Origin of the sequence: Methylocapsa aurea, from assembly GCF_000746085.1 — a bacterium.
Lineage (GTDB): Bacteria > Pseudomonadota > Alphaproteobacteria > Rhizobiales > Beijerinckiaceae > Methylocapsa > Methylocapsa aurea.
On record NZ_JQKO01000010.1, the window covers coordinates 115,344 to 173,014 of the forward strand.

The window sequence follows — 57,671 nt, forward strand, 5'->3', positions numbered from 1 at the left end:
GCGCGGGCCCTTATCACGCCGCCGACATCGGGTGAAACCACCATGACATTGTCGAGCTGCAGGCGCTCCTTGATGTCGCGCACAAAGACCGGAGCGGAAAACAAATTGTCGGTTGGAATATCGAAGAAGCCCTGAATCTGCCCGGCGTGGAGATCCACCGTAAGCACCCGGTCGGCGCCCGCGCGCGTAATGAGGTTGGCCACGAGCTTCGCCGAAATCGGCGTGCGCGGACCGGGTTTTCGATCTTGCCGAGCGTAGCCAAAATAGGGAATGACCGTGGTGATCCGCCTTGCCGAGGCGCGCCTCAGCGCATCGGTCATGATCAGCGTTTCCATCAGATGATCATTGGCGGGATAGGAGGTCGATTGGACAATGAACGCATCCTGGCCGCGAACATTCTCCTGAATCTCGACGAAGATTTCCATGTCGGCGAATCGTCGAACCTGGCATTTGGTCATGGGCATGCCGAGGTAAGCCGCGATAGCCTCGGTGAGAGCGCGATTGGAATTGCCGGCCAGGATCTTCATGACGCCCATACTCATTTGCCGCTCCAACAGCGACGTCTGCTTTTAGAGAAGCTGTCTGAACTGGACAATGAGGCGCGCGCAAATAGTTCCGGCGATCGGGCCGACGACCGCGCCCGATCGATCCATTGTCCAAGATGGACTTTCCGCCGCATTGCCCGGCGATAATTCCAGCGGGCGTTTTGCTGCTCCGCCGGATTCGATCGCATTGCAGAAATTCGCATAGGGGCGCTTTCGACGACGGGATTTGCTTGCGGGACAAGCCATCGGAAAGCGTTCTAGAGCGCTTCCCGATCAGATGGAATCATCTGATCGACAAGGGATCGCTCAGATTCGAAGGGTTAGAGCATTTTCGAGCGCAGCGAATACCGGTTCGCGATAAGAACATGCGCCCACGGTCTATCAGCCGAAGCAGATTTCCGGCCGCCGAGCCTTTCGCATTTTAAACAGACGGAAGCGAGAGCGCTGCGTCGCTTAGCGGACGCGGGTCCATGTTTCGTTTCCGCAGAGGCCGCTGTTTGGGACACAGCCTTGTATTTGCAAGGCTTGGTCGCTCGCCATCGACACGCTTGCGTTGTACATCTGGCCGTCTTCGGCGTTATAGGTCTGGCCCGACCAGAGATTGTTTCCAGCTGGCCTCAGACCGATCAAGACTTCAATTCCGAGCACGGAGCGGGTGCGCTTGCTTGGGTCCGGATTTTTCTCGTCTTTTCCCGGGGCGGTCCGCGTCGAAGCGATGAAGCCGCAGAAGGCCGCGCCGCATTTGCGTATCCGCACCGTCGCATTGCCGTCCTGCACGCGCCATTCGCCAATAGGGTCGGCGCCAGCTTGACTGACGGACAGGATAACTAACGCAAGGACAGTTAGGATCACTTGAGGTTTCATACTTCCTCCGAAGATTTTCGATAGCACTGATCACGCCCGCTGCGATCATAGCGGCGCGCGATCTGATGTCGAGTTTCAGCTGCGAGTCAATTCCCTGCGCCTTTGCCTCAGGCCTTCTTTCAGCGCAGGGCGGCGATGCTGAGATCGCTCGGACCCTTCGCCTCGAAGGCGGGCGGCTTCGCCGGCGTTCCCCGGACGATGGTCCGACCATCCGATCCGGGCGAGGCTTGCTTGGGCGCCGCGGCGGTTCTGTTCTTGGCGCCGGCGAGGGCCTCTGGCGTATTGGTGAGAAAAGCGGCGAGGTCCTCGGCGGTTTTTGCAGCGACATCGCCGACCGAGGCGAAGTCCATGACGGACCAGGGGTCATCCGCCGCTGGGACAGCCTTGATGAAGAGGGCGTCTTCGAGCCTTAGCGCGCGTTTCTTCGCCGCGTCGAAAATGTCGAAGACCACGGTAATCGAAGTTCCGGTTTCCGCCGGAGCGGCATTGAGATAGCCGCGCACCAAATAATTGGCGTTCTTGGGGTCTGCGAGAGTGATGTCGCGTTCGGCGGCTTCCTGCGCGAAGGCGCCTTTAATGCGGTCGGCGACCGGCTCAGGAACGCCGCTCAAGCTCGCCAAGGCGACGCTGGCGCCGCGCGGGCTGACGCCTTCTCGCCGGGCCGGCCCTTGCTGTAGGTCCGCCTGGGGCGGCGGCGAATCCGCGGCCTCGATGCAACCGGCCAAGCAAAGCGCCATGATCAAAACGAACAGATATCGGGCGAGACCCGTCGACGATCCGGGAAAGAAAACCGAGCGGCCCATTCTTCTTGCCCCTTCTTCCAGAGCCTTCGTTCGACCAGTCCGATCGGAGCGTTCTGGATTTGCATCTGTCGGACATTCGGCTTGCAAAAGCGGGTCTATCCCACGTTGGAGCATGCTCTTATCCGCCTGTCTTGGCGTGTGGTCTCGATCCAAGCAGCCTCTTGCCAGCACAGCCAAGAATCGACAGCTAAACTGAATCTTAACCAAGGTCCAGAGTATTTTCTGCGCCGACGGAGATCAGCACGGCGATCAGAAAATGCGGCAAAAACAAGGCCTTCGACGCAATTGCGTTGGGTTTGCAATGCCGTTGCGTCAAAGGCCTTCAATGCTGCTCATCAGTTTCCAAACGCCGGCGAGCGCAGTTTGAAAAGACGCGTCAAGCGCTTGCCGATCAGACCCAGGCATCCGTTCGGCAAGCGCTCAGGTTCAAACAGTTGGAGCATGCCAAAATCAAACTTTGGCCAAATTGCGCGCCCGCTCGGCCACGACCCTCCCTTTCAAGAGAAATAGGGTCTGGCAAAAATACAACAGATTACGAAAAAGAGCTTTCGTGGGGACGCCGGTCAAGAAGGACGCCGTCCGCAACAGCTGATTTTGGCTTGTCGCGCAACGCGGAGTTTCAAGGGCAGCGACGCGTTTTCAATGTAAGCGCGCGATGATCGAAATCGCGCGCTTTGATCGTCCTGATCGATCGCCTCCGCCGGATCGCCTTCGCATTGCGATCCGCAAACAATCCATCCCCCCGCGCCTCATCCCGTTATGGATGACTACCAAACATGAAACGAGCGCGATGCTGTCGAATGCGTATGGTGGGCGGTCCAGCTTTTCCGAACGTTTTGAGACAGGACCGGGATGTTGATCGAAACCACTCCCGCTGCATAGCCGATTTGAAGGCTGGTGATCAGCGCGAAGATTTCGAGAAGAGCGCGCGCCAGGCTGTGCTCCGCGAGAGCCGGTCCGGCGAGAACCAGAACGATCGCGAGAGCGCTGACCGGAACAAGAATTAGGACCTTGAAGAAACGCCCGAGGATCGTCCCGAACAGAACGCCCCCTATGATTAGAATGGTCATTTCGATGCCTCCCAGATGACTTATCTTGTCTTATTTTTCTTACTTGGCGCTTTTGCTTTTTGTTACATTTCAGCCCAAATAGGCGATCAGGTAAAGCCTCATTTTAGCACACATGTGGCCGCAAGGGCGCGGATCGCCGCTGTCAGGCCCGATAAGGGCACAATGCCCTCGATTGCGGTGTCGCCGTCGGCGATCTTTATTTCCACCTCCTGCGATCCAAGCCACGAATCGTTCGCCAGCTTCATTCCGTCGACTGGAAGACGAATGCCGGCGCCTGCTGGAATGATGCTTCCTACAAAGTAGGACTGTTGTTTCGCCACACGCAAGGTAATTTTCGGCTGCGCGCGGGGCGGAAACGGCTCCACGACGACAATGACAATTTCGACGCCGCGCTCACCGCAGCGCAGCATAAGGCCGGCCAGACGGGGATCGGATCGGTCGAGATCGGCCGTTCGCAGAAATGCCGTTGCATCGAACTCGCCACCGGGACTGCGGACGCGCCGCCATGAACCGGAAGCAGCCGGGGCGTCGATTGTCGATGCGCCAGAGGTCCCGCCCGATCGGCTCGCAGGCTCTGGCGGGGCGTATGCTTCGGGCTTGCCCTCAAGGGCCTCGGCAAGGAGAGGGAATTGTCCCCAAATGCTTGCGAAAATGACAAGCAAACGCAGCAATGTGAGACGCATGATCGAGATCTGGCTGTTGTCTTGTGGGAAGCGGCGGGTTGACTTTGGCCGATGGATTGGCGTCCGGCAACATAAGGGAAAAGCGCTCGTGAGTCGTCAGCATGCCGCCGGCGAAGGCTATGGCGCGCGGCGCGGCTTCAACTTGAGGATATCAATGCTTTGATTGGTGAGATCGCCGAGTCAGAGGCGAGAGGCTCTAAGCGGCATCACGCATGCGCGGCATCACTTGCGCATCTTTCAAGGGATGACCTTGCTCAAGAGTCGCGACTTTTGAGGATCGCGAGCTAAAACGCTCCCGAGCGAAGTGGAGACAGGTTCGCCTCGCAAAAACAAAGGGCGGAGCATGGTCTTAAAAAAAAAGCTGGCCGCCTTTGTCGATTCCGACGCGCCTCGACGTTTGCATCGGAGCGATGCGCTACCGATCGCATGAGCCCCCGATCCGGAAGCGCTCTAGAGCCGGATGACTTTGGACGAGATCGCAAGGCGATCTCGTCCAAAGTCTGAATCCGCCTCTCATCAAAGAGTTAGAGCATGATGTCGGCCGAAAACCGGTTTCCACTTTTCGGCATCATGCTCTAGCGTCGCTCAGCCGCGCGAACCGCAGCAGGCTTTGGCCTCTGCCGGAAGCTGGAAATTGCCTTGGCAACGGCAAGAGCGGCCGCAATCCATGCGAGAGTATTCATCGAAGCGCCTCCGTGGCCGCAGGACGCACCTTTCAAGACCCGCGTCCAAATTGACCGACTTCGATTATGGATCGGAGGCGGTCCAAGGCGCAACGCTCGTCCGGGTGGGATGGTTCCCACGCGAGGCGGTGGGTCGCCCACTTACGCCTCATAAGGTAAAGGGCGCCTGAATCGCTTTCAGATCCACAGAATCTCAAAGCTGCTCTCGCACTTTGCCTTACCGCATTTCCTCAACGCGAGCCCGCGGCGGCGGCGTTCAGGAAAGCCCTAAAGTCCATCAAACAGGGCGGTGGACAAATAGCGCTCGGCGAAGGAGGGAATGATGAGGACGATATTCTTGCCTTCGAATTCTGGTCGCAGGCCGATTTCGACAGCCGCCGCGACCGCCGCGCCCGAGGAAATGCCAACCGGAATGCCTTCAAGCCGGGCGATGAGGCGGGCGGTGTCGAAGGAGGTCTGATTGCCGACCGTCACCACCTCGTCGATCAGAGAACGGTCCAGGATCGAGGGAACAAAGCCGGCGCCGATGCCTTGAATCTTGTGCGGGCCCGGTTGCCCGCCCGAGAGAACTGGCGAATCCTCGGGCTCGACCGCGATGATTTTCAGGCCCGGCCGGCGTGGCTTCAGAACTTGCGCGACGCCGGTGATAGTCCCACCCGTTCCCACCCCGGAAACAAAGACGTCGATTTCGCCTTGGGTGTCGGTCCAAATTTCCTCGGCCGTCGTCAGCCGGTGGATCTCGGGATTGGCGGGGTTTTCGAACTGCTTGGGGATAATCGAATCGGGCGTCGCTTCGGCGAGTTCCTGCGCCCTGGCGATGGCCCCTTTCATTCCTTGCGGCGCCGGTGTGAGGACGAGTTCGGCGCCGAGAAGCGCCAGCATCTTGCGGCGTTCGATCGACATCGATTCCGGCATGACGAGAATGAGCTTATAGCCGCGGGCGGCGGCGACGAAGGCCAGCGCTATTCCGGTATTGCCGGAGGTCGGCTCGATGAGCGTCGTCTTGCCAGGGGTGATCTTGCCGGCGGCCTCCATCACGGAGATCATATGGACGCCAATCCGATCCTTCACACTTGAAATCGGATTGAAAAATTCCAGCTTTGCGAGGAGGTTGGCCTTGACACCTCGCTCTTGGGCGATCTTCCGCAGCCGGACAAGAGGCGTGTTGCCGATCGTATCGGTGATCGAGTCATAAATCTTGCCGCGCCCCGGCGCCTGCGCGGTGTCCTCGGCCGATTTTGCGGCGGTCTGCGCCATTGTCTTGCTCCAACGATGTTTGTTCGAATTGGGGGCTGCGGAATGGCCCGTCCGTGCGGCGCCGATCCGAAGCAAGGTGAAGTCCAGAGCGCTGATGCGACAAGGCCGATCGGCATAAATAAAAACGCGATCGTCGGCATGAAGCATAGTGCGGCCCCATGCCGGCCGATTTTCTACGTCCTCCGGGTCGATCAGCCCTGAGGTTGAGGAACGATCCGCAAATAGGGGCGCGGCGCCGTCCATCCGTTCGGGTATTTCTTCTTGGCGTCCTCGTCGGAAACCGAGGGAACGATGATCACGTCCTCGCCATTCTTCCAATTGACCGGCGTCGCGACCTGATGCTTCGAGGTCAGCTGCAGGGAATCAATCACCCGAAGCACTTCGTCGAAGTTGCGGCCCGTGCTGGCCGGATAGGTCAACGTCAGTTTGATTTTCTTGTCGGGTCCGACGATGAAGACGGAGCGCACCGTCAGGGTGTCACTCGCATTGGGGTGAATCATGCCGTAGAGGTCGGCGACCTTGCGCTCCGGATCGGCGATCAGCGGAAAATTCAGCGCATGGCCTTGGGTTTCCTTGATGTCGTCCGCCCATTTCTCATGGCTGGCGAGCGGATCGACGCTAAGGCCGATCGCCTTGACATTGCGCTTGTCGAATTCGGGTTTCAGCTTCGAGGTATAGCCGAGCTCGGTCGTGCAGACCGGCGTGAAGTTCTTAGGATGCGAAAACAAGACAACCCACGAATCGCCCGCCCATTCATGGAAGCGGATGTGGCCTTCGGTGGTGTCGGCTTCGAAATCAGGGGCTATGTCGCCCAGTTGAAGTGCCATCTCACATACTCCGAAATAGTCTACTGGAACGTCCGCGCATGCGCGCGGCCGCGCTCGGCATGGCGCGCGCGCCGCTTGCCAAACGAGGCCGAGCGCCTCTCCGCGAGAGTATTAAGTCTACGCTTCCTGTCAACAAACAAAAGCGCATATCTAGAATCATTCCATATGATAGGAATTCGAAGCTCGCAGGCCTTTGCCGCGCAGGCTCTTGCCCCACCTCAGCCGGGGCTTGGGCTGCTCAGCGCTGGCGTCATGCGGCGCGAGCGAGGCCGCCCGCCGCGGCCAAGGCTTGGTCGAGATCGGCGATGATGTCGTCGATATGTTCGATGCCGATCGAAAGGCGCACATAGCCGGGCGTGACGCCGGTGGCGGATTGCTCTTCGGCCGAGAGTTGCGAATGGGTGGTCGTCGCGGGATGGATGGCGAGGCTGCGCGAGTCGCCGATATTGGCGACGTGATAAAAAAGTTCGAGATGATCGATGAACCGGCGCCCCGCCTCGGCGCCGCCCTTGAGTTCAAACCCGACGAGGCCGCCGTAGCCGCCAACGAGATATTTGTCGGCGCGCTCGCGGGTGGCGCCGGTCTGCAGCGACGGATAGATGACTTTGGTGATTTCCGGCTTTTTGGTGAGATGGTTGGCGACCGCCTCGGCGTTCCTGGCGTGGCGTTCGATCCGCAGCGCAAGCGATTCGATGCCTTGCAGAATGAGGAAAGCATTGAAGGGGGCGAGCGGGGCGCCGAGATCACGCAGCAAGGTGGTGCGCGCCTTGATGATATAGGCGATGGGTCCCAGCGGTTTGACCGCCTCGGTCCAAACCGCGCCGTGATAGCTTGGATCGGGCGTATTTAATGCGGGCTGGCGCTCCTTAAATTGCTCCCAATCGAAATTGCCGCCATCGACGATGAGCCCGCCGATCGAATTGCCGTGCCCGCCGAGATATTTCGTAGCCGAATAGACGACGATCGCCGCGCCATGAGCGATCGGGCGGCAGAGAATTGGCGCGGCGGTATTGTCGACGATGAGCGGGATGCCGAACGCGCGGCCGATGGCGGCGACCTCCGCGATCGGAAATACGGCGAGTTTCGGATTGGGCAGGGTCTCGGCGTAATAGGCTCTTGTCCGGGCATCGGTCGCGCGGCGAAAATTCTCGGGATCGCTCGGATCGACAAAACGGACCTCGATGCCTTGATCCTTCAAAGTATTGGCGAAGAGATTCCAGGTGCCGCCGTAAAGATCGGTCGAACTGACGATATTGTCGCCGACCCGGGCGAGGTTCTGCACGGAGAAGGCCGAGGCCGCCTGACCGGAGGCGAGCGCCAGCGCGGCGACGCCGCCCTCCAGCGCGGCGACGCGCTGCTCGAGGACATCGACGGTCGGATTGCCGATGCGGGTGTAGATATTGCCGAGCTCCTTCAGCGCGAAAAGATCGGCGGCGTGCTGGGTGTCGCGGAATTGATAGGAGGTCGTCTGATAGATTGGAACGGCGACGGCGCCGGTCGCCGGATCGGCGCGCCAGCCGGCGTGCAGCGCGAGGGTCTCCGGCTTTGTCGATTGCGTCGCCATTGCTGTTCTCCTTAGAGTTTTTCAAGCCGGAGCATTTGCGCGGCCTTATTGCAGCGGCCATCGCGCTCCGGCGCGCCCAAGCGGTCCGGTTATTTTTGGCCTAAAATTAGACCGGCTTCAAATCATATAAGTGAAGGAATCATAGGCGAGTTCGCTCAGAATCTGATTCATGCTGCGGGCGGGGGATTCGACGCAGCCTGAGGTTCCGACCGCGCGCGCGGGAACGCCCGCCATCGTCGTGTTGGGCGGCACAGGATGCAGCACGACCGACCCCGCGGCGATGAGCGAGCAAGAGCCGATTTCGATATTGCCGAGGATTTTCGCGCCGGCGCCGATCATCACGCCGCGCCTGATTTTAGGGTGCCGATCGCCGGTTTCCTTGCCGGTGCCGCCGAGCGTCACATTTTGCAAGATGGAGACATCATCGTCGATCACGGATGTCGCGCCGACGACGAGGCCGGTCGCATGGTCGAGGAAAATGCCCTTGCCGAAACGCGCGGCCGGATTGATGTCGGTTTGGAAAACGTCCGATGAGCGGCTCTGCAAATAAAGCGCGAAATCGGCGCGATCATGGGTCCAGAGCCAATGCGCCAGCCGATGCGTCTGAATGGCGTGGTAGCCCTTGAAGTAGAGAAAGGGTTCGATCAAGCGCTCGCAGGCGGGGTCGCGTTCAAGGACCGCCCCTATGTCGGCGCGGAAAGCGGTGGGGATCGAGGGGTCGTCGGCGATTGCTTTGCCGAATGCGTCGGCGATGAGATAGGCCGGAACCGTCTCGTTGCCGAGTCGCGCCGAAATCCGATGAGCGACGGCGTCTTCGAAATTTGACCGGTTCAGAATGGAATTCACAAACAGCGGCGCCAAGACGCGTTCATGCGAAAACGCGTCTTCGGCCTCTTGCCGCAGGCGCGCCCAAAGCAATTCGGAAAGATCCGCCTCCGTTTTGGACGCGGCCGGCGGCTGAGGGTTTGTAATAAGCGTCATTTGCCCGATTACCCGTCGGTTCATGGGCCCGGTCTCCCAAAACATAGATAGCGTCTTCGGCCTCGCCAGCGTGTCTTGCCCCAATCGCGCTTCGCCCAAAGCTGACGGCGCGGCGATTCGCGGGCCCGCTCCAGACCGGGCGCGGAGATCGACCAAAACCGCCGCAAATTATAAGTTGGTCGATAGATTAAATGGATAAAGCGAATTTGTCGATGGCCGCTCTCTTATTTTGCGCAAGCGACGGTTCCCACGCCGCTGCTGCCCCGCGACGAACCTACTAAAGCGGCGCTTTCGGCGCCAAATAATATCAAGAATAACGCATTTGACAGGCCAAGGAGCGCTAAATTTTTTTGAAGCATGGCCGCCGCAGGGCCAAAGCCTTTTCGCGCGAAGCAGAAACCCGTTGGCGTCAATAAAATGCAAGAAAACAAACAACTACAGCCTCTCTCCAATGTTGCCGAGTCGAAGAGAGCTCTAACCGCGGTCTCAGGGCGGATTGACCTCGCTTGAATTAAGACATTTATGCAAATGAACTGGGTTCAGGCATTGGAGACGTTGAAGCAGGTGGACTGGCACGTCATCAATCCGCTCTATTCGATTTCCGGCTTTATCGTTGGCGTTCTCGTCGGGTTTACCGGCGTTGGCGGCGGTTCTCTCATGACGCCGCTTCTCGTGCTGCTCTTTGGGATTGCGCCTGGGACCGCCGTCGGCACCGACCTTCTCTACGCCGCGATCACGAAAGCCAGCGGAACCCTCGTTCATGGCCTGAACCGCACCGTCGATTGGCGCATCGTCCGCCGTCTCGCCGGCGGAAGCATCCCGGCGACCGGTCTGACTTTGCTGTTCCTCAACTATATCGGCGCGAGCCAGCACGGCGCGAGCGGACTGATCACGACCGTTCTCGGCATCGCCCTCATCCTGACCGCGATCACCTTGAATTTCCGCAAATGGCTGCTCTCGCGTCTCGCCGCCTATGTGGAAGGCTTGTCGGATGGCCAAACCCGGCTCTTGACTAATCTATTCGGCGCCTTTCTCGGCGTGCTGGTCTCAATCTCGTCGGTCGGAGCCGGGGCGATTGGCGTGACTGTGCTCATTCTCCTTTATCCGAATATCCTATCGGCCCGCATCGTCGGCTCCGACATTGCCCATGCTGTGCCTTTGACCTTGATCGCCGGCATAGGCCATTGGTTCTTGGGCTCGATCGACTGGGCCTTGCTGATGTCGCTGCTGATCGGTTCGGTGCCGGGAATTATGATCGCCAGTCGGCTGGCCGCTTTTGTGCCGGAGCGCGTGCTGCGACCCGTGCTTGCCGGCGCGCTCGCCGTCGTCGGCGCGAAGCTGAGCATTTGATCAATTCTCTCCACCGGGCTCCGCCAGCGCCGCATAGCGAAAATCGCAATGATCATCGCCCGCCATGATGGTTTTCGTTCGGGTCAGGCGGATGCCGGGATTGAAGCCGCTGCAAAAAGCGCCGTCGCGATTGCAGGAAAGGACTGCGCCGAGTTCAGCGATGCCAAGCTCCCGGTACATGTCCGCATAGCGGCAGCGGGTGACGTCGAATTCCAGCCGGTCCGCCTGGCGAAGCTTGAGATCGAGTTGTAAGGCGTCGTTCTGTTTCCAGACGGCTAGAATTTCGGCATAGGCCAGAAGGTCGGCGCGACCCCCTGGCGCGCTTCGGGCGAAGGCCGCTCCCGCTGTCTCGGCAAGGCGGATCACCGCTTTCCTCAGGATTTCGAGCGCCCGTTCGCGCCCAAGTTCGACGGCGAGCGCTTTGAATATTTCTTTGGCGAATTCCGCTTCGATCCGGCGGCGCTCGAGAAGGCTCTGCGTCAAGGTGACCTCATGTTGAAACGGCGATCGCGATCGCTCGATGGGCTGCGGCCCTATCGGCCGCCGGGTCCGCCGGAGCGCCGGCGCCGGCCGGACGGGCCCCTGCGGGCTGGCGACGCCTCGCATTCCGTCAGGTTGATCCGATCCGCCGGGGATATTGGCCCCCCCCCCGGGGGGGGGCTTCGACATAGGCTTCGACCGAAAGCCTCGCTACATTTGATCCTGTAAAAGGCCGCTCTCGGCTGTGGCGACATTGAAAACATCGCCGATCATGCGTTCGCCGATCAGCGTTCTATCCGCGCCGCGCTGCCGGCTTCCAGACGCACTGCATGGACAATTTTCAAGGCGGAGGCGGTTGCCCGGGCGCCATCGATGCGAACGGTGGCGTCTTTCGGATAGCTGATTCGCAGGTCGTTGACGATAATGCCGCCGAATTGCTCGATCGCGCCAATGACGCCTGTGCCGCCGACGCCTCATCGTCCTCGCGCGGGTCCAGAGCGACCGCCTCGCCTGTGCCGCCGATCCCCTGATCGAGAGGCGTCGCGGCGGCGAAGCGGCCGAATGGAATCAAAGCCGTTGAAAGGGTGGCCAGGAAAGCCAAAGCTCTCCGGCGAGTCGGGAAACGAGGATCGCTCACTGGCTGGGCCCTCGCGCGTCGTTCTCTTGCGCGGGTGATTCTGGCTGCGGCTTGGCGTCCTTTTCGCGATAGATATAGACGCCAAGGGTCCAGCGATATTTGCCGCCCGCATCGGTCTCGCAGGCGTCATGCGCCTCGCGATTGGCCTCCTGCAAGACTCCCAGGGCAAGATCGCGCGAGCGCTCCTCGAGGCGCTGGGCCAAAGCCTCGGACAACCCCTCATAATGCACCGCGCGCTCCAGAAATCTGGGCTTCTCCCCGAGGACATTGGCGACAGCGGCCGCAGCATGATCGTGCAGGTTGCGGCCAAGATAGTAAAGCTGCTGATCGCTGCCCGAATGCGGCACGAAAGCGGCTTCGGCCAGGACAACGCGGCCTTCGGCGTCGATTGTGACGAGCTTGCGGTCGAGCCACTCGTCGAGCACGGCCCTCGGACGGACGTCGCGCGTGACGGAGGCGACAAGAGATTCAAATGACGCATCCCCGTCATGTTCGCTGAGCCGGGGCAGGGGCAGCGGCCTCTTTCGTTCATCCGTGAATTGCGGCGCGGCGAGCCAGCGCGCGATGATGCGGCTGGCGCGCGACACGCAGGCGGGCGCGGCGCTAATGGGCGCGCCAGCTCCGCGCAGCCGCCGCACCTCTTTGCGATGGATGCCGGTCAGCAAACTGACGCGGCTGTCGGTCTGCTCCTTACGGGACAAGGCGAAATCATATTCCGCCACGTTCACATAGAGTTCGCGCAACAGATCGCAGAGCGCGGGAAATGTGATTCCGCTGTGGATCAAAAGCCGCACCAGCGGACGGAGCAGGCGCGCGATCGGCGCCTGCAGCCTTGCCGCGTCCGGAAGCGTGCGGGGGGAGGGATCATCCATCCCAGCAGCATATGGACTAAGTTTGAGTGGGCGACAATCCCACAGGTTACAAAGTGGGATTGTTACCCACTTTGTGCTTCTACAGGGAACGCGGCGCGGTCTTGCGTCGCCAGTCGGTCTTTTTCCATTTCAGGTCCGGAAGCCACTTGGGACACATCGGCCATGCCAGCGCGGAGCGCGCCACAGATCCGCGCCGGTCCGGATGATCCGAGGGGCGTTTCCTGGCCCAGAGCTCTTGCGGCATTAGCGCCTTGTCCGAAATGTCTGGCGATTCGCCAGCGCAAGTCCGGTCGATGGGACGCATTCGCGTTTCGAGGACCCGCATCGGGACAGAGGAATCCGCGCCTCTCTGCGGCGAAAAGGTCCGGTGCTGTCTGTCGGAGCCGCTCCAACGCCAAAAAAACCACTTTAGGCCTCCTGCGGCGCGGACGGCTTAACTGGTCGTTAACCATACGTTGCGTAAATGAACGAAGCACACTCTTGAGGCCCGCTCGTGACAGCCGTAACCCGCCCGCGTCACTCCATCCGTTTTCACAGCCGTTCGTACCATGCGATGGCCCTCGCGCCGGAGCCGCCCGTCGCGAACTGGCTCGCCGAGCTCGACGCCTGGCTCGAACGCTCGCCTGGCTTTTTCGCCAGCCGACCGATCGTCCTCGACCTGTTCTCCCGCAAGCTCAGCAAGAGCGATGTGGAGAGTTTGACGAAAGACCTGCTTGAGAGAAAAATCCAGGTCCTGGGCTTGGAGGGCGCCGATCCGTCCTTCGCTGAATTCGGGCTGCCGCCTTTGCTGACGAGCGGCGTGCGCCCGGCGAATGCGATCGCCGATGTGCCGGACGACGTGAATGATGGCGAACCGGTCGCGGCGCCGGTGGTCCAGCGGCCGAATTCCCTGCTGCTCGACAGCCCGGTCCGCTCCGGCCAATATATCGAACATCTGCAAGGCGACGTGATCGTCATTGGCTCCGTCGCATCAGGCGCCGAGGTCATCGCCGGCGGCTCGATCCACATTTATGGGACGCTCCGGGGCAGGGCGATCGCCGGCGCCGGCGATCCCCGCGCGCGCATTTTCTGCCGCAAGCTCGAAGCGGAGCTTCTTGCGATCGATGGCCTCTACATGACCGCCGACGACATGGAGCCGCAGTTTCGCGGCCGGTCCGTCCGCGTCTGGCTCGACGGCAATACGGTGATGATGACGGCTCAAGATTAATGGGGAGATAGCAGCATGGCCAAGGTATTGGTCGTTACGTCCGGCAAGGGCGGCGTCGGCAAGACGACATCGACGGCGGCGCTGGGCGTGGCGCTGGCGAAGGGCGGAAAAAACGTCGTCCTCGTCGATTTCGACGTTGGGTTGCGCAATCTCGATCTGGTGATGGGCGCCGAACGCAGGGTGGTCTACGACCTGATCAATGTCGTGCAAGGCGACGCCAAGCTGGCGCAAGCGCTCATTCGCGACAAGCGGATCCAGACGCTGTCATTGCTTCCCGCCTCGCAGACGCGGGACAAGGACGCCCTGACCGACGAAGGCGTCGCCCGCGTCATCGCCGAGCTGAAAGAGAAATTCGATTGGATCATCTGCGACAGCCCGGCCGGGATCGAGCGCGGCGCGACGCTCGCCATGCGCCACGCCGACGTCGCCATCGTGGTGACAAATCCTGAAGTCTCCTCGGTCCGCGATTCGGATCGGATCATCGGCCTCCTCGACTCCAAGACTGAAAAGGCGGAGCGGGGCGAGCATATGGACAAGCACCTTCTGCTCACCCGCTATGACGCGGCGCGGGCCGAACGCGGCGAAATGCTGAAAGTCGAAGACGTGCTGGAGATCCTCTCCATCCCGCTGCTGGGGATCATCCCGGAAAGCGAGGAAGTGCTTCGCGCCTCGAACGTCGGCGCGCCGGTAACCCTCAGTGACACGCCGAGCGCGCCGGCGCGGGCCTATCTGGACGCCGCCCGCAGACTCAATGGCGAAGCCCTGGAAATGACTGTTCCGAGCGACCGAAAGGGGCTCTTTGGCAAGCTTTTTGGACGGAGGGCCGCATGAACCTGATCAGCTTTTTCAAACGGCCGAACACTTCGGCGCCGGTCGCCCGGGAGCGGCTGAAGCTCATGCTGGCGCATGAACGCGCCGCCTTCGGCGCCTCGGACGTCATCGCTTTGCTTCAGGACGAGATCGTGGCGGTGATCGCCAAGCATTTTCCGGTCGAGCCGGAAGCGATCAAAATCCGCATGGACCGTGGCGACGCGATTTCAACGCTCGAAGTCGAGGTCGAAATTCCGACTCCCTTGTGCGTCAATATTTCCTTGAACGCGCCAAAGCCGGAGTTGAAGGCGGTTAACTCCGAGGCGGATGCGCCGAGGCTGGCGTCGAGCGGGCCGAAGCCGGATTCTCTCGGCCCGGCGCTGGCGAACGCGGCAAAACGCGAGCGAGTCGACCTTCACATCGAGGCCGACGGCTGAGGGCGACGCCGCCCGGTCCGTTCATCGCAAGAGCATGTTCCAAAAAAAGGCGATCGATTTTTTTTATTAGAACATGCTCCATTTTTTGAATCCGAGCGATTCCTGTTCGATCAGATGACTCAATCTGATCGGGAAGCGCTCTGGACAATCCTGCGTCTCCTTGCCGGATGGTCGAAGGTCCAGGCGCGGTCCTCGGCCTATCGGGAGCGTAGGCGCTTGGAGCCTCTGCCGGATCGTCCGATCATTTGACCTCGGACTATATCGGCCTCTCTCCATCCGTGTCATAATATATGTTTAGCTGGCGCGCCCGGGCCGATGCCGGAGTGATGCGAGCGACGCCGCAGAGCGTCCCCGATCCGCTCCGCTTCTTCAGCCGGGTTGGTCGGCCAAGCTGCTATGGGAGCGACAGGATGATCTCCAGACAAATTCTTCTATCGTTGCCCCTTCTCGCCGCGGCGACGTTCGCGCTCTCCGCCTGTGATGCGGGCCGGGGTGGGACGGCGACCATATCCTATCGTCAAGTCGGCGCATGCAATGGCTACGATGCGGCGGGAGGCCGGGTGGCGACGAGACAGAACGAAGCCTTTATCGTCTTCAAGATCGAAGCGGTGGACAATTCGCAAGCCGGCATCGATTTCACATTCGTTCCGGCCCGCCTCTACGTGGACCAATCCACGGAGCAGCAAAAGGCGGAATGGATCGGCAACCGCATTCACCGCACGCTCTCCAACGATCCGAGATTTTCGCAAAGTCTTGGCGTTGTCAGCATCGCTCCGGTGACCGTGCCGCAAGGCCAGAAAATCGAGCCGAAAGGCTATGCCGTTGTTGCAGTGGCCACCGCCAAGCCAAATGGCGCGGAGGAAGCCAGTCAAACATCCTACGAGTTGTTGTATGACTCCCAGTCGGTCGGCGCGAAAGATCCGGCCATTGTCTTCAACAAGACCAACGCCTCGCAGACCACATGGCCGCAGACCGACGACTGCAAGGCGATCAAGCTGTAATAGCCTGTCCACGGCGCGCTTAGAGCGCGTTCCGATTGGATGGAATCATCCAATCGATAAGAATTCGCTCCAGATCAATAAGTTGGAGCATGTTCTGATCGAAAAAGTCGATCAACTTTTTTAAGAACATGCTCTAGTTTGCGGCCCAGGTTCGGGATTGCCTGGAGCGCCGCGCCGATTTAGACCTCTTGCGCGCCATCGCGCCATTCTGGATCAATCAAGAAAAGTCGGGAGCCCGTCGGTGCATAAACAAAATCATCACGGACCCGCGCCAAAGCCCGCCGATCGACCCGACTGGAGGCGGATTCATCACTCGCCGCTGTTCTGGGTCGGCGCCGCGCTGTTTTTGGCGGCGATCACGATCTATCTGTGGTCCGAAGACCTCTCCTGGCGGCCGACCGTCCAGCAGCAGTGACGACCCGACCTCGCGTCGTCGCGTCCGTCCTTTAAGCCTCATCCAGTTACAAGCCCTCATGCTGAGGAGCGGGCGAAGCCCGCGTCTCGAAGCACGAGGGCGGCGCCTTTGCCCATCCTTCGAGACGCGCCCTGCAGGCGCTCCTCAGGATGAGGGGGCGCGTTTTCGCGCCCTTTCAACAGTCTAACACAAGCCCTTATCGCTCCTGTTCAAGCGATTGAGCCGAAGCCCTCATGCTGAGGAGATCGCGAAGCGATCGTCTCGAAGCACGAGGGTGTCAATGCAGGAGGCGCACTCCCTGGGCGTGTTTGCGCGGAGAAATTCATTCATCGCATGGCGGCAGAAAAGCGCGTCTGGACTTTGAACTCAAGGATCTTCGACCGCCGGAGGCGGCGGCGCTACGCGCCGTCCTTGACTTCAAAATCCAGACGCGCTCGGGTCGGCCGTGCGATGAATGGGGTGGTGTGGCCGGGGTGGCCTAAGTCTCGTTCTTTTTGCCATAGCGCAATTCATCGATGATCTTTCGCACAGAGTTGGGAATGGGACGCGTGAGCCCGTTTTTGCGGCGATAGTCTCTTGCAGCTTGATCGGCTCGAATTTCTGAAGCTTGTTTGCTCAGACCGAATCGCAATGCAATTGATGCAGCGTTTTCGTTTGGTTTTATTCGATGCAAGGGAGCGAGGACAGCGGCTGCAAATCGATCTGTTATAGTTTCGATCCGTCGTATTTTGGTCGAGATCGCTTTTTCAAGACTGCCTTTGGCGCTTCTATTTCGTACTCCGGCATGGCCAAGGTAGGCGTGCGCTATTTCATGCACAATCGTAAATCGAGCCCGTGGGTCCGCGTTTGGCCTATTCGCCTTTTCGAAGACCGAGCGCCTAATAAGCAACTGATTTTTGTCGGCGTCCCAACGCCCCCCTGGGTCAAGTAATTCATAGTCCTCAACAAGCGCGTAGCTTATCCCTGGAAGGAGCCGCTTCAGCTTGTAGACCAGCGTAGGTACATCCAGCCAGTCCGAATCGTCCACGCCAATCGCTAGACGAAATTGACGGGCTTTAGCTTCAATTTCGTCCTCGTCCAAGCTATGCATCTTGAGTCCCCTCAACTACACCCCGTCGTCGCCCCGCAAGCATCGCACTTCAAGCACGTCCCATTGCGCACGAGCGTAAAGTTCCCGCACTCTGAGCAAGCCTCGCCGGTGTAGCCTTTCATCCGCGCTTGGCTGCGCTTTTCCGCTATCGCCGAGCGCTCGGCCGGGGTGGTCCACTCCAGTCCGCCGAGTTCGGCTTCGACCTCCATTTCGAGATCGTTCTTCAAGGCCGTGGCCGCCTGCGATGAGGCCTGCGCGGACGCTTGCGCGCCGCCTTGCACGAGCATCAATTTATCCGCCTTGGAGCGCACGAAGCCGCGCGAGACGAATTTTTCGGTTGAGCCCGGAACGCCGCCTTGCGGCGGGCGGCCCTGGCTCTCGCCCTTGCCGAGAACGTCGGGGCCGATGTCGGTTGGATCGATATGGGCGAGGTCGTTGCGGCCTAGATAAGAGATCGCCAGTTCGCGGAAAATATAGTCGAGGATCGAGGTCGCGTTCTTGATCGTCTCATTGCCCTGCACCAACCCCGCCGGCTCGAATCGCGTGAAGGTGAAGGCGTCGACATATTCTTCGAGCGGCACGCCATATTGCAGCCCGACCGAGATCGCGATGGCGAAATTATTCATCAAGGAGCGGAAGGCGGCGCCCTCCTTGTGCATGTCGATGAAGATTTCGCCGATGCGGCCATCGACATATTCGCCGGTGCGCAAATAGACCTTGTGGCCGCCGACCACCGCCTTTTGCGTATAGCCCTTGCGGCGGTCGGGCAGGCGCTCGCGCTCCCTGACCCGTTCGATCCGCTCGACGATCCGCTCGACGATTCGCTCGGCGACGACGCTGGTGCGCGCTGGAGCATTCGAGGCGATCAGCGCCTCGACGGCATCATCCACTTCGTCGTCATCGTCTTCAATCAACTGGCTGTTCAAAGGCTGCGACAGTTTCGATCCGTCGCGGTAGAGCGCATTGGCCTTCAGCCCAAGCCGCCAGGAAAGCAGATAGGCCGATTTGCAATCCTCGATGGTTGCGTCATTGGGCATGTTGATCGTCTTCGAGATCGCGCCGGAGATGAAGGGCTGCGCCGCCGCCATCATCCTGATGTGGCTTTCGACCGAGAGGCTGCGCTTGCCGGTGCGCCCGCAGGGGCTGGCGCAATCGAACACCGCGTAATGCTCTTGCTTGAGATGGGGGGCGCCCTCGACCGTCATGGCGCCGCAGACGTAGATGTTGGCGGCGTCGATCTCGGCGCGGGTAAAGCCGAGATAGCTCAGCAGATCGAAGTTTTGATCCTCAAGTTTTTCCGCTGGGATCTTGAGGCTTTGGGTCAGAAACTCCGCGCCAAGCGTCCATTTGTTGAAGACGAATTTAATGTCGAAGGCGGCTTCGAGCTTGGCCTCAAGCTCGGCGAGCTTGGCTTCGGTGAAGCCCTTCGCCGTAAGGCTCGCGGGATTGATCCCCGGCGCGCCGCGCAGCGAGGCGCGGCCGACCGCATAGGTGATGATCTCGTCGATCTCGGCTTGCGCATAGCCAAGGATGCGCAAGCCCTCGGGGACGGCGCGATTGATGATCTTGAAATAGCCGCCGCCGGCGAGTTTCTTGAACTTGACGAGGGCGAAATCGGGCTCAATTCCGGTCGTGTCGCAATCCATGACAAGGCCGATCGTGCCGGTCGGCGCGACGACGCTGACCTGCGCGTTGCGATAGCCGTGGCGCTCGCCGAGCGCCACCGCGCGCTCCCACGCGGCGCGGGCATGATCGCCTAGGGCCTTAGTAGGGAGCGCCGCGTGATCGAGCGGGACCGGCGCGATGGACAAGGCCTCATAGCCGAAACTCTCGCCCTGCGCCGCGCGGCGATGGTTGCGCATGACGCGCAGCATGGCGCCCGCATTCTCCTTGTAGCCGTCGAAGGGCCCAAGTTCGCCGGCCATTTCGGCCGAGGTCGCATAGGCGACGCCGGTCATGATGGCGGAGAGCGCGCCGCAGATGGCGCGGCCTTGATCGCTGTCATAGGCGATGCCGGACGACATCAAGAGGCCGCCGATATTGGCGTAGCCAAGACCCAGGGTGCGATAGTCGTAAGAGAGCCGGGCGATTTCCTTGGCCGGAAACTGTGCCATCAGGACCGAGATTTCGAGCACGACAGTCCAGAGCCGGACCGCATGTTCGTAAGCTTCGACGTCGAAAACTTCGGTCGCCGGATTGCGGAACTGCAACAGGTTGAGCGAGGCGAGATTGCAGGCCGTATCGTCGAGGAACATATATTCGGAGCACGGGTTCGAGGCGACGATCGGCCCGGCGGCGGGGCAGGTGTGCCAGTCGTTGATCGTCGTGTGATATTGCAAGCCGGGATCGGCCGAGGCCCAAGCGGCGTGGCCGATCTTTTCCCAAAGCTCGCGCGCCTTCATCACCTTATGCGCCTTGCCGTCGAGGCGCCGGGTCAAGGTCCAATCGCCATCCTCCTCGACCGCCCGCAAGAACGCGTCGGTGACGCGCACGGAATTGTTCGAGTTCTGGCCGGAAACAGTGAGATAGGCCTCGGAATCCCAATCGGTGGTGAAGGTCGGAAAGTCGATGTTCGCATGGCCCTGGCGTGCCAACTGGATCGTCTTCTTGATGGCGGAGTCGGGGACGAAGGCCCGCCGCGCGAGCTTGATTTCTTTCTTCAGCGCCGGGTTTTTCTCTGGGTTGAAACAATCGTCGCCGGGACCGTCGCAATTGACGCAGGCGCGGAGAATCGCCTTCATCGCCTTCTTCAAGATTTTCGAGCCGGCGACGAGCGCGGCGACCTTCTGCTCCTCCTTCACCTTCCACTCGATATAATCCTCGATGTCGGGATGATCCGCGTCGACGACGACCATTTTCGCGGCGCGCCGCGTGGTGCCGCCCGATTTGATGGCGCCGGCGGCGCGGTCGCCGATCTTGAGGAAGGACATGAGGCCGGAGGATTTGCCGCCGCCCGAAAGCTTTTCGTTCTCGCCGCGCAATTTCGAGAAATTCGAGCCGGTGCCCGAGCCATACTTAAAGAGCCGCGCCTCGCGCACCCAAAGGTCCATGATGCCGCCATCGTTGACGAGATCGTCGGCGACGGATTGGATGAAGCAAGCATGCGGTTGCGGATGTTCGTAGGCCGTCTTCGACTTGACGAGCTTTTTGGTCTCGTGGTCGACGTAATAATGGCCCTGGCTCGGACCATCGATTCCATAGGCCCAATGCAGTCCGGTGTTGAACCATTGCGGCGAATTGGGCGCCGCGATCTGCTTGGCGAGCATGAAGCGCAATTCGTCGTAAAAGGCCTGTGCGTCGGCCTCGGAGTCGAAATATTTGCCTTTCCAGCCCCAATAGGTCCAGGCGCCGGCGAGCCGGTCGAACACCTGTTTGGCCGAGGTCTCCGAGGCATAATGCTCGGTCTTGGGGAGGCTCGCGAGCGCCGCCTCATCGGGTTCTGAGCGCCACAGGAACGAGGGGAGCGCAGTGTCCTCGATTCGCTTCAGGCGCGCCGGCACGCCGGCCTTGCGGAAGTATTTTTGCGCGAGAACGTCGGCCGCGACCTGGCTCCAGCTTGCCGGAACCTCGACCCCTTCGAGCGAAAACACGACCGACCCGTCGGGATTGCGGATTTCGCTCTTGGTCAGGCGAAATTCGATGTCTGCATAGGGGGATCGATCAGTCTTGGTGAAGCGGCGCTCGATATGCATTTTTCGTCGGACCTTTGAAACTTGGTGCCACTAGATATTGTGGCTATCCGCTTAAGATGACGTAAATGTCGTATATCTCCAAATCTGGAACAAGCGCCGTGCACAGCAAAATTCAAAGTGTGGAGAAGTCGCATTTAGGGCGGGCGGGCGGTCGCCCCAAGTGCTAAGCTATAAATTGCGCCCTCGGCGAGGAATGCGCGTTTGCGCGTCCGGCGCCGCAAGGCTGGACAGCGCCGTCGGCGCCAGCCATAAAGGCGCCGACGTGCGAAATTCCGCGAAGCCGAAGGCAGCTCAGCCCATGATATGGCTCTATCGACTTTTTACGTGGTGGAACGGCCAGACCATCAACACCGCCGTTCACACCTTGCTTTTTGGCAAGTTCGTCGGAAAGGACGAGTTTGGCAATCGCTATTACCGCCGCCGCAAGATTGACCCGGCGCTGGGCTTCGAGCGCCGCTGGGTGATCTATGCCGGCGAGAGCGAGGGCTCGATGACGCCGCCCGGCTGGTATGGCTGGCTCCATCACACGGTCGATGCGCCGCCGACCGAGGAGGCCTATGTCGCGCGCGAATGGCAATTGCCCTATCGGCCGAATTTGACCGGCACGCCGGAGGCTTGGCGTCCACCGGGCTCCACCCTGCGCGCCAATGCCCGGCCGGCCGCGACTGGCGATTATGAGGCCTGGACGCCTGAAGGCTGAGCCTCGGCGCATGAAGGGCGATCGAAACGCAACGGGGAAGCGCCGGGCCCTATTCCGGCCCGAATTTCGTGGCTGTCAGATGCGGACGATGGCCGGAAACAGGTTTCGTTTGCAGCTAGGCCCATTGTCGCAGAGGCGGCCTTTTCCTTCATGATTCGATTTTTTAAGCGGCAGCCAGGTCTCCCATGTTCGAATGCGTGAAGCGAGGCCTAACGAAAGTCGCCGTCGCCGCCTGTCTTTCCGGCCTCTTGACTCTTATCGGCTTTGAAGCGGCGCTGGCCGACAAGCTCAAGCATCCCATCGCGGTGTTTTCCGGTTTGGACAAGATCACCGGACGCATTATCGCTTTCGAGGTCGCGACCGACGAAACGGTGCAATTCGGCTCGCTGCAGATCACCGAGCGGGTGTGCTACACAAGGCCCGCGACGGAGACCCCGCAGACGACCACTTTCATCGAAGTCGAGGAGGTCGGCGCAGCCAATGAGTATAAGCGGATTTTTTCCGGCTGGATGTTCGCCGCCAGTCCGGGCCTGCACGGCATCGAGCATCCCGTCTATGATATTTGGCTGACCGATTGCAAAGGCGGCGCCGAGGTCGTGGCCAGTCCTGAAACAACCGAGGCCGAGCCGCCGCCGGCGGCGCCGGAGATTGCAAAGCCCCCGGCCCAAAAGCCGACGCCGCGCACCCGCAAGGCGCAGCCGATCGAGGAATTGAATGGCGGAGCGCCGCAAAATCGCGGGCCGATCGAGGTCGGGCCGCCGCCGGGCCTGATACCGGCGCCGCAGGGCCAGCGGCGCGCGCCGACGCAGCGCTACTATCCGACGGCGCCCGGCGGCGCGGCGGATCCGGCCGGAGCAAGCGGTTTTTGAGCTGCTTGCCGTAAACGCGAACGATCTTTTCGAGAGATGGCATTCGCCGGCTTTGCCGGTTGGGTCTTGCTTTGGTCCCGAAAAAGTTGACCGACTTTTTCGATATTGAGACATCGGATATATCCGATGTCTCATCAGGACATGCTCCAACTCTTTGATTTTGAGCGAGTCCTTGTCGAACACATGATTCCATGTGATCGGGACGCGCTCCGGCGGCGCGCCGATCGAGAGCATTGATTGAATCGGGAATGCGCCCGGGCCTATGGCGCCGGGCGGCGCAGAAGCCTCGCGCCGCGGTCCGCCTCTTGTATTCTGGTTGGCGAACCCAATTTTTATTGAGAATCAGTCGTTTCAACATCCGTCGAACCGGAACGCATTGCTCCAGTTAAGCCGGCCTAGCTCTCTATCTAATTGATTTGACAGATAATCCTATCTCAGAGCGTGCGGCGGGCGCTGGATCTTATCCTGGCGGCGATGATTGCGCCGCGCGGTATCGTGCAGCCTGGCCGAGCGAGCGGCCGAGGTGAACCTTAACGAAGTTTCATTCGGCTGAAATGGCGGTGTAAGCTGCGCTCCCCCATATTCATTGTCATCCGCACGGCGCCGCCGTCGAAGTCTTTGCAGTCCCAGTCTTTGCTATGGAGAATTCAAACAATGGCTAGTTCCTGGTTTCCCCGGACCGAAGCGATGAGCGCGTCCCATGCCGCGCCGGGCCGGCGGCCAACACTGCGCGCGGCGCTGCTTGGCGCGGCTGCGGCTGTCGCCCTGACCGGCGGCCTCGCCAACGGCCTGTCCACCCCAGCTCTTGCCGCAACCGCGACCGAGGCGTCGCCGGCGGTGTCTCCCTCTTCCTTCGCCGATGTCGTCGAGCGCGTTCGCGGCGCCGTGGTTTCGGTCAAGGTAAAGATCACCGAGGCCGCCGATTCGGACGATGATGGCGAGATGCCTCAATTTGCCCCGGGCGATCCGCTCGAACGCTTTTTCAAGCGGTTCGGCGAAAAAGGCGCGCCGTTTGAGCGGCGCGGCAAGCCGCATGCTTCGCAGGCGCAAGGTTCGGGCTTTATCATTTCTTCGGACGGCTATGTCGTGACCAATAATCACGTCGTGGAACACGCGGCGGATGTCGCCTTGACCATGGAGGACGGCAAGAGCGTGCAGGCGACCGTCGTCGGCACCGATAAAAAGACCGATCTTGCGCTCTTGAAGATCAAGGAGCCTGGCTCCTATCCGCACGTCAATTTCGCCTCCGCCACGCCGCGCGTCGGCGAATGGGTGATCGCGGTCGGCAATCCTTTCGGCCTCGGCGGAACGGTGACAGCGGGCATCGTTTCGGCGCGCGGGCGCGACATCGGCGCCGGGCCTTATGACGATTTTTTGCAGATCGACGCGCCGGTGAACCGCGGCAATTCGGGCGGTCCGACCTTCAACGCGCAGGGGGAGGTTGTCGGCATCAATACCGCGATCTTCTCGCCCTCCGGCGGCAGCGTCGGCATCGGCTTCGCCATTCCGGCCGAGAGCGCGCAGGCCGTCATCGCCTCGCTGAAGGACAAGGGCTCGGTCGCGCGCGGCTGGATCGGCGTCCAGATTCAGCCTGTAACGGCGGACATCGCCGATAGTCTCGGCTTGAAGTCGAGCAAGGGCGCGCTCGTGGCCGAAGCCCAGCCCAATTCCCCGGCGACGGCCGCGGGCATCAAATCGGGCGACGTGATCCTTGGCATCGACGGCGAGCGGATCGATGGTCCGCGCGATCTCGCCCGCAAGGTGGCGGCGCTCGGCCCCGGTAAGAAGACGGATCTGATCTATTGGCATAATGGCGCGGAAAAAACCGCCGCCGTGAAGCTTGGAACCTTGCCCGACGAAAAAGAAGCCAATGCAAGGCCCGCGGCCGGCGCCGATAACAGCGCCTTCCGCGGCCTCGGCCTGAAGCTTGCTCCCGCCGCATCCATCCAGGGCGCGGGGAGCGAAGGCGTGGTCGTCGCCGATGTCGATCCCGACGGCGTCGCCGCGCAGAAGGGCCTTCGCGTCGGCGACGTCATCCTCGAAGCCGGCGGCCATGCCGTCAGCCAGCCGACCGAGATCAGCGCGGTCCTGGCCGACGCCAAGAAAGAGGGCCGCAAGGCGGTGCTGCTGCGGATCAAAGGCAGCGAAGGCACGCGTTTCGTCGCTATTGCGATCAATCCAGCTTCCTAAGCCTCTCGCCCCGAGGCTTTGCGGGCTGGCGTCGAACTCCCCCCGGTTACGGCGCCGGCTCCAGGATGCGACAGGCCGGGAGGCAGCTCCCGGCCTGCTGCTTTTTTCGGGACATGCTATATGTCGTTCATGCGCATTCTTATCGTCGAAGATGATTCCGAAGCCGCCAATTATATGGTCAAGGCCTTTCGCGAGGCAGGGCACGTCGCCGATCATGTCGACGACGGGCTCGAGGGTTATGCCCGCGCGCGCGAGGAAACCTACGACGTCTTGATCGTTGATCGAATGCTGCCGAAGCTGGACGGCCTGTCGCTCATCGGCGGCTTGCGGGCGCAGAAAATCGAGACACCGGCGCTGATTCTGTCGGCGCTCGGCCAGGTCGATGATCGCGTCAAGGGGCTGCGCGCGGGCGGCGACGATTATCTGGCCAAGCCTTACGCGTTTTCGGAGCTTCTGGCGCGAGTCGAGGTGCTGGCGCGGCGAAAGCAGCCGGGGTCGGGCGAGGACACGGTTTACCGCGTCAATGGCTTGGAGCTCGACCGGCTCGCCCATAAGCTGACGCGCGAAGGCAAGGAAATCCTATTGCAGCCGCGCGAGTTCCGCCTCCTCGAATATTTGATGAAACATGCCGGACAGGTGGTCACTAGGACCATGTTGCTTGAAAATGTCTGGGACTATCATTTCGATCCCCAGACCAATGTCATTGACGTCCATATTTCGCGGCTGCGGAGCAAGATCGACAAGGGCTTCGACCCGCCGCTTCTGCAGACGATCCGCGGCGCGGGGTATATGATCCGTGATGGCTCTCGGTAAGCTCTTTCGCACGACGGTCTTCAAGATATCGCTCGCCTATCTGGTGATTTCGGCGATCGGCGCGGGACTCGTTCTTGGCAGCGTCGGCGGAAACATGAAGACGCTGATCGACGAACAGATCGGGCAGACGGTCGAGGCCGATATCAGCGGCCTCTCCGAGCAATATGCGCAAGGCGGCATGCGGAGTCTCGTCGACAGCATCGAAAAGCGCACCCGCCGGCCAGGCGCTGGCCTCTATCTGGTCACGACCCCCGCCGGAGAGCCGATCGCCGGCAATATCGCCGGCTTGCCGCCGGGCGTTCTCAGCCGTCCCGGCCTTATCGAGACCATCTACCAGGCGCCAGGCGGCGGCACCGAGACGCGGCGCGCGCTCGCCCGCATTTTCGCCTTGTCGGGCGGGTTCCGTCTCCTCGTCGGGCATGATCTCGAAGAAGGCGAAAGCCTGCGCCGCATCCTTGGCGGGGCGCTTTTGACGTCGCTGTTCTGGCTGGTCATCATCGGAACGCTTGGCGGGCTGTGGGTCGCGCGGCGGGTCCTCGATCGCGTCGACGCCATCAACGCCAACGCTCGCACGATTGTCGCCGGCGATCTGTCGGGACGCTTGCCTTTGGCGGGCACCGGCGACGAACTCGATCGCCTCGTGCAAAATCTGAACGCCATGCTCGAACGGATCGCCGAACTCATGGCGGGGCTGAAGGAGGTCTCCGACAATATCGCGCATGACCTCAAGACGCCGCTGACCCGCCTCCGCGTCCGGGCGGAGCAGGCGCTGCATTTCGCCAAGACGCCGGAGGACTATCGCGGCGCGCTGGAAAAAGTGATCGATGAATCCGACCGCCTGATCCAGATCTTCGATGCCCTCTTGAACATCGCCAGGGCGGAGGCGGGGGCTGGGCGCGAGGGCATGATCGATTTCGACGCGGCGTCCGTCGCCCGCGACGTCGGCGAACTTTACGAGCCGGTGGCCGAAGAGCGCGGCATCGCGCTCAAGGTTATCGCCGAGCCAAATCTTTTGCTGCGCGGAAGCCGGGAGCTGGTCGGTCAGGCGCTCGCCAATCTCGTCGACAATGCCCTGAAATACGGCGGCCCGGACGAGCTTGGCGCGCTTTCGCCGGACAAGGCGGCCGCCTTGGACTTGCCAAAAGGCGCCGCCGGAAGCGCCGGTAAGGCTCAGGACAAAACCGTGGAGCTGTCGGCGCGGCGCCGTTGCGGCCGGATCGAAATCAGCGTCGCGGATCGGGGGCCTGGGATCGCGGAAAAAGACCGCGCGCGCGTGCTCGAACGCTTCGTCCGGCTGGAAAACTCGCGTTCGCGACCGGGCTCGGGACTGGGCCTGTCGCTCGCGGCGGCGGTCGCGCGCCTGCATAATGGAACCTTGCGGATCGAGGACAACGCTCCTGGCCTTCGCGTCGTCGTTTCGTTTCCGGCCGCGCCGCTTCCCCGCCGGCCTCCCGCGCCGCTAGCCCTGGCGCAGCCGGATGCGGCGGCATGAGCGCGACAGACCGGGACCAAACCCAAGACCAAGGCAGAAACAGTTTGGACCTGCCGCTTTGGCGGCGCTTGCGGTCTGCGCCCCGCCTCGCCGATCCGCGTCGCGCCCGATCGCGGCTGTCCGAATTTTATGCTGAATTGTCCGCCGCGCTTCCAGCCGCGACCGAGGCGGCGGAGATGCTCGCCCCAGATCCAGGCGTGCGCGCGCTGCTCGCCGCGCTTGCCGACCATTCGCCTTTTCTCTGGCGTCTCGCGGTCGCCGATCCTTCCCGGCTCGCGCTTTGCCTCGCGAGCGCGCCGTGGACGCGGCTCGACGCCTGCCTCGCGACGCTGGACGAAGCCTGCGATCAGGCGCAGGACGAGGCTGCGGTCATGCGCGCTCTGCGCCTCGCCAAGCAGGAGACCGCGCTGCTCATCGCGGTCGCCGATCTTGGCGGCGTCTTCGATGTCGTTGAGACGACGGCGGCCCTGTCTCGCGCCGCCGATGGCTTCATCTCGGCGGCGCTGCGCTTTCTGTTGCGAGAGGCGCATCAGGCGGGGCGTCTGCGGCTGGGCGATCTTGCAACGCCGGAGGTCGGCTGCGGCCTGACCATTCTGGCCCTCGGCAAGCTCGGCGCCTATGAACTCAATTATTCGAGCGATGTCGATCTCGCCGTCTTTTTCGATCCTGATTGCGCCGCGATTTCAGGAACGATGGAGCCCGCCCGGCTGTTTGTCGGCATCACGAAACGGCTGGCGCGGCTGCTCCAGGAGCGGACCTGCGACAGCTATGTCCTGCGCGTCGATTTGCGGCTGCGTCCAGATCCCGGCTCGACCTCCGTCGCGGTCGCGCTGCCCGCCGCCTATTGCTATTACGAAATGCTCGGTCAGAACTGGGAGCGAGCGGCCTATATCAAGGCGCGCCCGGTCGCTGGGGACAAGGCGCTTGGCGCGGCGTTTCTTGCGACCCTGACGCCCTTCATCTGGCGCAAATATTTCGATTACGCGGCTATCGCCGACATCCATGCGATGAAGCGGCAGATCCATGCGGTCCGCGGCCACGCCGAGATCACGGTCGACGGTCACGACGTAAAGCTCGGGCGTGGCGGGATTCGCGAAATCGAGTTTTTCGTTCAGACGCAGCAATTGATTTTTGGTGGCAAGAAGCCGCGTTTGCGCGGCTCGCGCACGCTCGACATGCTGGAGGAACTGGGGCGCGAGCGCCGGGTGACGGGCGAGGCCGTGGCGGATTTGCGCGCGGCCTATCTTTTCCTGCGCGAAATCGAGCATCGCTTGCAGATGATCGGCGATGAGCAGACCCAGCGCCTGCCGCAGGATCCGCAAGCTCTGCGGCGTTTCTCGCGCTTTTGCGGCTATGGCTCGGAAAAGCGCTTCCGCCTCGAATTCACGCATCATCTGTCGCGCGTTTCGCATCATTACGCGCTGCTGTTCGAGCACGCGCCCGGGCTCGACGCCTCCTTCGGCAGTCTCGTCTTCACCGGCGTCGCGGATGATCCCGAAACGCTGGAGACCTTGGCGCGGCTTGGCTTCAAGAACGCGCCGCTGGCGGTGGAGACGATACGCGGCTGGCATTTCGGCCGCCGCCCGGCCGTTCAAACCCCCCGCGCGCGCGAAATCCTCACTGAATTGGCGCCTCGGCTGCTTCAGGCTTTCGCCGGCTCGGGAGATCCCGACACCGCCCTCGCCAATTTCGATTCCGCGCTGGCGCGCATGCCGGCGGCGATCGAACTTTTTTCCATGTTGAACTCCAATCCGCGCATCTGCGAATTGTTTGGCGATATTCTGGGCGGCGCGCCTCGGCTCGCGCGCATGGTGATCAGCCACCCGCATCTCCTCGATGCGACGGTCAACCCAAGCATCCTCGAAGCGTCGGTCGAGGAAACCGCCTTCAAGCAACGCGCCGAACATCTCTTGCAAAACAGTTTCGGGACCGAGGAATTCCTCGACGCCGCGCGCGATTTCGCGCAGGAGGAGCTCTTTCCGATCGGCCTGCGCCTGCTGTCGGGCGCGATCGAGCCCATTGCGGCGGCGCGGGCCTATTCGGCCCTGGCGGAGAGCGTCATTCAAACCTGCCTCGCCTATGTCGAACGCGCTTTCACCGCCGAGCATGGACGCGCGCCGGGTGGGCGCTGCATCGTCCTCGCGCTCGGCAAGCTCGGCTCCCGCGAGATGACCGCGGCCTCCGATCTCGATCTCACGCTCATCTATGATTTCGATCTTGAGCGGCCGGACTCGGACGGGCCGAGTCCGCTTCACGCCGTGCAATATTATACGCGCATCGCGCAGCGCCTCATCTCGGCTTTGACCGTGGCGACGCGGCGGGGGCGGCTCTACGACGTCGACATGCGGCTGCGGCCTTCCGGCGGTCAAGGCCCGGTCGCGACGCAGCTCGGCAGTTTTCTCGACTATCAGAACAAGGAGGCGGAAACCTGGGAGCATATGGCTTTGACCCGCGCGCGCGTGGTCGCCGGCGATCCTGGGCTCGGCGCGAAAACAAACGAGGCGATCCGCGCTGTGCTGATGCGCCCGCGCGGCGAGGCCTTGCGGCGCGACGTCTATGAAATGCGCGGCCTGATCGCGCGCGCGAAGGGCGATAAGGATGGCTGGGATCTGAAGCTCGCCGCCGGCGGTCTGATGGATATTGAATTCCTGGCGCAATATTTATTGCTGGGCCATGCCCATGCCGAACCGGAACTCGTCAACGTTTCAACCTTTGCCGTCATCGAGATTGCTGGTCGTCTTGGCCTGATCGACGCCGAGGATGCGGGCGTTCTGATGAAGGCGCATCGTCTCCTGACCAATGTGACGCAAATACTGCGCCTGACTTTGGAGCCGGGCGACAACCCGCGCGCGGCGAGCGAAGCCGTCAAGAGGCGCCTTGCCGGGGTGGCGGCGTTGCCGAGCATTGGCGCGCTGGAAGGGGAGCTTCTGGAAACACGGGGCAAGGTGCGCGCCGTCTTCAACCGGCTTTTGGGGCGCGGGCAGGATTGAGTTGAAACGACGGGCGCGAAGCGCGCTCAGCCCCGAACCATGGCGCGCATTTTTTTCGGCGGCTGCAGTCGTCGCATCGCGCTGGTCGCTTGGAGCAACTTTTGCCGCGGCGCATCGCGCGACTCCGGAAGATGGACGAGGACGATGGTGCCCGCGCCCACGGAGGACCGGATGCGCATCGAGCCGCCGTGGAGATCGACCAGCGACCGGGCGATCGCGAGGCCTAGGCCGGAGCCTTTCATTCCATTGTCGAGCGCGCCGTCCAATTGTTCGAACGGCCGGCCGAGGCGCGCCAGTGGCGCGGCTGGAATGCCCATGCCGGTATCTTCGACATAAATGTTCAAGGCGCCCTGAATGATCCGCGTGCGAACGCTGACGCGGCCATGTTGGGGCGTGAATTTGACGGCGTTGCGGAGAAGGATCGTCAGAACCTTTTCGAACGCGGCGCGATCGGCATGGATGCGTTTGTCCGGGAGCGTTTCGGCGACGACGACGATTTCCTTTTCCTTGGCGATCGCCTCGACCGCCGCGAGCGCGCCGCAGACCGCGGCGTCGATGTCGAAGTCGCATTTTTGGAGCCGGACCCGGCCGGCCTCCAGACGCGACATGTCGAGGACGTCCGAGATCACGCCGAGCAGATATTGGCCGCTTTGCCGGATGTCGCTGCAGTAATCGACATATTTCTGCGACCCTAAAGCGCCGAATGTCTCCTGCTCCATCAATTCGGAAAAGCCGATGATCGCGTTGAGCGGCGTGCGCAACTCGTGGCTCATATTGGCGAGGAATTCGGACTTGGCCAGGTTGGCGGTCTCGGCCTCCGCCTTCTGCTCCAGGTATTTTTCGGCGAGATCGGCCAATTGTTGCGCCTGCGCCTCCAAAGTCTGGCGCGACCGGCGCAAGTCGGCGACGGTCGCCATGAGTCGGCGTTCGCTATCCATCAATTGTTCTTCGTGGCGCTTCAGCGCGGTGATGTCGGTTCCAACCGAAACATAGCCGCCATCCTTGGTGCGCCGTTCGTTGATCTGCAGCCAGCGGCCATCGCCTAGGCAGGCCTCGTAGGTGCGGGCGCCCGCCTGCGGGCGTTCGCCGACCGCAATCTGAGCCTGGATGAACGGAGGCGCGCCGGCCGCCATAACCCGGGCGTAAGGGGTTCCGGCGCGGACCGCCTCGCTGGTCAGATTGTGAAACTTCTGGAATTTGGAATTGCACATGACGAGCTGATTGTCGGCGTCCCACAGGACGAAAGCCTCCGACACGGTCTCGATCGCGTCGCGAAGGCGCATGTCGGCGGTCGCGGTGCGCTCGGCGAGCGCCTTTTGTTCGGTGATGTCGACCGCGATCCCGACGAGATGAGGCGTCTCGCCGGGGCGTTCGCGCACAAGTTCGGCCCGCGCCCGCAACCAGATCCACTCGCCCTTGACGTTCTGCATGCGGAACGCATGATCGACCGAGTCGGTCTTCGAGGCGGTCAGCAATTCGGCGATCGCCGCGAGGTCGCCGTCCTGGGGATGGACGAGCGCGTTAATGTCGCCAAAAGACAAGAATTGCCCAGCCGGCGCCATGCCGAGGATTTCATACATCGAATCGGACCAGTAGATGCGCCCGCGCGCAAGATCCCAGTCCCAAAGACCGCAGCGGCCGCGGCCTAGAGCCGTGTCGATGCGGTCGCGCACGCGTTCGCAAATCCGGTCGGCCTCGCGGGCGCGGGACGCCTGCCAGAAATAAGCCAGGGCCAGGGCGATGAGAACGGTGACGGTGGAGATGAGAAGAACGGCGATGCGAAAAGCGTTGGAGCGCCATTCGGCGAGAACCGCGTTCATCGGATAAACGATGGCGATTTGGCCAAAAGGCGGGGCCAAGGTGTGAACCGTCGCCAAGGCTTCCGCGCCATCCGAAAGATCGATGCGCAGGACGCCAGCCTTTTCGGCGAAAACCGTCAAAGGCTGAGCGGCGCCCAAATAGTCGGAAAGCGGGCCGCTGTCGCGCAATGGTGGATAGGACGCGACGAGGTCGCCGTCCGAAGTGCTGACGAGAAACTGGTGGCCTCGCGCCAGGGCGCGAGAGGGAATCGCCTGTTCAAGCGCGGCGCCGGGATCGGCCGCGGGCGCTTCCTTCATGGCGGCGCGAAATGCGTTGGAGACGACGCCGGCGACCAATTCCAGATCGGATCTGGCGTCGGATATTGCGCGATCATAGGCGTCAAAGGTCATCGCCGTCGTAATGGCGGCAAGGGTCCCGATGAACAATGCGACCATAACGGGAACGCTACGCCGCACCCATATTTCGAGGGCGGTCAGACGTAGGAACGCCTTTTGCGTTGTCGTATCAGCAAGTCCTTGCGTATAGGCAAGTTCCTGCAATGCCTCTGCTTGCGCAGGTGCACGCGCCGCGTTTGCACGCGCCATGTCAGGCCCCCTCGAAACTGACCGAAGCGATGTGCCGCATCTCTCCGAATCGAGATCATCTGAGTCTGAGTTTGGCGTTTTGTCCAGAGCTTAATGAAGGGTGAAAATAAAAATTGATCACGCTGCAATCTAGGATTGAAACGCGTTCCGTTGCCGCGCGGCTACAGGTCCGCGGTGACAAGCGCGAATGCGAAACCGTCATGGCCCTTGACCCCGACGGTCTGGATCGCCGTGGCGCTGACGCGGGGCTCGGCGGCCAGCAGCTTGTTGAATTGGCGCACCCCCTGGATGTCCGGATCGAGGCTGTCGGCGTCGATTACCGCGCCCTTGCGGACGACATTGTCGACGATGATCAGGCCGCCGCGCCGGCAAAGCTTGAGCGAAAGAGTGAAATAGGCGGGAATATTCTGCTTGTCGGCGTCGATGAAGATCAGGTCGAAGGGGCCCGCGCCCTCGGCGATCAGTTGCGGGAGCGTGTCCAGGGCGCGGCCAAGCCGCAGTTCGACGACGTCGGAAAGCCCCGCGCGGAGAATATTGGCGCGCGTGACTTCGGCGTGTTTGGGGTCGGATTCGAGCGTGATCAACCGGCCGCCGGCAGGAAGCGCCCGCGCCAGCCAGATGGCGCTATAGCCGCCCAGCGCGCCGATCTCCAGGATGTTCCGCGCGCCTTGCAGGCGGGCGATTAAATGGAGCAGCTTACCCTGGTTCGGCGCGACGGCGATTGGCGGCAGGCCGGCCTCCCGGCTCGCTGCTAGCGCTGCTTCGAGCGCCGGGTCGGCGGGAATGAGCAGATCCGCGATATAGTCGTCAACCGCCGTCCAAAGCGCTTCGCTCATCTAAAATTCCTAAATTCTATCGCCCCATATCCGCGTTTCAGGCGAGCGAGCGCTCGACGATGTCCTTGACATCGGCGGAGAGACCGGGGGTTCCGGCGACGCGCCGCAAGGCCGCTTCGGCGAGGCCGCGCCGGGTCGCCTCCAGCGAACGCCAGCTTCTGAAGGCGGCGAGAAGGCGGGCCGCGACCTGCGGATTCTTGCGGTCGAGTTCAAGGACGATTCCCGCGATGAAATCATAGCCGCTGCCGTCCCGAGCATTGAACTGCGTCTGATTCCCCGCGGCGAAGGCGCCGACCAGGGATCGCACCCGGTTCGGGTTGCCTAATGAAAACGCGGGATGCGTCATCAGGTTCTTAACCCGCCCGAGGACGCCTTGTTCCGGGATCATCGCTTGCAGCGCGAACCATTTGTCGATGACGAGGGCGTCGCCGGCATGGGCGCGGTAGAAGGCGCCGAGCGCGCTTTCGCGTTCGTTGCCCGGCGCCAGCGTGAGGACGGCGAGAGCGGCGATCTCGTCGGTCATGGTGTCGGCGCCATCGAACTGGCGCGTGGCAAGTCGCGCGCCTTCGGCCTGGTCGCCGGCGGCGATGAAATCGAGCGCCGCATTGTGCAGGGCGCGCCGTCCGGCGGCTGCGGCGTCAGGCGAATAGGGGGCGTTTTCGGCGAGCCGCGCATAGGTCGCGCGCAAGAGTTCGGCGAGCCTTTGCCCAATCGCCTCGCGCAGCGCGCGCCGGGCGACATGGATCGCATCGGGATCGACATCCTCGCCGATCTCGCGGGCGATGTCCGCCTCGCTTGGCAAGGTGATCAGCTGCGCAGTGAAAGCCGGATCGGCGCAGGTCTCGATCCCGATTCGCAGCGCGTTAATGAAGCCTTCGTCCTGGACGGGCGCGCCGCCGGCGCGCACGAGGCCGACCGAGCGGATAAGCAGGCGGCTGGCATAGGTCTGCGCCGCCTGCCAGCGGTTGAAGCTGTCGCTGTCGTGGGCGACAAGCGTGATGAGATCGGGCTCGCTTGCAGCGTAGTTGATCTGCACCGGCGCCGAGAAATCCCTCAGCAAGGAAGGCACCGGCCGTGCGGGCGCGTCGCGAAACACGATCCGCCGATGCGGCGTCGTCAGTTCGATCACGCCGCGGGCAAGCTCGCTGGCGCTGGCGCCGTCTTCGTCCGACGTGCGCAGCGTCAGATCGCCATCGGCGGCGACGAGGCCGAGCGCGATCGGGATCACGAAAGGCTCCTTATGCTCTTGTCCGGGCGTTGGTTTGCTGGATTGCGAGAAATCGAGCGTGAAAGTCTTGGCGGCTGCGTCATAGGCCGACGTCACTTCGACGAGCGGGGTGCCGGACTGATTGTACCAGCGGGAAAACTGGGTCAGGTCCCGCTGCGAGGCCTCGCCGAAACAGGAAATGAATTGCTCGATCGTGGCGGCGGTTCCGTCATAACGATCGAAATAGAGGTCCATGCCCTTGCGGAAGGCTTCATCCCCGATGAGCACTTTCAGCATGCGGATGACCTCGGCGCCTTTTTCATAGATCGTCGCGGTGTAGAAATTATTGATCTCGCGATAGGCTTCGGGCCGCACATTATGGGCCAGCGGCCCGGCGTCTTCGGGAAATTGCGCGGCGCGCAAGGTGCGCACATTGGCGATGCGCTGCACCGGGCGCGAGCGCATGTCGGCCGAAAATTCATGGTCCCGGAAGACCGTCAGTCCTTCCTTGAGACAGAGCTGGAACCAGTCGCGGCAGGTAATCCGGTTGCCGGTCCAATTGTGAAAATATTCATGCGCGATGACCGCCTCGATATGGGCGTAATCCGCATCGGTCGCGGTCTCAGGGGACGCAAGGACATATTTGTCGTTGAAAATATTGAGGCCCTTGTTCTCCATCGCCCCCATGTTGAAGTCGGACACCGCCACGATGTTGAAAACATCGAGATCATATTCGCGCCCGAATGCTTCTTCGTCCCAGGCCATGGACCGTTTCAAGGCGTCCATCGCATAGGCCGCCAAGGGCTCCTTGCCATGTTCGACATGGATGCCGAGCGCGACTTTGCGTCCCGATTTCGTGATGAATTCATCGTGAAGGGAGCCGAGATCGCCGCCGACGAGCGCGAACAGATAGCTGGGCTTTGGAAAGGGATCATGCCAGAGCGCGAAATGGCGCGAGGTCCCTTCGATCTTGCCCTCGCCGATCTTGTTGCCGTTGGAGAGGAGGAGAGGGGCCTCAATACTGTCCGCCTCGATCCGGGTCGTATAGACGCTGAGGACGTCCGGCCGGTCGAGGAAATAGGTGATCCGGCGGAATCCTTCCGCTTCGCATTGGGTGCAATAGGCGGAGCCGGACCGGTAAAGCCCCATCAGCCTTGTATTGGCCGAGGGGTTGATCTCGGTTTCGATTTCCATCGTGAAGGCGTCTTGCGGCGGGCTGGCGATGGTGAGCTGGTCGGGGGTCGCGAAGCCGGAGGCGGGATCCAGATCCGTTCCGTTCAGCGCGATTCTCTTCGCAACGAGCCCATCGCCGTCGAGAACGAGCGCCGCATTCGGCCGTCCTTGCGGGTTTGGGCGAATGGCGAGGCGGGCTATGACCCGCGTCGCCGTCGGGTGCAGCTTGACATCGAGATCGACCTTGTCGATCAAGTAGTCGGGGACCCTATAGTCCTTGAGGCGAACGGGTTCGGCAGTGTCGGTGCGCATCGAAACCTCAAACATGCGGAGCGCGAACGCTCGCGAAGAAAGCCGTTGCGGGCGATCATAGAACCTGCGCGCTTGCCGCGCAAAGTCGGCGCGGGCAGGCGGGGCGCTAGGCTCCGCAAGATGCGCCGCCATGCTCTGTTAGATAAGCCGTGCGCTGTTAGATAAAAGTCATAAGGGAAGTGAAAGAATGGCTGGAAGCATCGCGAAGTTTCTTTGGGTTGGGGCCGCCCTCCTCGCATCGGCTCTGCCGGCCGGGGCGCATGGACCGACCCGGCAGAAGATAACCGAGAAGGTCGAGATCAATGCCGCGCCGGCGAAGGTTTGGGCGATCATCGCCGATTTCCACGATATGAGCTGGCTTCCCGGCGTCGCCAAGACCACTGGCGAAGGCGGCAACCAGCCGGACGTCGCCAAACGCCAGATCACGCTCGACAGCGGCGCGACGATTGACGAAAACCTCTATAAATATGACGCGGCCGAGATGAGCTATTCCTATCGCATCGACAAGGTCGACGTGAAGGTTTTGCCGGTCAATAATTATTCCGCGACGATTATCGTCCTCCCGGCCGAAGGCGGCAAAAGCACGGTCGAATGGCGCGGCGCTTTCTATCGCGGCTATCCCAATAATGATCCGCCGCCGGAATTGAGCGACGAGGCGGCGCTGAAGGCCGTGGGCGATCTGTATAAATCGGGCCTGGCAAATCTGAAGAAGAAGGCCGAGGCAGCCAAATGAGGCGCCCAAGTTGAGACGCTTGATGAGCCGGGCAGGGCAATTGAAACTCATTGCCAGCTTGGGCGCCGTGCTGCTTTGCGGCGCGGCGGCGGCGGACGAAGCCTTCATTCCCGAACAAACCGGCGACGAGGTCAGCGTGCTCGACCTTGCCGCGAAAGCGGTCGTGGCGCGGATCAGGGTCGACGGCAAGCCGGCCGGAATCGCTATGGCGCGCGATGGGCGGACCGCCTATGTCACGAGCACCGAAGGCAAATATGTCTCGGTCATCGACGCGGCGACGCGCAAGGTTTCGGCGCGGATCATGATGCCGGACACGCCGCTCGGCATCGCCGCCGACCCGGCGGGTCGTTTTCTCTATGTCGCCGGCTTCTATCTGCCGCGCCTTTATAAGATCGATCTGGCGGCGGGCGCCGTCGTCGGCTCCGTGACCGTCGGCGCATCGCCCTCCGGCGTTGCGCTGACCCCGGATGGCGCTCTGATTGTGACCGCCGATCGCGGCGACGATCAAATCTCGATCATCGACGCCGCGAGCTTTGCCATTCTCGGCGCCGTCAAGGTCGGCGCGCATCCGTTCGGGATCACCATCGATCCGCGCGGCGAGCGCGCCTATACCGCGAATGTCGAAGGCGATAGCGTCTCGGTGGTCGATCTTGCCGCGCGCAAGCTGATTGGCGCGGCGTCGGTGGGCAAGCGGCCCTATGCCGTGGCGCTGGCCAAGGGGCGCGGCTTCACTTCCGACCAATATGGCGGGACGGTCTCGATTTTCGATCTCGCCACATTGCAGCCTTTGATGCGAATCGCGGTTGGGGAATATCCGGAAGGCATCGAGACCAGCGCCGATGGCGGCAGCGTCTATGTGACAAACTGGTTCTCGAACGAGGTTTGGGCGATCGACGCCGACGCGCTGAAAGTGACGGCGAAAATGCCGGTCGGCGACGGCCCCCGCGCGTTTGGGACGTTTTTGCGCCAGACGCATTGAGTTATTTACGGACTCATCGTCACTTTTAGCCGTAGGTATTGCGACCGGGCGAACCCTTCTGACAAAAAAAGACGATCAGCGCGACCCAGCCAGCGATGGGAATCAGAATAATCAAGAGCCACCATCCGGATCTGTCGGTGTCGTGCAGACGCCGAATCGAGACCGCAAGGTTCGGCAATAAAAGGCCAAGGGTGACGATTGAAAAAATGGGCTGAATTTGGGAGTGCGCTCCAAAAGACGAGATGTCGATCACTGAAGCGGCAATACTGGTAAGAATTCCGAATAGGTAAAACCACCAGTACTCGGGGCGGTTCGCGCGGCCAGAGAAGGTGGCGTATTTCGCGAAGCAGGAGCTGATGGCTTGGCTGAAGGTCGTCACCGGGGCATCGCGGCTCGCGATCGCGCCTTGCGGAAACGTCTGCGCGAATCCGAGCGGAGGGGGTTGGAGCGGACTGATTCCGAGGAGTAACGCAAGTTCGGTTCGGCCGAGGGGCTCCCAATTCGTCAGCTTCTGCGACCAGACGAGGGTATTCGCATTGATTGCGCCGGCTGACGCGAGAGCGGTTAGCTGTTCGACCGAGAAGGGACCCTTCTGTTCACTTCCTATCGCATAGTGCCACATGTTGGGCGATTCGATCATAGCCGCCATTCCTGCAAGTTAGAGCATTTTCGAGCGAAGTGGATGCCGGTTCGCGTTAAGAAAATGCGACAAAACAAAGAGCTAGAGCTGCTTTCTGATTTCGCGGAGACTGAAAGCGCTCTAGAACTAAAGCGCGCGTGCAAGATGGTCTCGCACATCGCATTTCAGTTGCAGACGCCGCAATATATTTAAACCTATAGAACTCCATTAAAATGTATCATCGATTTAAAAGCAGCATCTCGATGGGCTCAAAGCTGAACGGAGGGTGAGCGCAAAATATTCTTACGCACATAGAAGGCCGCGCCAAGATTCAGGGCGCCGAGAGCGCCGAGAAGGAGCGATTCCGAGGCTCCAATGGCGTCGCTCTGCAGCGCGGCGGTGAGCAGCACGCCAAAAACGATAAAACTGGAATTGAGAATATTCACGCCGCCGACGATCCTGGCGCGCATGTCCTTAGCCGCATCGGCCTGGATGGCGGTGAACAAGGGCACGACGAAAAGCCCGCCGGCGCAGGCGAGGCCCACGACATCGCAGGCGATTCGGATGCCGGTGGCGGAGCTTAAGAATTCAGCAAGCCCGACTTCAACCCTCGCCACGGGAAGGCTCCAGGTCGCGACCCCAAGATCGATCAGGAAAACCGCCATGCCGAGGGCCGCGTAGGGAACGAGCGTCAAGGAAATGCGGCCGCGCGCGATAACCGCCGCCGCGATCGACCCGATCCCGATCCCCAGCGCAAAAAGAGCGCTGATCGCCGTCTCGACAATAATGCCGCCGCCGGTCTTGTCGCGGATGACGACGGGGATCAGCGAAAGAGCGATCGCGCCGGTCATCCAGAACCAGGAGACCGCGATGCTTCGCGTCCAAAGATTTCGTTCCTGCCGGACTTCGCGCAGAAGGCCGCGCGTCGAGGCGAACACATTGGGATTGATGCGCAAATGCGGCGCGGCGCGTCCGCTGAGCGGTACGAAGAGACTTGCGCCCCAGCAGGCGAGGGCGATGAGCATCAGTTGCAGGACGGTTCCTTCGGGCGAGCGCCCGACGGCGGAAAGGCCTCCGGCGATCAGTCCCAGGAAGATGGCGATGAAAGTCGCGGCTTCGACCAGCGCATTGCCGGCGAGCAGCTCATGCCTCCTGAGAAGATCGGGCAGAATGCCATATTTGACCGGGCCGAACAGGGCCGAGATCACGCCGAGCCCGAACAGGGCGGCATAGAGCAGCGGCAAGGAGGTCAGCCATAGGCCCAAGGCGGCAATGACCTGCACCCAAATCTCGGCGAATTTCAGCCGCCGCCCGAGCCGCGATTTGTCCTGCGCATCCGCCATTTCGCCGCCAAGGCCGGAGAGGAGCAGCGATGGCGCCATGAAAATGCCGACCGCCAGCGTGATCAGCGGGCCGGCGTCTTTTTCGCCAAGCCTGAAGAGGATCAGCATGGCGAGCATGTTGCGAACGAAATTATCGTTGAACACGGAAAAGAATTGGCACCAGAACAAAGGCGCGAATCGGCGCGTCCGCAACAGGCCGGCCAGCATGGGCCTTGGCGCGGAGAGGACGGAATGATCGCTGTCGCGGCTCATGGGCGCGGCTCGGCGTGCCCGACGATCCGGACGATCTCGGCGAAGTCGCCGCGCACCTTGCGCTCCAATTCATCGACATGATCATGAACTGCGTCGACGCGAAGATCAGGATCGACGCAGCAATGGTAATTGACGACCAGGCCAGCCGGCGTTCTTCGCACTCGGACATTGTGGATGTCGCGGATCGGCCCCGCTTCCAGCGCTCTTTGCGCAAGGGCGGCGGCGATATCGGCGCATGTCTCGGGGGAAGCATCCTGGCCTTGCATCTGACGCGGCTCCTGGGGCTCGATGTGGGTCTCGACTTCGATGTCGGGGCCAAGTTCCTGCCGGATCTGCAGCTCCAGCCCTGACGCGATCTCATGCGCATTGCCATGCGTCATGCGGCCGTCGAGTTCGACGTCGAAACTGATCGAGGTCCGGCCGTCGATTTCCTGCAGGGTCACGTGATGAACTGGAACATGGCGCTTGCCCGCGATCAAGGCGACGCGTTCGAGAATCGTCTCGTTGTCGAGGGCGACGGGATGGGCGGCGACCGTGAGGGCGACTTCCGGATGCCGCGCGGCGATGGCCGCCGCGACATTCGCCTTGATGGCGGCGACCTTCTCAAGCGGCAAGGTCCGCGAAACCATGATCGAAATATCGCCGACCACCTCGGCGCCGGCTGGCCTCAGCCGCGCCGTCGTGACGTCGATCACGCCAGGAACCGATTGCGCGATGGAGGTAATCGCCTCGGTAAGGCCCTTTGGCGCCGCATCGAGCAAAGTGTCGACAGTGCGCCGGCCAATCTGGAAGCCGGCGACGGCGATGAACCCCGCCACTCCCAGCGCCGCGGCGGCGTCCCCCTCCGGATAGCCATAATGCGCCGCGGTCAGCCCGACGAGCGCCAGGGCCGAACTGACGATGTCGCTCGAAAAATGAAGCGCGTCGGCGCCGAGGGCCTCGCTGCGCGTCTCCTTGGCGATCCGTTTGAGGGAGCGCCAACGGAAAAAATCCACAATCATCGAGATGATCAGAACCCCGAAGGTGAGGGGTCCGGCCTCGATCGCGGCGTCGTGGCCGGCGAGGCGCTTGACCGCTTCAAACAGAATATAGGCGGCCATTGCGAAGAGGACCCCGGTCTCGACCAGGGCCGCCAGCGATTCCACCTTGCCGTGTCCAAATTGATGATCCGCATCGGCCGGCTTATTCGCGATTCGTATCGCGAAATAGGTCAAGACCGTCGTCGCGATATCGGCCATATTATTGCCAGCTTCAGACAGGACCGCCAAGGAGCCGGAAGCAAGGCCGGCGATGAGTTTGGCCAAGGTCATGAGGGTGCTGACCGCGATCGAGGCGATCGCCGCTCGCTCCTTGCGCCGATTGGCGTCGGTCATCGGCTTTTCCAGCTTTGTCGGCGGCCCCATTGGCTCATATGCTTAAATCCCAGTGCGGCGGCCGAGGTCGGTCGCCGGATGCGCCAGAGGCCTGCAAGACGCGGCAAGACCCGCCGTCCATGCTATATTATATCCAAATCGAATGCGCCGCCGGTTGCGGGACGGGGCGAAATCGGCAGAGGAATCGAACATGGAATATCTGCATACGATGGTCCGCGTCGCCGATCTCGGGCAATCGCTTGAATTTTACGCCGATAAACTCGGCCTGATCGAGGTCAGACGGATCGAAAACGAAACCGGTCGCTATACCCTAGTCTATCTTGCCGCCCCCGGCGACGTCGACCGCGCCATCAAATTCAAAACGCCGCTGATCGAGCTGACCTATAATTGGGACGAAGAGACGTATAAGAGCGGCCGGAACTTCGGTCATATCGCCTTTGGCGTCGAGGATATTTACGCAACCTGCGACAGGCTCATGAAGGCCGGCGTCACCATCGCCCGCCCGCCGCGCGATGGCGCTATGGCGTTCATCCGCTCGCCCGACAATATTTCCATCGAGCTTTTGCAGAAGGGCCCGCCGCTGCCAAGGCAAGAGCCCTGGGCTTCCATGCCCAGCACCGGGGTGTGGTAGCAATTTGCCCCCCGTTTCCGAGATCTTGCCGCCTGGCGGTTTGGCGCAATTGGCGCCGGTCGCCTCGAGCGCCTATTTCCTCGATGTCGATGGGACGCTTCTTGCGATCAGGCCGCGGCCCGAGGATGTCGTCGCCGATGCGTCCCTGCTTGGCCTGCTGGCGGGGCTCTCGGACGCGGCCGGCGGCGCGCTGGCGCTGGTCAGCGGTCGCAAGATCGACGATATCGACCGCATTTTCGCGCCGGCGGTCTTTTGCGCCGCCGGGCTGCATGGCGCGGAAATCCGGTTTCCGGATGGATCGCGCATCTTGGCGCAAAGCGGCGTCATGGACATCGCCCGGCCGAAACTCCTTGCATTCGTCGCGCGGCATCAGGGTTTGCGGCTTGAGGATAAGGGCGCGACGCTCGCCGTTCATTTCAGGCAAAGGCCGGACCTTGGACCCGAAGTCTTGGCCGCGCTGATGGGCGTTGCGCGAGGGGATGTTGCGGGCGATCTCGCCGTGCAGGAGGGCAAGATGGTCGCCGAACTCAAGCGGGCCGGCCACCACAAGGGAACCGCCATTGCAGCCTTGCTGAAGGCGGCGCCCCATGCTGGGCGGCAGCCGGTCTTCATCGGCGACGATCTGACCGACGAAAGCGGCTTTAGCTTCGTTAATGCGCTCGGCGGGATTTCGATCCGCATCGGCCCGGCCGAGGAGCCAAGCGCGGCGCGGCATCGTTTGAGCGATCCGGACGAATTAAGGCGGGAGCTCCGTTCGCTGCTTGGGGGATGAGACGGGGGCGTCTCGCGGGCATCGCGCCGCCGCATCCTTCTGGCGATAGCCGAGCCTTCCGTTCAAAAGCTCGATCAGACGCGCCGCCGCTTCCGGGATCACCGTTCCCGGCGGAAAAATCGCAGCGGCGCCGGCCTCCGCCAGGGCGTCGAAATCCTGCGGCGGGATGACCCCGCCGACCACGATCATAATGTCAGGCCGGCCTTCCCGCTCAAGCGCGGCCCGCAATTGCGGGATGAGCGTCAGATGCCCGGCGGCGAGCGAGGAGACGCCAAGGATATGGACATTGGCCTCGACCGCCTGGCGCGCGGCCTCCTCGGGCGTCGAAAAAAGCGGCCCGATCTCGACCGCGAAGCCGAAATCGCTCAGCGCCGACGCGACCACTTTCTGGCCGCGATCATGCCCATCCTGGCCGATTTTAGCGACGAGAATGCGGGGGCGTCGGCCATCGTTCTCGGCAAAATCCGCCACCAGGCGCTTTATATAGGCGATGGTGGCGGAGCCAACGCCGGCTTCCGCCGCATAGACGCCGGAAATGGCCTGGATCTCCGCGCGATGGCGGCCAAACACTTTTTCAAGCGCGAAGGAGATTTCGCCGACCGTCGCCTTGGCCCGCGCAGCCTCGATCGCGAGCGCCAGGAGATTGGCGCTCGTTTTCGCTCCCTGCGTCAAAGCGTCTAGCTTTTCTGCGACAAGGGCTGGCTCGCGCCCGGCTTTCAGCCGTTCGAGCTTGGCGATCTGCCGGGTGCGAACGGCGGCCGCGTCGACCTTCAAGATCGCGACCTCGGTTTCGCTCTGGGGCCTATAGGCGTTGACCCCGATCACGGTTTGAGCCCCGCTGTCGATGCGCGCCTGCGTCCTGGCGGCTGCCTCCTCGATGCGCCGTTTCGGGAGGCCGGCCTCGATCGCCTTGGCCATGCCGCCGAGGGCTTCGATCTCATCGAGATGCGTTGCGACGCGCGCGGCGAGCTCGGCGGTGAGCCGCTCGACGTAAAACGAGCCGCCCCAGGGATCGATGATGCGGGTCGTTCCGCTTTCCTGCTGCAGGAACAGCTGGGTGTTGCGCGCGACGCGGGCCGAAAATTCGGAAGGCAGCGCAAGCGCCTCGTCGAACGCATTGGTGTGCAGCGATTGCGTATGGCCCTGCGTCGCCGCCATGGCCTCGATCTGCGTGCGGATGATGTTGTTGAACGGGTCTTGCGCGGTCAGCGACCAGCCCGAGGTTTGCGCATGGGTGCGCAGCGCCAGGGACTTTTCGTTGGCCGGATTGAATCCCTTCACGAGCTTCGCCCAGAGGAGGCGGGCGGCGCGCAGTTTTGCGATTTCCATGAAGAAATTCATCGAGGTCGCAAAGAAAAACGAAAGGCGGGGCGCAAATTGATCGATATCGAGACCGGCCTTCAGCCCGGCGCGAATGTATTCGAGGCCGTCGGCCAGCGTATAGGCGAGTTCGAGGTCGGCGCTCGCCCCAGCTTCTTGCATATGATAGCCGGAGATCGAGATTGAATTGAACTTCGGCATGTTTTGCGCGGTAAACGCAAAAATATCGGAGGTGATGCGCAAGGACGCAGCGGGTGGATAGATATAGGTGTTGCGCACCATGAATTCTTTTAAGATATCGTTTTGGATCGTGCCGGCAAGCTTGCCCAGCGGCGCGCCCTGTTCCTCCGCCGCGACGATATAGAGCGCGAGGATCGGCAGCACGGCGCCGTTCATCGTCATCGAGACCGACATTTCATCCAGCGGAATGCCTGAAAAAAGCATCCGCATGTCGTCGATGGAATCGATCGCGACGCCGGCCATCCCGACATCGGCGGCGACGCGCGGATGATCGGAATCATAGCCCCTGTGGGTGGGAAGATCGAAAGCCACGGAGAGGCCTTTTTGCCCAGCGGCTAGGTTGCGGCGGTAAAAGGCATTCGACTCCTCGGGCGTCGAGAAGCCGGCATATTGGCGGATCGTCCAGGGCCGCAGCGCGTACATCAGAGGGTAGGGGCCGCGGAGATAGGGCGGCAACCCCGGAAATGTATCGAGCCAGTCGATCCCTTCGAGGTCAGCCGAATGGTAGATTGGCTTGACCACGACGCCTTCGGGCGTCGCCCAATCTTCGCCCGCGAGTTGGTCTGATGGACCTGCGGCGGGCGCGAAACTCAAGTCCGAAAAATCAGGAATGCGGCTCACAAGGCGTCCTCCCGGCTGGGCAAGACCGTGGATCAGCCAAATGATAGAGCGTTGCGCCGAATATGGCCATTGCGCTTGTCGGGACCGCGCCTTCTACGCGAAGACGCCGCTCCCGGCGCGCGCCGCTAGACTTTGTGATGGCGCGATTGTCCAGAGCGCTTTCGGATTTTCGAGAATCAAAAAGCAGCTCTCATTGTTTACTTTATCGCATTTTCTTAATGCGAGCCGGCATCTACTGTCGTTCTATTTGACGAATGATGCATCCAAAAAGTCGGCAACTTTTGGCGTCACGCTCTAGCTTTGCCGAGCGGCGCGCCACGATCCGCCACATTGCATGGTCGGAGACGACCAGGTGCCGGAGCCTGAGCTGCCTTTGACCTTTCCGGCGACATGGGCGACGTTATTGTCGCGGCGAAACGCCAGGGAGACAACGCCGCGCTGGTCGATCTGACCGGAGGCCTGCATGATCGCGTCGCCAGCCGAACTGACGCGGCCGCCGGAGACGGCGATTGTCCAATGATAGGATCTGTCGCATGCGCCTTGCTCGGTGACGATTTCGACGGCATAGACGCCATCGTGATTTTCCACGGCGGCGGACCTGATCTTATTCTCCGCGCTCGCCATAAGAATCGCGGACAAGAGACTGGCGGCGGCGAGCGCGGCGGTGAAAAGATGTGAATAACGAACAGGGCTCATTCTATTTTTCTCCCAACTGCCTTCCGGCACAAATAAAGCTTTCGGCGAAGCGGAGCGTGGTTCGCCGTTTCGCGATGCGGCCAAATGAATGTCACGGCGCTTCCCAGGCTCCCATGAAGCGGGATGGCGCCTCATGGCGCCAATAAGCCTACGGGCAGAGGGCGTCCTGAAATGCGATCAAGCAAATGATCAAGCAAATGATCAAGCAATCGAACAACGCCCTTGCGCTTACCGTGAAAGCGCTCTCGTCCTTACGCCTTGAAAAAAGCGCGAGCCCGCCACAAAAAGTCAACAGCCAATTCGCACTTTAACCAAGATCATTACCGATCCTAAACGGCTCTGGCAAGTGCATGCTCCAGAATGACCAGGGCATTGCACCCCGGATGAACGAATTCAGCGACCCCGGCCTCTCGCAAAGCGGCTTTCATTTTGGCGGGAGATCCGGCGAAACAAATGAGCGCCGCGCCCGCTGCGCCGATCGCCCGCGCGGTCGCGAGAGCGGTCTCCGGGGCAATGGCGTCGGAGGCGCAAATGCAGGCGATTCTGCAACCTGAAAGGCGGAAGGCCGCCTCCACCTCTTGAACTGTCTTGAAGCCGGCGTTGGCCACAGCCTCGATGCCCCCTGCCTCGAAGAGGTTCTTGGCGAAGATCGAAGGCGCCAGAAAATCTTCCAGAGATCCTAGATTGGCGAAAAAGATTGTTGGTCTCGCGCCCGTTTGGGCGAGGGCCGCGTCGGAAGCCGCGCGCAAACCTTCATAAGGTTCGGCGTCGCGATGGCAGGCGAGGGGCGCGCATCCGGCGCCCGCCCGCGCCGATGGGCCATCGACCGGCGGAGCCACGGCCAGCACCTCCACCGCCGTTTCGCCAAGATCTGGAAAAGTGCTGGAGCCGGTGATCGCCTGCGTCCTATGGGCAATGCGCTCGCGTCTTATTGCCGCGGTCGCCGCGATCTCCTCTTGCGGCCAACCGACCCTAAGGCTTTCTAAAACGCCGCCCGATCTTTCAAACCTTTGGAACAAAGTCCACGCTTTCGCGCAGAGGCCGTCGGTCAGTGCCTCGAAACCGCCGGCGCCTGCCGCAGGATCGGCGACCTTGGCGAGGTTCGCCTCGAAGAGAAGCAGCAATTGCGCATTGCGCGCCAGCCGGCGGGCGAATTCGTCCGGCAGGCCGAGCGCCAAAGTGAAAGGCAGAATGGTGATGACGTCCGCGCCGCCAAGGCCGGCGGAAAATGCGCCCATCGTCCCCCGGAAGATATTCACCCAAGGGTCGCGCTTGGTCATCATCCGATAGGAGGTTTCGGCATGGAGGCGGATTGGCTTTGGCGCAAGGCCGCAGGCCGATTCGACGCGCGCCCAGAGCCGCCGCAAGGCGCGGAATTTGGCGATGGTCAGGAACGCGTCGGAGTCGGCGGCAAGCAGAAAAGCGATCTCGTCCCGGGCCTCGCTGAGGCCGACGCCATTGGCCACCAGTAGCCGAAGATAATCGACGCCGGTCGCCAGCACCGCTGCGAGCTCTTGCGCCTCGCCGGCTCCCGCGTCGTGATAGGGGCGCCCATCGGCAAGGAGGAAATGCCCCGCGAATCCGCTATCGCTCAGAGTCTGGCGCATATCCGCCGCCGTGCGCCCGATCTTGGCGATGGTTGCTGGAATTGCTCCCGATTTGGCGAAATGGCCGATCGGATCATGGCCGAAATCAATGTTGAGCGCGGCGGCGGTCAGCCGGCGTTTTCTGGCGAGCGCGGCGAATGCCGGGGCAATTTCCATGGTCCGCGCCCCGGCGTCGAGCCGAAGCGAGATCAGATCGAGTTCGACGCCTTCCAGCGCCGCGTCGAGATCGCTTTCGCTTCCGATCTCGACGCCAAAGCCGCGCGCCGCCGGCGCCTGCGCGACGGTAAGCGTGAGGGCGGCGGCTCCGCCCTCGAGGTCTGACCGCGCGAGTCGATTTGCGCTCGCAGCATCCGGGTGGTCCATTCTTTGCGCAACGCGCCAGCCGTCCGGCCTTTGCCGCAAGGCGCGGCCGAGTCCAGCGGGGGCGCGCGGGTAGAGCGGATTGATCGCGAGGCCTTCAGGCGTCGAGGCGACGAGCTTTTCGAAGCTGCCGCCTTTGAGCGCGGCATCGGCGAGCTGAGCCCATCGAACTGCGTCCGCCGGGGAGAACAGGCCTTCAATTTCGATGCCTTTGGAGCCTGTTTCCATTTTGGATCCGCCGACGATCTCTCCAGTTCGCCATGCGGAGAGGCGCCGCCGATTAGGGCGCGACGCGACTTAGTCCGGCCATGTGGGGCGATCTCGGGCCTGTTTGCAAGACCGACTCACTTTTGCATTTGATCATCGCGGATATCAACGCGCCATCAATAGATGGCATTGGTCCGGCGACGCATCCAGCCCATCCGCCATTGACGAGGGGCAATCCGATCAGGCTCTTTCAGCGAGCGCGGCGAGGCAGAAATCGATCATTTGATCGAGCGTTGGCTCAGGATCCTGCGCGCATTCCACCATCAGCCGCGGATGAAGGAAACGGACGCAGGCGCTGCGGACGAGAATCGCCGCAAGCTCCGAATCGCCGGCCTTAAATTCGCCGGCCGCCATTCCCCGGCTGATAATTTGAGCGAGAATCTTGTCCATCTTGTCGGCGTGTTCACGGACGATCGGCCAATTTTCATTATAGGCCGTCTCAAATAATTCGTGCAGCTTCCGATCGGACAGGAATCGCTGTGAGTTCAGATCCTCAATGGCGGCCATCAAATTGCGCAAAGACTTGCCGGCCGGTCCCGATGCTCTCGCGATTTTCGTTGCGGAGGCTTCGATCTCGCCGAAAATCCTGCTGCAGACGGCCACGTTGATTTCGGCTTTGGCGCCAAAGAATCGATAAACGTTAGCCGGCGACATGTGCAACTCGCGCGCGATATCGCCGACGGTCGTTTTTTGAAAGCCGACCTCGTGGAACAAGCGCTCCGCCACCCCGATGATGTCGAGCTGGGTATCGCCTTCTCTCTGCGCAGATGAGTTTTTCATTCGATCACAATCCATAAGGCTCGAATCGACTAGTCCCGTATGACGATCCTAATATTCTTTCTAATAGCGTCATACATATTTAATCTCGTAATTAAATTTTGGCAACAATCGGCTACTGACGCTTTGGCATTGTTTTGCGTCATCGGCCCGCTCGGCTGCTTGGCGGTCGTCCGCTCCATAAGGGATTCGCAGCCGCGGCGTCGCCGGCTCCTGCAAGAACCAAAGAGCGGCTTGTCTGGGGATAAGCGGCGAATTTGGGGCCGAGGCCGGCGCGATTGCCGCGGTTTGGCGCGCGGCGCTTAAATCGAACGCGTCGCCGAAATCATTCGGCGACATCCAGAAAGCACCGTCCCTCGCGGTCCTCCGTCTCGATGATCCAAAGGTCGGGGTCAAAACTGATTTCCCGCGCGAGTTTCAGCTCGGCTTCAGCAGGATCGATCCATGGATCGCGGTGCATTCGCGAAAAAACCCGGTCTTGATCCTCTTTCAATTCGCTTTGGGGCGCGGGGCCGAACACGGCGGCGGCGCCGTCGAGCCGATCGAGCTTGATAAATATGGCGCCGGCCTCAGCGGCGCCGCGCCGACGCAGGACGGCGACGGCGCCCTCATGCGCGCAGCGGCGGAGGTAGGCGCTCACCCAGAAATCCGCGCGCAGCCGCATGATCGCTCCCATCTGGACCCCGAATCGAGAATCTGACTTTGCGGGAAATGTGCGCAATCTGTACAACGATCGCAAAGGAATTGGACGCATTATAGGTTCGCGTCTCGTTGCAAGGAGATCCTATGGCCGCGCTCGAAAAAGTCCTGGCGAAAATCGACGCCAATCTCGAGCCCGCGCTGGGGCGGCTCTTCAAGCTGATTGAAATCAAGTCGGTTTCGACCGATCCCGCCTATGCGGGCGATTGCGCCAAGGCGGCCCAGTGGCTTGTCGATGAATTCAAGAGCCTTGGGTTCGAGGCGTCCTTGCGGGAAACCGCCGGCCATCCGATGGTCGTCGCGCGCGGCAAGGCCTCGCGTCCGGATGTGCCGCATGTGCTCTTTTATGGCCACTATGACGTTCAGCCGCCGGATCCGCTCGAATTATGGGAGACGCCGCCTTTCGAGCCTCGTTTGGCCGAGGCCGCAACCGGCAAGCAGATCGTCGGACGCGGCGTCGCCGACGACAAGGGCCAGCTCATGACCTTCGTCGAGGCCTGCCGCGCCTTCAAGGAAACCGGAGACTTGCCTTGCGAGATTTCCGTCCTCATCGAAGGCGAGGAGGAGACGGGTTCGCCATCGCTTCCCGCATTTCTGGCGAGCAACAAGGACGAGCTGAAGGCCGATATGGCGCTCGTCTGCGACACCGGCATGTGGGATCGCGCGACGCCGGCAATCACCGTGATGCTGCGCGGCCTCGTGCTTGAGGAAGTCGTGATTCATGGCGCCAACCGCGATCTGCACTCCGGCATTTTCGGCGGCGCGGCGATCAATCCGATCCGGGTGCTGGCGCGCATCATTGCCGACCTCCATGACCCGCAGGGGCGCATTACCCTGCACGGTTTTTACGATGGCGTCGCCGAATTGCCGGAGGCTGTCGCAGAGCAATGGCGGGGCTTGCGCTACCGCGAGGCGGCGTTTCTCAAGGAGGTCGGGCTCTCGGTTTGCGCCGGCGAGGAGGGCCGCGGCGTTCTGGAAATGGTTTGGGCGCGCCCGACCTGCGACGTCAATGGAATCATCGGCGGCTACACCGGCCAAGGCTCGAAGACGGTGCTTCCGGCGGAGGCCCGCGCCAAATTTTCGTTTCGCCTCGTCGGCTCGCAGGACCCGGATAAGATCGCCGCGGCGTTCCGCGCCTTCGTGCAAGAGCGCTTGCCAGCCGATTGCCGCGCGGAGTTTATTTCGCATGGCGCCTCGCGCGCGCTGCAGCTGCCGTTTAGTTCGGAGGTTCTGTCGCGGGCGAGCCGCGCGCTCCAAGCCGAATGGGGCAAGGACCCGGTTCTCGCCGGCTGCGGCGGTTCGATTCCGATCATCGGCGCGTTCAAGCAGGATCTTGGCATGGACAGTTTAATGATCGGCTTTGGCCTCGAGGACGATCGGGTTCACTCGCCAAATGAGAAATACGAACTCTCGTCGTTCCACAAAGGCGCCCGGAGCTGGGCGCGGGTCTTGAACGCGCTCGCCCCTTAAGCGCCTCGGGCCGTCGCTCAGGCGAGCGGCCGCCGCAGCCTGACGCCGGCGATGCGCAGTCCCGCGGCCAGGACAAGCACATAGGCGACCGCGCCGGCAAAGCCGAGAAGCAGCAGTTCAAACAGATCGGCGAAACGGCCGAGGCCGGCGACGAGGCTCCGCGCGGGCGCGGCTGCAAACAGCGCGAAGGCCGATAGCGCCCAGGATGCCGTCACGACGCAAGCGGCCGTGCGCCACAACAGCAAATCCGGCTTCATGGCGCCGCGCCGGATTGCAAGGAATACCAAGAGCAAAAGATTGATCCAGGCTCCGACCGCCGTGGCGGCGGCCAGCCCTACTGCGCCCAGGGGCTCAAACAGGACCAGCTTCAGGGCGATATTGACCGCCGCCGCGCCCAACGCGATCATCATCGGGGTTTTGGTGTCGCTCTGGGCCTGAAAGCTCGCCACGGCGGAACGCACGAGAACAATCGCGACAAGCCCGAATCCATAGGCCGTGAGCACCGCGGCGGATGCCTCCGCCGCCTCCGCCGTGAAGGCGCCGCGAAGAAAGACCCCCCGCATGATGACGTCGGGAATCATGAAAAATGCGATGGAGAAAGGCGCGCAAAGCGCCAAGGAGAGCGCCATGGTCCGGTTTTGCGCATGCAACGCCGCGCCTGGATTGCCGGCCGCCAGGAACCGGCTCATCTCCGGCAAGAGAACGGTCCCCGCCGCGATGCCGATGACGCCCAGCGGCAATTGATAGATCCGGTCGGCGTAGTAGATCGAGGAAGGGCCGCCGGTCGGCAACAATGACCCGATGATCGTATCGGCGAAAAGGGCGATCTGGATGCCGGCCGAGCCGATGACCGCTGGGCCGAGCGCGCCCAGAAAATGCCGGATGTTTTCCGTCATCGCCGGACGCGCGAATTGCTCCAGGATGCCGGCGCGATAGGCGGCGAGGGAGGTCAGGGCGAGTTGCAGCAGGCCGGAGAGGGCAAGGCCCCAGCTCGCTGCGATCGCCCCATTGGCGAACAGGAACGCCACGCCGAGAAAGGCCATGATCGAGAGATTCATCAGGACCGGCGCGAAGGCGGCGGCGACGAAACGCTTATGGGCGTTCAGGCTGCCGGACTGCAGCGTCACGAGAGTCACGAATAAAAGATAGGGAAAGGTGATGCGGGTCAGCGTCACCGTAAGCTCGAATTTCTCCGGGTCGTTGCGAAATCCCGGCGCGAGAAGATCCACGAAAAAAGGGGTGAAAGCCCAGGCAAGGCCCAGCAGCAATATCTGCGAGGCAAGCAGGCCGACGAAAATCTGACCGGCGAAGTGGCGGGCCCCAGCGAGGCCCTCGGATTGAAGCACCTGCGAATAGCTCGGCACATAGGCGGAGTTGAATGCGCCTTCGCCGAATATCGCCCGGAAATGGTTCGGCAGCCGCTGCGCCACCACAAAGGCGTCGTTGAGGAGGCCGCCGCCGAGAATGGCGGCCAGCATGACATCGCGCAGGAATCCCGTGCCGCGCGAGACCAGAGTGAGCCCGCCGACCGAAAGAAGGCTTTTGTACATCGAGGTTCAGGTCCAATCGCGCTGCGCCGGCGGCCCGCAATCGTCGGAGACCAGCGGGGCGAGGCCGACGCGCTCCTCGACCAGATAAAGAGGGCGCCGCTTCACCTCGGCGAAGATGCGGCCGATATATTCGCCGATGACGCCGAGCGAGAGCAGTTGAATGCCGGCGAAGAAGGTGATCGACACCATCAAGGAGGCGTATCCAGGAACGTCGACGCCGAAAATGAGGGTGCGGGCGACATAAAAGCTCGCCATCGCGAGCGCCAGAAAAGACATGGCGACGCCGACATAGCTCCACACCTTGAGCGGCAGCGTCGAAAACGACATCAGCCCGTCGAGCGCGAAATTGGTGAGCTTGAGATAACTGAACTTGGATGAGCCATGGGCGCGCGCCTCGACTTCAAAAGGCACGCCGATCGATTTGAAGCCGATCCAGGCGTAAAGCCCCTTTGAAAAACGCGCATGTTCGCGCATGACCCTTAGCGCGGCGACGGCCGTCGCGTCGAGGAGGCGAAAATCGCCGGCGCCTTCCGGCAGGCTGGTTTCGCCGACCGAGCCGAACAGCCGATAGAAGCGCTGCGTCAGCAGCCGCCGCAACGGACTGTCGGCGGCGCGATCGATGCGCTGGCCGAACACATTCTTGTAGCCCTCCCGCCAGCGCGCGACGAAGGTCCTGATCGTCTCCGGCGGGTGCTGCAGATCCGCGTCCATGATCACGACCGCGGCGCCGCGCGCGTGATCGAGGCCGGCCGCTATGGCGACCTCCTTGCCGAAATTCCGGCTGAGCGAGACCGCGCGAATGCGCGGGTCCGCGCCATGCGCCGCGCGCAATATCTCGAGCGTGTCGTCGGTCGATCCATCATCGACGAAGATGATTTCGAACGAGCTCACGCAAGAGTCGAGGACCGGCGCGAGTCTTTCCAGCAAGGGCCCGATATTCTCGGATTCGTTCCAGACCGGCGCGACGACGGAAAGCTCCGGGTCCCGCGAGACGGCGTCGGATCTTGTCATAGAGCGGGCTTCGTTCATTGGGCGCGGGGCCTTTGCGGCAGGTAAAAAGGTGATCGACTTTTTCGATATTGAGACATCGGATATATCCGACGTCTCATGAGAACATGCTCCAACCATTTGAAAATAAGCGATTCTTTTCGATCATATGGAATCGGCGGATCGAAAGGAATCGCTTAGGAGTCATTGCGCCGGAGCAAATCTGCATCGAAAAACCGATCAGCTTTGGCGGCACATGCACTAATGCGTGATCTGCGACAAAATGCGGCGCTTCCGACGGGATCCCTGCGCGAAAGCAAGGCAGGGGCAAGGCGACCCGTCTCGCCAATTCAAATTGACCTTCGCGCTTCGGGGTTCTTTTATGATCGATCAAATCGGCGAAGGGCTCTATAGCTTCTATTCCGGCGCGGTTTCCTTCGCGCCGAACCGGTTCCGAGCGCGCTTGAAATGCTCTAATCTTCGGCGTCGAATTGCGCAAGACAGAGGCAAATTCGGCCAAGCTGCGCCGGGGCCTTGCGGACAGGGGTTCTTTGCTGTCCGATTTTATCCGCGAGGCGAGAGGAGTTGATTGTCATGGGCGTGGCCGAAGCTTCCTTTTCATTCAGCCTCTGCGCCGATGATTTTGCGCTTTCTCCGGGGGTCAGCCGGGGCATTCTCGAGGCGCTGGCCGCCGGCCGCTTGAGCGCGACAAGCGTGATGACGACGCGCCCGTCCTGGCGCGAGGGAGCGCGGGATCTGCGCGCGTTCAAGGCCAAGGCCGATATCGGCCTTCACCTCAATCTCACGCTCGGGGATCCGCTTAGCGCGATGCCTAATTTCGCCGCGTCGGGCCATCTGCCCGAAATCAATCGCGTCCTGAAAGGCGCTCGAAATCATGATCTGCCGGAAGCGGAGATCCGGCGGGAAATTTCGCGCCAGCTTGACCGTTTTGTCGAATGTTTCGGCGCCGCGCCTGATTTCGTCGATGGACATCAGCATGTTCAGATCCTGCCGCAAATCCGGCATTGGCTGTTCGACGCCCTCGAATCCCGGGGGCTTGGCGGCAAAATCTGGTTGCGCGACAGTGGCGATCGCCTCTTCAGCATCTTGCGTCGCGGCGGCGAATTGAAAAAGGCGCTTGGCCTCGCATGGCTCGCCAAAGGCTTCGCCCGCGAGGCGCGCGCCCGCGGCTTTGTCGCCAATGACGGTTTTTCGGGCTTTTCGAGCTTTGATCCGTGCCGCGATTATGGCGCGGCCTTTGCCGGCTATCTGCGCGCGCCAGGCCGGCGTCATCTCATCATGTGCCACCCCGGCTATTGTGATGAGGAGCTTGTGTCCGCCGACCCGGTCACGCTCACCCGCGAGCGCGAGCTGAGCTTCCTCTTGTCTCCGGCTTTCGTCCGGCTGCTCGAGCAGAATCGTGCGGATTTGGCGCGGATCGGAGAATGCTTTTGCCGGCCTTCCGCGACCGCGGCGGAGTCCGCGCGCAATTCGCGGGGGGATTCGCATGTCTCGCGATAACCCAGGCGAGAGCGTCGCCTGGGTGACCGGAGCAAGCTCCGGCATAGGCCGCGCCGTGGCGATCGAGCTCGCCAGCCGCGGCTACATTGTCGCGGTGACCGCACGCCGCGCCGACGATCTCAACGCCCTGGCGGCCGATTCAGAGCGCATTTTCAGCTTCCCCGGCGATATAGGCGACCGCGCCAAGATGGCGGCCATCGTCAGCGAAATCGAGGCGGACCATGGCCCGATCGCGCTCGCCTTCCTCAATGCGGGCGTCTATTTTCCGGCCGAGCGGGACAGGTTCGAAGCCGGGCTCGTCTGGCGCACCTTTGAAGTCAATGTCGGCGGGACGGTCAATTGCCTCGATCCCGTCCTCGCCGCGATGGAGCCGCGCGGGAGCGGCCAGATCGCGATCACATCGTCCTTGGCGGGCTATGGCGGCATTCCCGGTTCGCTCGCCTATGGTTCGACCAAGGCGGCGCTGATCGCCATGGCCGAGGCCTTGAAGCTGACCTATCAGCCTTTGGGCCTGACCATCCAGGTGGTCAATCCCGGTTTCGTCCGCACCGAGATGACGGCGCATAATGATTTCTTCGAAATGCCCTTCATCATCGACGCCGATGCCGCCGCAAAGCGCATCTGCGATGGATTTGCGGGGAAGGGGTTCGAAATCACTTTTCCGCGCCGTCTCGCCTATCTCTTCAAGGCCGCATGCCTGTTGCCCTATGCGCTGTTTTTCCCGCTGATGGCGCGTGCGACTCAGCGGGCGCGGCGGTAAAGCATATTCCGAACATATTGGTTCAATCTGTTCGGAATATGCTCAGACTCTGAAAGCTGGAGCGATTTCTGGTCGATCGAATGACTCTATTCGATCGGAAAGCGCTCTAGTTTGATCAAAGCGGCGCCAACGCCTCCTCTCCAACAGCCGAGGAGTTCACCGGAATGTCCGGTCCCAATCCGCCCCTTAGGCCATGGGAAATCGTCGCGGCGAAAAAGCTCATGACGATCGCCGGCGTTCTTTTGGCGCTTGCGCTCTTTGTCGTCGCCGGCAAGGTCTTCTACGATCGCTCGCCTTGGATACAGGGATTGCTGCCCTCTCCCGGAAGGAACGTCCAAGGCCGGCGAGTGCTGGCAGGGCTCGGATTATCTTCATTGCGCCGGAAGGGCGGAAGGATGGAGCGGCAAACCTTAAGCGCCATTAGCTGCGTTGAAGCCCTCCCTTGATCGTCGCGAAGGCCGCAAGCGCCCGGGCGCGCGCTTTCGCGTGATCGACCATCGGCCTTGGATAGGTTTTTCCCAGTTCGACGCCGGCCTTCGCCAAAACCTCAGCCGGCGCCGACGAGGGCTGGTGGATCCATTTGTCGGGCATGGCCGCCAATTCGGCCACATGGCGGCGGACATAAGCGCCGGAAGGGTCGAATTTCTTGCCTTGCAACGCCGGATTGAACACGCGAAAGAACGGCGCGGCGTCCGCTCCTGAGCCGGCAATCCATTGCCAGTTGAGCGGATTATTGGCCGGATCCGCGTCGCAGAGCGTATCCCAAAACCACTTTTCGCCGATCCGCCAATCTATCAGCAGGTGTTTGATGAGAAAAGACGCCGCGACCATGCGCACGCGGTTGTGCATATAGCCGGTCGTCCGAAGCTCGCGCATCCCGGCGTCGACGAGCGGATAGCCGGTTTGTCCCATTCGCCAGGCAGCGATCTCCGCCTTTGGCGGATCGCGCCAGGGAAAAGCGTCGAATTTCGCGTCGAAATTCGTCTCGGCGACGTCTCGATGATGAAACAGCAGGTGATAATTGAATTCGCGCCAGCCCAACTCGGCCAGGAACTTCTCGCTACCCTTTGGCCGCGCTGGCGCTTGCCTAACTTCCGGCGTTCGGCGCGCGGGCTTTGCAGCGGTAAAAACCTGTCGCGGCGAAATCTCGCCAAAGCGCAAATGCGGCGACAGCCGAGACGTCGCGAAAATCGCCAGATCGTCGCGGCCCTCGGCATAGTTTGCGAGACTGTTTTCCACAAATGTCTTTAGCCGCGTGGCCGCCCCCCCTTCGCCTGGCGTCCAAGATTTGGCGAGACCTTTGGTCCACTCCGCCCGCGTCGGCAAAAGGCCAAGCTCGGGCAGGCTCGCGCGTTGCGGGCCATCATCCGGATAGCGCGCCGATCGAACGGTCAGCGGCGCGGGCAGGGGCTCTTCAGGGTCGGACATGGCCTGCACAGCGCGCCAAAAAGGGGCATAGACTTTGAAAGCCGCGCCGGTCTTGGCCTTGACCTCCCACGGCTCATGGAGAAGCTGCCCCTTGAAGCTCGCGCACTCCACCCCCGCAGCGGTCAAAGCGGTCTCGAGCCTTGCATCGCGCGTGATTTCCGCTCCGCCATAGCGCCGCGTCCAAAAGGCCGCGCCCGCGCCTGATCGCGCCGCCACCTCCGGCAAGAGCGTTTCGGCCGCGCCGCGGAAAAGATCAAGGCGGCCGCCGCGGCACGCGATCTCTTGCGCCAACGCTCTCAGCGAATGATGCAGCCACCAGCGTGAGGCGCCGCCGAGGGGGCGAAGGCCTTTGTCCGCAACGTCAAGGACATAGATGCAGAGCACAGGCGCCGCCCGCGCGCAAGCCGCATC

At 61.8% G+C, this 57,671-nt stretch carries 46 protein-coding genes and 1 pseudogene (2 of these 47 cut by a window edge); 19 read left to right on the forward strand and 28 right to left on the reverse strand.

The features are described 5' to 3' along the window. The 9 genes from DL86_RS08215 to cysE form a co-directional block, all read right to left on the reverse strand. A protein-coding gene (locus DL86_RS08215; protein ID WP_036260088.1) for a ribose-phosphate pyrophosphokinase crosses the window boundary here: on the reverse strand, window positions 1-536 show its 5' portion. Its footprint begins 406 nt before the window's first position; the window shows 536 of its 942 coding nt (coding positions 1-536); it begins with the start codon at window positions 534-536; the stop codon falls past the left edge of the window. Window positions 537-998: 462 nt separating this feature from the next. Beyond that, on the reverse strand, window positions 999-1,409 hold the full coding sequence (locus DL86_RS08225) for a DUF2147 domain-containing protein (RefSeq protein ID WP_036260092.1): 411 nt from the start codon (window positions 1,407-1,409) through the stop codon (window positions 999-1,001). Window positions 1,410-1,528: 119 nt separating this feature from the next. Then, window positions 1,529-2,212 (reverse strand): hypothetical protein, encoded by a 684-nt coding sequence (locus tag DL86_RS08230; RefSeq protein WP_051952986.1) that lies wholly within the window; start codon window positions 2,210-2,212, stop codon window positions 1,529-1,531. Window positions 2,213-2,979: 767 nt separating this feature from the next. Continuing rightward, window positions 2,980-3,282 (reverse strand): hypothetical protein, encoded by a 303-nt coding sequence (locus DL86_RS08235; RefSeq protein WP_036260095.1) that lies wholly within the window; start codon window positions 3,280-3,282, stop codon window positions 2,980-2,982. Window positions 3,283-3,380: 98 nt separating this feature from the next. Further along, the gene (locus DL86_RS08240) at window positions 3,381-3,965 is read right to left on the reverse strand and encodes a hypothetical protein (RefSeq protein ID WP_036260099.1); all 585 of its coding nucleotides are present in this window, start codon (window positions 3,963-3,965) and stop codon (window positions 3,381-3,383) included. Window positions 3,966-4,915: 950 nt separating this feature from the next. After that, entirely contained in the window at window positions 4,916-5,905 is a 990-nt protein-coding gene (gene cysK, locus DL86_RS08245) for a cysteine synthase A (protein ID WP_036260308.1), read from the reverse strand. 191 nt (window positions 5,906-6,096) lie between these two features. Then, window positions 6,097-6,732: a peroxiredoxin gene (locus tag DL86_RS08250; RefSeq protein WP_036260101.1), complete on the reverse strand. Its 636-nt coding sequence runs from the start codon at window positions 6,730-6,732 to the stop codon at window positions 6,097-6,099. A gap of 250 nt (window positions 6,733-6,982) precedes the next feature. Continuing rightward, window positions 6,983-8,296 (reverse strand): O-acetylhomoserine aminocarboxypropyltransferase/cysteine synthase family protein, encoded by a 1,314-nt coding sequence (locus tag DL86_RS08255; RefSeq protein WP_036260103.1) that lies wholly within the window; start codon window positions 8,294-8,296, stop codon window positions 6,983-6,985. A 117-nt stretch (window positions 8,297-8,413) separates the two neighbouring features. Continuing rightward, window positions 8,414-9,301, reverse strand: a complete 888-nt coding sequence (gene cysE / locus DL86_RS08260) for a serine O-acetyltransferase (protein WP_036260105.1) — start codon at window positions 9,299-9,301, stop codon at window positions 8,414-8,416. A 504-nt stretch (window positions 9,302-9,805) separates the two neighbouring features. On the opposite strand from cysE, the gene DL86_RS08270 reads away from it, so the two are divergent. Continuing rightward, window positions 9,806-10,627, forward strand: coding sequence for a sulfite exporter TauE/SafE family protein (locus DL86_RS08270; RefSeq protein WP_051953032.1), 822 nt, complete (start codon window positions 9,806-9,808; stop codon window positions 10,625-10,627). Here the strand turns inward: DL86_RS08270 and DL86_RS08275 are convergent, their stop codons facing one another. Further along, window positions 10,628-11,110 carry an L-2-amino-thiazoline-4-carboxylic acid hydrolase gene (locus DL86_RS08275; protein ID WP_036260313.1) on the reverse strand — a complete coding sequence of 161 codons (483 nt, stop codon included), beginning with the start codon at window positions 11,108-11,110 and terminating at the stop codon, window positions 10,628-10,630. Between the two features lie 630 nt (window positions 11,111-11,740). Beyond that, window positions 11,741-12,616: a DUF6502 family protein gene (locus DL86_RS08285; protein ID WP_036260114.1), complete on the reverse strand. Its 876-nt coding sequence runs from the start codon at window positions 12,614-12,616 to the stop codon at window positions 11,741-11,743. A gap of 493 nt (window positions 12,617-13,109) precedes the next feature. Between DL86_RS08285 and minC the strand changes: the two genes are divergently transcribed. The 5 genes and pseudogenes from minC to DL86_RS20265 all read left to right on the forward strand — a co-directional run bounded on the left by minC (window position 13,110) and on the right by DL86_RS20265 (window position 16,486). Further along, window positions 13,110-13,823 (forward strand): septum site-determining protein MinC, encoded by a 714-nt coding sequence (gene minC / locus DL86_RS08295; protein ID WP_036260120.1) that lies wholly within the window; start codon window positions 13,110-13,112, stop codon window positions 13,821-13,823. A 15-nt stretch (window positions 13,824-13,838) separates the two neighbouring features. Further along, window positions 13,839-14,654: a septum site-determining protein MinD gene (gene minD, locus DL86_RS08300; RefSeq protein ID WP_036260123.1), complete on the forward strand. Its 816-nt coding sequence runs from the start codon at window positions 13,839-13,841 to the stop codon at window positions 14,652-14,654. Then, a pseudogene (gene minE / locus DL86_RS20450) lies at window positions 14,651-14,890 on the forward strand (cell division topological specificity factor MinE); the annotation flags it as partial. The gene minD and the pseudogene minE, both read left to right, overlap by 4 nt. Before the next feature lie 590 nt (window positions 14,891-15,480). Then, the gene (locus DL86_RS08310; RefSeq protein WP_156964536.1) at window positions 15,481-16,071 is read left to right on the forward strand and encodes a hypothetical protein; all 591 of its coding nucleotides are present in this window, start codon (window positions 15,481-15,483) and stop codon (window positions 16,069-16,071) included. A gap of 241 nt (window positions 16,072-16,312) precedes the next feature. Further along, on the forward strand, window positions 16,313-16,486 hold the full coding sequence (locus tag DL86_RS20265; protein WP_202899178.1) for a hypothetical protein: 174 nt from the start codon (window positions 16,313-16,315) through the stop codon (window positions 16,484-16,486). 478 nt (window positions 16,487-16,964) lie between these two features. Here DL86_RS20265 and DL86_RS18680 read toward each other — a convergent pair whose 3' ends face one another. Both DL86_RS18680 and DL86_RS08320 read right to left on the reverse strand, forming a co-directional pair. Continuing rightward, window positions 16,965-17,567, reverse strand: coding sequence for an ImmA/IrrE family metallo-endopeptidase (locus DL86_RS18680; protein WP_162180408.1), 603 nt, complete (start codon window positions 17,565-17,567; stop codon window positions 16,965-16,967). 20 nt (window positions 17,568-17,587) lie between these two features. Next, window positions 17,588-21,268: a vitamin B12-dependent ribonucleotide reductase gene (locus tag DL86_RS08320; protein ID WP_036260126.1), complete on the reverse strand. Its 3,681-nt coding sequence runs from the start codon at window positions 21,266-21,268 to the stop codon at window positions 17,588-17,590. Between the two features lie 298 nt (window positions 21,269-21,566). Between DL86_RS08320 and DL86_RS08325 the strand changes: the two genes are divergently transcribed. The 6 genes from DL86_RS08325 (at window position 21,567) to DL86_RS08350 (ending at window position 30,322) form a co-directional block, all read left to right on the forward strand. Next, window positions 21,567-21,968: an NADH:ubiquinone oxidoreductase subunit NDUFA12 gene (locus DL86_RS08325; protein WP_036260320.1), complete on the forward strand. Its 402-nt coding sequence runs from the start codon at window positions 21,567-21,569 to the stop codon at window positions 21,966-21,968. 185 nt (window positions 21,969-22,153) lie between these two features. Continuing rightward, window positions 22,154-22,837 (forward strand): DUF2155 domain-containing protein, encoded by a 684-nt coding sequence (locus tag DL86_RS08330; protein WP_036260128.1) that lies wholly within the window; start codon window positions 22,154-22,156, stop codon window positions 22,835-22,837. 654 nt (window positions 22,838-23,491) lie between these two features. Further along, the gene (locus DL86_RS08335; protein WP_036260129.1) at window positions 23,492-25,027 is read left to right on the forward strand and encodes a Do family serine endopeptidase; all 1,536 of its coding nucleotides are present in this window, start codon (window positions 23,492-23,494) and stop codon (window positions 25,025-25,027) included. Between the two features lie 129 nt (window positions 25,028-25,156). Continuing rightward, window positions 25,157-25,840, forward strand: coding sequence for a response regulator transcription factor (locus DL86_RS08340; RefSeq protein WP_036260322.1), 684 nt, complete (start codon window positions 25,157-25,159; stop codon window positions 25,838-25,840). Further along, window positions 25,827-27,332 (forward strand): sensor histidine kinase, encoded by a 1,506-nt coding sequence (locus DL86_RS08345; protein WP_051952991.1) that lies wholly within the window; start codon window positions 25,827-25,829, stop codon window positions 27,330-27,332. The genes DL86_RS08340 and DL86_RS08345 overlap by 14 nt, the downstream gene beginning before the upstream one ends. Continuing rightward, complete coding sequence (locus DL86_RS08350; RefSeq protein WP_051952993.1) at window positions 27,329-30,322, forward strand: bifunctional [glutamine synthetase] adenylyltransferase/[glutamine synthetase]-adenylyl-L-tyrosine phosphorylase; 2,994 nt, start codon at window positions 27,329-27,331, stop codon at window positions 30,320-30,322. The genes DL86_RS08345 and DL86_RS08350 overlap by 4 nt, the downstream gene beginning before the upstream one ends. A 26-nt stretch (window positions 30,323-30,348) precedes the next feature. Here the strand turns inward: DL86_RS08350 and DL86_RS08355 are convergent, their stop codons facing one another. The 3 genes from DL86_RS08355 to pepN all read right to left on the reverse strand — a co-directional run bounded on the left by DL86_RS08355 (window position 30,349) and on the right by pepN (window position 36,255). After that, the gene (locus DL86_RS08355; RefSeq protein ID WP_084572787.1) at window positions 30,349-32,727 is read right to left on the reverse strand and encodes a PAS domain-containing sensor histidine kinase; all 2,379 of its coding nucleotides are present in this window, start codon (window positions 32,725-32,727) and stop codon (window positions 30,349-30,351) included. A gap of 161 nt (window positions 32,728-32,888) precedes the next feature. Further along, a complete protein-coding gene (locus DL86_RS08360; RefSeq protein ID WP_036260134.1) occupies window positions 32,889-33,563 on the reverse strand; it encodes an O-methyltransferase in 675 nt (224 codons plus the stop codon). A 37-nt stretch (window positions 33,564-33,600) separates the two neighbouring features. Continuing rightward, complete coding sequence (gene pepN, locus DL86_RS08365) at window positions 33,601-36,255, reverse strand: aminopeptidase N (protein ID WP_036260329.1); 2,655 nt, start codon at window positions 36,253-36,255, stop codon at window positions 33,601-33,603. A 187-nt stretch (window positions 36,256-36,442) separates the two neighbouring features. Between pepN and DL86_RS08370 the strand changes: the two genes are divergently transcribed. Together DL86_RS08370 and DL86_RS08375 are read left to right on the forward strand one after the other, a co-directional pair. Beyond that, window positions 36,443-36,988: an SRPBCC family protein gene (locus tag DL86_RS08370; protein ID WP_051952994.1), complete on the forward strand. Its 546-nt coding sequence runs from the start codon at window positions 36,443-36,445 to the stop codon at window positions 36,986-36,988. A gap of 22 nt (window positions 36,989-37,010) precedes the next feature. After that, a complete protein-coding gene (locus tag DL86_RS08375) occupies window positions 37,011-37,967 on the forward strand; it encodes a beta-propeller fold lactonase family protein (protein ID WP_036260136.1) in 957 nt (318 codons plus the stop codon). A 25-nt stretch (window positions 37,968-37,992) separates the two neighbouring features. Here DL86_RS08375 and DL86_RS19205 read toward each other — a convergent pair whose 3' ends face one another. The 3 genes from DL86_RS19205 to DL86_RS08390 all read right to left on the reverse strand — a co-directional run bounded on the left by DL86_RS19205 (window position 37,993) and on the right by DL86_RS08390 (window position 41,554). Continuing rightward, window positions 37,993-38,607: a DUF805 domain-containing protein gene (locus tag DL86_RS19205; RefSeq protein ID WP_162180409.1), complete on the reverse strand. Its 615-nt coding sequence runs from the start codon at window positions 38,605-38,607 to the stop codon at window positions 37,993-37,995. 248 nt (window positions 38,608-38,855) lie between these two features. After that, window positions 38,856-40,181, reverse strand: a complete 1,326-nt coding sequence (locus DL86_RS08385; RefSeq protein ID WP_245276306.1) for an MFS transporter — start codon at window positions 40,179-40,181, stop codon at window positions 38,856-38,858. Further along, complete coding sequence (locus tag DL86_RS08390; RefSeq protein ID WP_245276307.1) at window positions 40,178-41,554, reverse strand: cation diffusion facilitator family transporter; 1,377 nt, start codon at window positions 41,552-41,554, stop codon at window positions 40,178-40,180. The genes DL86_RS08385 and DL86_RS08390 overlap by 4 nt, the downstream gene beginning before the upstream one ends. 190 nt (window positions 41,555-41,744) lie before the next feature. On the opposite strand from DL86_RS08390, the gene DL86_RS08395 reads away from it, so the two are divergent. Beyond that, window positions 41,745-42,185 (forward strand): VOC family protein, encoded by a 441-nt coding sequence (locus tag DL86_RS08395; protein WP_036260337.1) that lies wholly within the window; start codon window positions 41,745-41,747, stop codon window positions 42,183-42,185. A 4-nt stretch (window positions 42,186-42,189) separates the two neighbouring features. Next, the gene (gene otsB, locus DL86_RS08400; RefSeq protein WP_036260139.1) at window positions 42,190-42,957 is read left to right on the forward strand and encodes a trehalose-phosphatase; all 768 of its coding nucleotides are present in this window, start codon (window positions 42,190-42,192) and stop codon (window positions 42,955-42,957) included. On the opposite strand, the gene scpA is transcribed toward otsB, so the two are convergent. From scpA to DL86_RS08435, 5 genes are all read right to left on the reverse strand, one after another. Further along, window positions 42,922-45,138 carry a methylmalonyl-CoA mutase gene (scpA, locus tag DL86_RS08405; protein WP_051952997.1) on the reverse strand — a complete coding sequence of 739 codons (2,217 nt, stop codon included), beginning with the start codon at window positions 45,136-45,138 and terminating at the stop codon, window positions 42,922-42,924. The two genes, otsB and scpA, sit on opposite strands and share 36 nt — an antisense overlap. Window positions 45,139-45,432: 294 nt before the next feature. Continuing rightward, entirely contained in the window at window positions 45,433-45,834 is a 402-nt protein-coding gene (locus DL86_RS08415; protein ID WP_036260144.1) for a hypothetical protein, read from the reverse strand. A 329-nt stretch (window positions 45,835-46,163) separates the two neighbouring features. Then, window positions 46,164-48,029 (reverse strand): methylmalonyl-CoA mutase subunit beta, encoded by a 1,866-nt coding sequence (locus DL86_RS08420; RefSeq protein ID WP_051952999.1) that lies wholly within the window; start codon window positions 48,027-48,029, stop codon window positions 46,164-46,166. A 219-nt stretch (window positions 48,030-48,248) separates the two neighbouring features. After that, the gene (locus DL86_RS08425) at window positions 48,249-48,848 is read right to left on the reverse strand and encodes a TetR/AcrR family transcriptional regulator (protein ID WP_036260146.1); all 600 of its coding nucleotides are present in this window, start codon (window positions 48,846-48,848) and stop codon (window positions 48,249-48,251) included. 322 nt (window positions 48,849-49,170) lie between these two features. After that, window positions 49,171-49,509, reverse strand: a complete 339-nt coding sequence (locus DL86_RS08435; protein WP_036260344.1) for a DUF1491 family protein — start codon at window positions 49,507-49,509, stop codon at window positions 49,171-49,173. 122 nt (window positions 49,510-49,631) lie between these two features. Between DL86_RS08435 and DL86_RS08440 the strand changes: the two genes are divergently transcribed. Continuing rightward, a complete protein-coding gene (locus DL86_RS08440; protein WP_036260150.1) occupies window positions 49,632-51,014 on the forward strand; it encodes a M20/M25/M40 family metallo-hydrolase in 1,383 nt (460 codons plus the stop codon). A gap of 17 nt (window positions 51,015-51,031) precedes the next feature. On the opposite strand, the gene murJ is transcribed toward DL86_RS08440, so the two are convergent. The 3 genes from murJ to DL86_RS08455 all read right to left on the reverse strand — a co-directional run bounded on the left by murJ (window position 51,032) and on the right by DL86_RS08455 (window position 54,071). Then, on the reverse strand, window positions 51,032-52,564 hold the full coding sequence (murJ, locus tag DL86_RS08445) for a murein biosynthesis integral membrane protein MurJ (RefSeq protein WP_036260151.1): 1,533 nt from the start codon (window positions 52,562-52,564) through the stop codon (window positions 51,032-51,034). A gap of 6 nt (window positions 52,565-52,570) precedes the next feature. After that, window positions 52,571-53,575 carry a glycosyltransferase family 2 protein gene (locus DL86_RS08450; protein WP_036260346.1) on the reverse strand — a complete coding sequence of 335 codons (1,005 nt, stop codon included), beginning with the start codon at window positions 53,573-53,575 and terminating at the stop codon, window positions 52,571-52,573. Window positions 53,576-53,669: 94 nt separating this feature from the next. Next, the gene (locus tag DL86_RS08455; protein ID WP_156964539.1) at window positions 53,670-54,071 is read right to left on the reverse strand and encodes a hypothetical protein; all 402 of its coding nucleotides are present in this window, start codon (window positions 54,069-54,071) and stop codon (window positions 53,670-53,672) included. A 74-nt stretch (window positions 54,072-54,145) separates the two neighbouring features. On the opposite strand from DL86_RS08455, the gene DL86_RS08460 reads away from it, so the two are divergent. Then, complete coding sequence (locus DL86_RS08460; protein WP_051953001.1) at window positions 54,146-55,072, forward strand: ChbG/HpnK family deacetylase; 927 nt, start codon at window positions 54,146-54,148, stop codon at window positions 55,070-55,072. Then, window positions 55,059-55,832 (forward strand): SDR family NAD(P)-dependent oxidoreductase, encoded by a 774-nt coding sequence (locus DL86_RS08465; RefSeq protein ID WP_036260156.1) that lies wholly within the window; start codon window positions 55,059-55,061, stop codon window positions 55,830-55,832. The genes DL86_RS08460 and DL86_RS08465 overlap by 14 nt, the downstream gene beginning before the upstream one ends. 420 nt (window positions 55,833-56,252) lie before the next feature. Here the strand turns inward: DL86_RS08465 and DL86_RS08475 are convergent, their stop codons facing one another. Beyond that, window positions 56,253-57,671, reverse strand: the 3' portion of a protein-coding gene (locus DL86_RS08475) for a cryptochrome/photolyase family protein (RefSeq protein ID WP_036260161.1). Its footprint extends 75 nt past the window's final position; only the last 1,419 of its 1,494 coding nucleotides appear in the window; the start codon falls outside the window, past its right edge; the stop codon is at window positions 56,253-56,255.

Coding starts and splice junctions, on each gene's coding strand:
- DL86_RS08225 (WP_036260092.1), bottom strand. CDS start 1,409: ATGAAACCTCAAGTGATCCTAACTGTCCTTGCGTTAGTTATCCTGTCC.
- DL86_RS08230 (WP_051952986.1), bottom strand. CDS start 2,212: ATGGGCCGCTCGGTTTTCTTTCCCGGATCGTCGACGGGTCTCGCCCGA.
- DL86_RS08235 (WP_036260095.1), bottom strand. CDS start 3,282: ATGACCATTCTAATCATAGGGGGCGTTCTGTTCGGGACGATCCTCGGG.
- DL86_RS08240 (WP_036260099.1), bottom strand. CDS start 3,965: ATGCGTCTCACATTGCTGCGTTTGCTTGTCATTTTCGCAAGCATTTGG.
- cysK (WP_036260308.1), bottom strand. CDS start 5,905: ATGGCGCAGACCGCCGCAAAATCGGCCGAGGACACCGCGCAGGCGCCG.
- DL86_RS08250 (WP_036260101.1), bottom strand. CDS start 6,732: ATGGCACTTCAACTGGGCGACATAGCCCCTGATTTCGAAGCCGACACC.
- DL86_RS08255 (WP_036260103.1), bottom strand. CDS start 8,296: ATGGCGACGCAATCGACAAAGCCGGAGACCCTCGCGCTGCACGCCGGC.
- cysE (WP_036260105.1), bottom strand. CDS start 9,301: ATGAACCGACGGGTAATCGGGCAAATGACGCTTATTACAAACCCTCAG.
- DL86_RS08270 (WP_051953032.1), top strand. CDS start 9,806: ATGAACTGGGTTCAGGCATTGGAGACGTTGAAGCAGGTGGACTGGCAC.
- DL86_RS08285 (WP_036260114.1), bottom strand. CDS start 12,616: ATGGATGATCCCTCCCCCCGCACGCTTCCGGACGCGGCAAGGCTGCAG.
- minD (WP_036260123.1), top strand. CDS start 13,839: ATGGCCAAGGTATTGGTCGTTACGTCCGGCAAGGGCGGCGTCGGCAAG.
- DL86_RS08310 (WP_156964536.1), top strand. CDS start 15,481: ATGATCTCCAGACAAATTCTTCTATCGTTGCCCCTTCTCGCCGCGGCG.
- DL86_RS08320 (WP_036260126.1), bottom strand. CDS start 21,268: ATGCATATCGAGCGCCGCTTCACCAAGACTGATCGATCCCCCTATGCA.
- DL86_RS08325 (WP_036260320.1), top strand. CDS start 21,567: ATGATATGGCTCTATCGACTTTTTACGTGGTGGAACGGCCAGACCATC.
- DL86_RS08330 (WP_036260128.1), top strand. CDS start 22,154: ATGTTCGAATGCGTGAAGCGAGGCCTAACGAAAGTCGCCGTCGCCGCC.
- DL86_RS08335 (WP_036260129.1), top strand. CDS start 23,492: ATGGCTAGTTCCTGGTTTCCCCGGACCGAAGCGATGAGCGCGTCCCAT.
- DL86_RS08340 (WP_036260322.1), top strand. CDS start 25,157: ATGCGCATTCTTATCGTCGAAGATGATTCCGAAGCCGCCAATTATATG.
- DL86_RS08345 (WP_051952991.1), top strand. CDS start 25,827: ATGGCTCTCGGTAAGCTCTTTCGCACGACGGTCTTCAAGATATCGCTC.
- DL86_RS08350 (WP_051952993.1), top strand. CDS start 27,329: ATGAGCGCGACAGACCGGGACCAAACCCAAGACCAAGGCAGAAACAGT.
- DL86_RS08355 (WP_084572787.1), bottom strand. CDS start 32,727: ATGGCGCGTGCAAACGCGGCGCGTGCACCTGCGCAAGCAGAGGCATTG.
- DL86_RS08360 (WP_036260134.1), bottom strand. CDS start 33,563: ATGAGCGAAGCGCTTTGGACGGCGGTTGACGACTATATCGCGGATCTG.
- pepN (WP_036260329.1), bottom strand. CDS start 36,255: ATGCGCACCGACACTGCCGAACCCGTTCGCCTCAAGGACTATAGGGTC.
- DL86_RS08370 (WP_051952994.1), top strand. CDS start 36,443: ATGGCTGGAAGCATCGCGAAGTTTCTTTGGGTTGGGGCCGCCCTCCTC.
- DL86_RS08375 (WP_036260136.1), top strand. CDS start 37,011: ATGAGCCGGGCAGGGCAATTGAAACTCATTGCCAGCTTGGGCGCCGTG.
- DL86_RS19205 (WP_162180409.1), bottom strand. CDS start 38,607: ATGATCGAATCGCCCAACATGTGGCACTATGCGATAGGAAGTGAACAG.
- DL86_RS08385 (WP_245276306.1), bottom strand. CDS start 40,181: ATGAGCCGCGACAGCGATCATTCCGTCCTCTCCGCGCCAAGGCCCATG.
- DL86_RS08390 (WP_245276307.1), bottom strand. CDS start 41,554: ATGACCGACGCCAATCGGCGCAAGGAGCGAGCGGCGATCGCCTCGATC.
- DL86_RS08395 (WP_036260337.1), top strand. CDS start 41,745: ATGGAATATCTGCATACGATGGTCCGCGTCGCCGATCTCGGGCAATCG.
- DL86_RS08415 (WP_036260144.1), bottom strand. CDS start 45,834: ATGAGCCCTGTTCGTTATTCACATCTTTTCACCGCCGCGCTCGCCGCC.
- DL86_RS08420 (WP_051952999.1), bottom strand. CDS start 48,029: ATGGAAACAGGCTCCAAAGGCATCGAAATTGAAGGCCTGTTCTCCCCG.
- DL86_RS08425 (WP_036260146.1), bottom strand. CDS start 48,848: ATGAAAAACTCATCTGCGCAGAGAGAAGGCGATACCCAGCTCGACATC.
- DL86_RS08435 (WP_036260344.1), bottom strand. CDS start 49,509: ATGCGGCTGCGCGCGGATTTCTGGGTGAGCGCCTACCTCCGCCGCTGC.
- DL86_RS08440 (WP_036260150.1), top strand. CDS start 49,632: ATGGCCGCGCTCGAAAAAGTCCTGGCGAAAATCGACGCCAATCTCGAG.
- murJ (WP_036260151.1), bottom strand. CDS start 52,564: ATGTACAAAAGCCTTCTTTCGGTCGGCGGGCTCACTCTGGTCTCGCGC.
- DL86_RS08450 (WP_036260346.1), bottom strand. CDS start 53,575: ATGACAAGATCCGACGCCGTCTCGCGGGACCCGGAGCTTTCCGTCGTC.
- DL86_RS08460 (WP_051953001.1), top strand. CDS start 54,146: ATGGGCGTGGCCGAAGCTTCCTTTTCATTCAGCCTCTGCGCCGATGAT.
- DL86_RS08465 (WP_036260156.1), top strand. CDS start 55,059: ATGTCTCGCGATAACCCAGGCGAGAGCGTCGCCTGGGTGACCGGAGCA.